This is a genomic window from Dyadobacter flavalbus (assembly GCF_006149045.1).
GTDB classification, from domain to species: domain Bacteria; phylum Bacteroidota; class Bacteroidia; order Cytophagales; family Spirosomataceae; genus Dyadobacter; species Dyadobacter flavalbus.
The window spans coordinates 230,686-274,578 of record NZ_VBSN01000071.1 but is presented as its reverse complement, the minus strand read 5'-3'; the positions used below and the strand labels follow the sequence as shown (position 1 = coordinate 274,578).

Genomic DNA, 43,893 nt, shown 5'->3' with positions numbered 1-43,893 from the left:
AAGGGCTGTTACCTTAAATGTTTCAGCGGAAGAAGGAAAAATCAGACAAGTGGCATCCATGATAAGTCTGAACGCCTAAATGGTAATTTACAATGCACATACATACCACCAAAATTGGGGAAGAACCGGATTTGGACCCGCTTATCCGGGAATATCAGGGTTTCCGGGCTGAAATCGTGCATTTGATGGACCGTACTTACACCAATGATCTTTTCAGGAATGCATATCAGACCAAACTTGCTTACCTGATTACCGAAAGTGCTTTCGACCTGATTGTAAATTACGGATTTGAAGATTTGAAACCGGTTTATAACAAATACAGCGAAATGGATATTGAAACGGCCATCCAGCTGCAAAAGGACAAGTTTAAAATAACAGATCCGGCTTTTTTACTTGAAAGTGAAAACAATGCAGAAGTTGCTGAAGATGCTGAATTTCACCAGTTACCCGAAGAAGAACAGCAAAAAATAAAAGCAGAACAGCGCGAGGAACGGATCGCAGCGCAGATCAGGGCAGCAAAACTGCATGCAGAACAGCAGAAAACATCCAGATCGGTCAGAGCCGTTTACATGGATCTTGTCAAATCTTTTCATCCGGACCTGGAAACGGATGATGCTGAAAAGGTGCGCAAAACGGATATCATGCAGCAGGTTACGCAGGCGTATCAGGAAAATAACCTGCTGAAACTGCTTAAACTTCAGATTGAACTGGAAAGAATTGATCAGGACAAGCTTGAAAACCTGACTAAAAACCAGCTCAATTATTATAACAAAATGCTGAAACAGCAAGTGGAAGAACTGGAAGCGGAAAAGGAAGCGGTTCAGAAAAGGATTGCTGCCGTTTGCGGACTTCCCTATCAGCATGCCAATTCTAGAACCACGGTCATTGTCAAGTTCAATACGAATGTAAATGAGCTTAAAACAGAGATCAAAAACATCAAAAATGTGCTGAAAAACTGGAAAGTGCCTTCTCAGCTGAAAGCATATTTGAAAACATACCAGATTCCGAATGAAGAATTTCCGGAAGATGATGATTAATCCTATTTCAACATGTAACTTACAATCTGAACGCTCACGATCAAATCCGGTATAATGCCTGAACCTTCCGATAAAATCCGTCCCCAGATCGGCCCGTTTGACCTGGGAATGATCGTAATCAGTCTCGTAATCGGTATCGGCATTTTCCGCACGCCGGCCATTGTTGCAAAGCAGGCGGGAAGTCCTGAAATTTTTTTCATTGCATGGATTGCAGGCGGCCTTGTCAGCCTCATCGGTGCATTTGTTTTTGCCGAGATCGGTTCACGCCACCATTTTCCGGGCGGATTTTACAAGCTGATCTCCACGGCTTTCAATCCGTTATATGCCTTTATGATCAATTGGGTTATTGTCCTGACTTACGGCGCCGGAATGGCCGGTGTTGCGCTGATCGGTTCGGAATACATCAATCCTTTACTGCCGGAATTTGCACGCAGCCCGAACGGCATTCGCATGACTGCCATTATAACGCTGGCATTTTTCTACCTTGTCAACATGCTTGGTATAAAGTCCGGTTCACGTACCCAGAATATCCTGAGCAGTCTGAAAATCCTGATGATGCTTGTACTTTGTATCGGTATTTTTTACACCGATGCAGACAGAAATGTAAGCGAATCCGTTGCATCGCCTGCTTTATCCGGAAACTGGTTTTCAGCATTCGGCGCAAGCCTTATTGCGGTTTTCTACACATTTGGCGGGTATCAGCAAACGCTCAATTTTGGCGCAGATATCAAAGATCCGGTGCGAAATACACCGCGCGGTATCTTTCTGGGCATGTTCCTGATTTTGGGTCTGTACCTTGCCTTGAATTATACGTATTACAATGTTCTTGGATTTGAGGCACTAAGCAAATCCAGCCTGATCGCGGCAGATACGGCCCGGGCATTGTTCGGACCTTGGGGTGAAATTTTCTTTTCATTGGCGATTTTCCTTTCTGTTCTTGGTTTTATCAATGCCACCATGCTTTCCTTGCCAAGGGTTTATTATGCACTCGCTGAAGATCACATTTTACCCGGTATTTTCAAAAAGGTGAACCCCAGAACGCAGGTTCAGGAATTTGCACTCACATTTCTGATCGTTACTACCCTTCTTTCCCTTTGGGTTCTGGATACATTTGAACAAATTGTCAATTATGTCATGTCCGTGGACAGCATTGCGCTGGCAAGTGCCGCTGCCACGTTGTTTGTTTTCCGGAAAAAGGCAGGCATTCATGATCCGCATAAAGGCTTCAGGATCGGAGGTTATCCGTATTTGCCGGGATTTTTTGTACTTTTCCTTTTGGCCGTAGCTGCAAACGTCATTCTTACAGACCCTTCTTCAGCTGTAATCGGCTGGGGCCTTTTTCTCGGAGGAGCGCCATTGTACTGGATCCTTCAGAAAATCGGTAAACAGCCGGAGTAAGTAATGAGAAAATTGAAAAATTACAAACAACAACTTTGTAGATCTATTTCCCCGTTTTTGTGATTCTTGTATCGTACAAGTTTAAGTAAATGCCGCCCAACAACTCTGACAATTAGCATTTTAATATTCCGTACTTTTCAGGCTCGATATTGTTAAATGACGTACAAATCAAACTAACGTTATTAAAACATACCTAAATGAAAAATTGTATTATTCTGGTATTGGCTTTGATGCTATGTACCGTTCATGCACAAGCGCAGGAAAATGTGTCGGTAGGACCTGTTGTCGGAATTTCCATTGCCAATTTCAGAGGCGATGTGGCCAATACTTTCACAGACTGGAAACCGGGTATTACGGTCGGAGGCTTTTACAATTACAGTTCCAAAACCGGTTTTGGTTTCAGCGGATCTGTTTTATTTACACAAATGGGTGCCAAAACTTTCAACAAGGCAGATGAAGTCAATCTGAACTACATTCAGGTTCCGTTGCTGGCCACGTTTTACTTCGGACAATACGGTGACAGACTGCGTCCCAAAATATTTGCCGGTCCGAACGTTAACTTCCTCGTCGGCGCAAAAAACAAAGACGGCGATAACATCAATGGAACAAAGGATAACCGGATTTTCAGCCCGATTGATCTCGGACTGACATTTGGCGCCGGTCTGAATTATCAGATTATGAATAAGATCTGGCTGAATTTCGATGCACGTTACGGACTGGGATTGTTCAACGTTTTACGGAATAACAATTCAAAACTGAAAAACAGCAACTGGGGGGTAAATCTTGGTCTGAGCTTTCCGCTTGGAACTTACAATAAAGAAACCGGCAAGTTCAAGACGCGCTAGTTAAAGCATTACTTTAACAAAAGAGGGCATTCCCGGCTGGAAATGCCCTCTTTTGTTGTTAAACCTTTGTATTGCGTTTAAACACGCATATGATCCGGCTGCCATTCTTTTATCGACTTCTTTATCTCATTCGGAGAAAGGTTTTCTTTCAGCGTACGTTCGGTGAGTGCTACAAGTTCCTCATCGGATGCAAACCGCAGTGCGGAAAGTTGCCCGAAAGAAAGTTGATTTTCAAGTAAATCCAACCGTTGGTTTGTCAGCAAAAAATACCTGAAACGCATTTCCAGCCGTACAATCCGGTTCTGGTTATTGAGCGCATAATGCTGCCGCAGCATAAACGAGAGCTAGCCGATCATAAAAAGGGTGATTGCAATAAAAGCCCAGATAAGCGTATATTCATCACTTCTTACAGCGTAATAAATGCTAGCGCCGGTCAGAATCATCAGTACCGGATAAAATACAAAATGATGCGCAGGGTAATAACGGACGTGATTTTGATAGTTTTGCTTGGTCATCGGAGGAACTTTGGTATAAACAGATGGAGATGAAAAATAGGATCCTTTACATCATGGCTTTCTTGTACATCGGAGCGGGCATCATGCACTTTCTCCGTACGGATACATTCCTGAAAATCATGCCACCTTTCCTGCCGTTTCCGTTGCAGCTTGTTTATATCAGCGGTGTATGTGAAATTGTATTTGGCACGATGCTCTTTTTTCAGGTTGTTCGCCCAGTTGCTGCATGGCTGATCATACTGCTGCTGATTGCTGTTTTTCCGGCCAATATTTACATGGCGATTGATTTTTATCACACGCACAATCCGTTTTTATGGGTTGCATTGCTGAGGCTTCCGTTACAGTTTCTGCTGATCTGGTGGGCATGGGTTTACACCGCAAAGTGAGTGTTTAGCTAGATATAAAGTATCTTTGTACTTTATTTGAAATATGGTTATGACTTTTGAAGAACTAAATTTATCCAGACCTTTGCTTCAGGCATTGGCAGATCTGGAATATACCGTACCAACAACAATTCAGCAGAAGGTATTTTCGGTTATGATGTCCGGAAAGGACGTGTGTGGAATTGCACAAACCGGAACCGGAAAAACGTTCGCCTATTTGCTTCCTTCTCTTCGCCAGATCGAATATTCCAAAGACCGTCTTCCGCAGTTGCTGATCCTTGTTCCTACACGTGAACTCGTCGTGCAGGTGGTGGAAGAAGTCCGGAAGCTAAGCGCGTATATGACTTTGCAGACCGTCGGCGTTTATGGCGGAGGCAATATAAAGGTCCAGATGGCGGAACTGAAAGAAGGCGCCGATATTGTAGTTGCAACGCCCGGAAGGTTATTCGACCTTGCGCTGAACGGTTCCCTTAAAACCAAGGCCATCAAAAAACTGGTAATTGATGAAGTGGATGAAATGCTGAACCTGGGATTCCGGACGCAGCTGAAAAATATTCTGGATCTGCTTCCGCAGAAACGTCAGAATTTGCTTTTTTCGGCAACGATTACGCAGGAAGTGGAAAATCTCATGCAGACGTATTTCAACAATCCGGTTCGAATCGAAGCCGCGCCTGTCGGAACGCCGCTTGAAAACATTGAACAGATTGCCTATGAAGTCCCGAATTTTTACACAAAAGTAAATCTGCTCGATTTGCTGCTGGACAATGATCCGGAAATGAACAAAGTTCTGATCTTTGTTGCTACAAAAAAGCTTGCAGATCAGCTTTACGGACAACTGGAATTGGGTTATCTGAACAAAATCGGCGTTATCCATTCCAACAAGGAACAGAACCACCGGTTTAACTCGGTGAAGCAGTTTCATGAAGGAAGTTACAGGATTCTGATCGCTACGGACATCATTGCACGCGGGCTGGATGTTGCCGGAGTTTCGCATGTCATCAATTTTGATTTGCCAGAAGTACCGGAAAATTACATTCACAGAATCGGCAGAACGGGGCGGGCCGACAAAAAGGGCATTGCGATTTCTTTTATAACGGAAAAAGAAAAAGAGTTTCAGGAAAATATTGAGGAACTGATGAATTTCAGCATTCCTGTTCAGCCACTGCCCGAAAATCTTAAAGTTTCGGAAATACTGACGCCGGATGAAGAGCCAAGGATTTATATGAAAAATATCGAGTTCAGGCTTCCGAAACGAGAATCGACGGGCTCGGCTTTTCATGAAAAACTGGACAAAAACAAAAAAATAAACGTCAGAAGAAACTACGCGCAGGAAAAAATGCAGAAATACGGGAGGCCCATCAAACGCTCGGGCAAGAAGTAAGGCACGCATATTGGAACAAAATCCTTTGAACTATCCATTTTCCTGAACCCGATATGAGTATCTGGCAAATATTCCAGCGTCTGCAGCCTTTTGTCAAACCTTATTACAAGCAAATCACATTTGCGCTCTTTCTTACGCTGCTGGGTGCGGTAACGGCTCAGGTGAACCCGTGGGTTTTGCGTTATACTGTGGATACGGTTCAGTCCATGCTGGATAAGAACTGGGGAATTATGCAGGGAAGAGATTTGCTGCTGCGCATTTCCATCATTTTGTTTGTCAAGGAAATTGTCAATACGTTTATTGTTTTCGGGCAGCGTTACTTTGGTGAAAAAATACGGATCAAGGTATCCAGCGATCTGGCGCAGGAAGCCGTAAGCCGCATTCTGACTTACAATCTTTCATTTTACAGTGACAGCGACAATCAGAAAGGAAAGCTTCAGACCCGGATTGATCGTGGCGTGGAAAGTCTTACCAAACTGATCCAGAACTTTTTCATTGATATTCTGCCGCTATTCGCTAATTCGATTGTTGCGCTTGCCATTATGTTTTCTGCCAATTTCTATGTGGGAGCCATTGCGCTGGCCATTTTGCCGGTGTATTTCTGGGTAAGTTTCAAACAGGCCGGTGAACTTCAGGGCGTACGCAGAAAACTGAAAACACAGCGCGAGAATAAAAGCAGCGGCCTGATCAATCTGATTGAATCCATTATTGTTATCAAATCCTTTGTACGTGAAAAATTCGAGGGCCGGAAGCAGTACAAAACGCAGATGGAACTCATGGAATCGCAGCTTAAAACACGACGCACCAACTTTACATATGACGGTATAAAGAGTTTTGTGGAGCAAATTGGCGTCGTGCTGATCATCATTCTGACTGCCTATCTTGTGCTTGATCATCAGATGTCCATTGGTGCCATTATGTTCCATATTCTGCTGTTCAATAATGTTTCGGCGCCTATACGGCAATTGCACAGAATTTATGACGAAATGAACGATGCACTGACTTATTCAGAAGGATTTTTTGACATTCTGGATGCGGACAATGCCAAGGAACGCAGCGGAGATTTTACGCCGGAAAGCATCCAGGGCGACTATGTTCTTCATAATGTTTCCTTCACTTATCCCAATGGCACCAAGGCACTGTTTAATATTGATGTAACGATAAAATCCGGACAGACAACGGCTCTGGTCGGACTTTCAGGTGCAGGAAAAAGTACCCTGATCAATTTGCTGATCGGATTTTATGCGCCGGACTCGGGAACACTGCTGTTGGACGGGCTTTCTTTAAGCGCCTACAATCTGCCTGCACTTCGAAATGAAATCGGAATGGTGCTTCAAAAAAACCACATATTCAAAGGTTCCATTGCTGAAAATATCCGTTACGGGCAAATGGATGCGTCCATGGAAGATCTGATGGCAGCAGCCAAAAAAGCATATCTGCATGATCAGATCATGGAACTTCCGGCAAAGTACGAAACCGACGCACAAATGCTTTCCGGCGGACAGCAGCAGCGCATTGCAATTGCCCGTTTGTTCCTAAAAAATCCGCCGGTAATTTTCCTGGACGAGCCAACGGCAAGTCTGGACGCCATTGCAACGGAGCAGATCAAAAACAGCCTGGATGCGATCAAAAAAGGCCGGACTGTCGTTATCATTTCACACAGCCTTTCACAAATACTGGATTCCGATCAGATTTATGTCATGAAAAAGGGCCATATTGAGGAAAGCGGCACGCATACGGAACTGTACGAAAAAGAAGGATTGTACAGGGAAATCTTCGATGCATCGGCAAGAAGCCTTAATCTCGATAAAATGATCGAGCTGATCGCCAAGGAGTAAACCATGTTTTTTCGTTAAAGTACTTTAACGAAAAATTTTCTCTAAACCCGGATTTCATGCGGTTATTTACCTTTATCCTTTCCAGCTTTGCAGCAATATTTATTATCTGATCTTTTCTCCAGAAATTTTTAACTTTTTTTAATCTGTTTGAATCCAAAGAGGCATTTTTTACGTAAGTCTCATCTGAAGGCTTATGCTTTGGATTTTGTGGGTAAAAATGGAGTAATAAAATCTATTGCTGTTCAATTATTTGATTTACAAGCCAAATCACCTATTGGATCAAGCTTTCAGCAACAAGTTAATTATTGTGGAGGGTAAGGTAATACATAGAACGGAGGGCATTGCCTTCCGTTCTTTTTTAAATAACAGATCTAACAGAAAATAAAAATCCCGGAATCTTTTTAAGAAATTCCGGGACATGCCATAGTAATTAAATAGCGTATCAGGAATTTTCTTTTTCCTTTTCAAGGTTGAACAGGTCGTTCAACACATCTATCAAAGTCTCGGCCTCGCCTCTTTTGCAGGCTGCTTTCAACTGCAATACCGGCAATTTGAGTATTTTCTGCATCATACTTGTTGTAATGCGGTCCACTTTTTCCATTTCGGACTCACTCAGATTTTTGGTAAACCTTGTCAGTTCTTCCTTACGGATCTGTTCCAAAGCACCTTTCAGCTTCTGGATTGTCGGAGAAACAATCATTTCTCTTGACCAGTCATTAAATTCCAGCATGGCTTCATTAATGATTTCACGAACATGCGGAACAGCTTCCAGACGGCGGTGTAGGGCAGCATCCGCTTTGGAACGAACGGAATCAATCGTATAAAGCATGACACCCGGAATTTCCTCCACTTCGGGCGAAACGCTTCTTGGTACCGATAAGTCAATAAAATATTTGAACGACATTCCGCGTAAACGGACCATCATTTCTTTTGTAAAAAACGGCTCGTCCCTTACGATTGAAGATACAATGATGTCGGCGCGGGAAATTTCTGCTTCAATGTCTGAAAACTCCGCAACCCTGAATCCCAGTTCATTGCCAAGCTGATCGGCTTTGCTTTTGGTACGGTTTATAATTGTAACTTCCAGGCCGGATTTCTGTGCCAGGTTCCGGCATACGTCCGTTCCGACTTCGCCCAAACCAACGATAAGAACTTTCGGGTTCGGCATCAGTCCTTCGAGCAATTCCACTGCCGCATAGGAAACCGAAGCAGCGCCATCGCGGAAGAAAGTCTCCTGTGCAACGCGTTTGTTAGCAAAAAATATCGTGTGTAAAAGTCTGTGCAGGAAAGGTCCGGCCATGTTGAGATCGGCAGACCACTGATACGCATGCTTGATCTGGTTCGGAATCTGCATGTCACCGACAACCTGGGACTGAAGCCCGGTTGCAACCTGAAATAAATGCCTTACAGCACTGTCGCCGTCAGAAAATTTCTCGAAATAATTGTTAAAAGTATCAATATCAGATATCCCTTTTTCAATCAGGAGCAATTTTATGATATCGTTATTCAGGTCAGCAGCAGAGGAGTAGTAAATTTCGGTCCGGTTACAGGTGGAAACCGCAAGAACGTCGGAGACATCAAAGAAATCTTTCAGGCGTAACATAATGCCCTTTGCCTCCGCCTCATTCAATGCAAGCTGTTCCCTAACGGCCAGAGGAGCATTCCGATGTGATAAACTTATTGATTTGAACTGATTATACATCACTGTTTCTAATTCGATTTACAAAAATACGGCACAAAACTTACAATAGGAACGTGAATGGAAAATGGTTGGTTTATTTAGAAATTTTATAAATAAATCAGTTGAAGCAGCTGCTTGTAACTGCAATTTTATAATACTCGGAGTGCCTGAAATCAGGATGAATGCAGGTATTTCAACCAAACTTAAAATGGAGCAGAACCCACTAAGCATGATAATTTTACGTTATTTGTATAACATAACATCAAATTCTGGCATATTGTGCCCGAAACTGTAAATGATTAGCAAAGCCCCTAAATTCAAGCCCCGTTTCCGTCTGCATCCGGTCGCTATATTAAACAGCCAGCGGTTACGCCGTTCTCTGGCGGATACCTACGACCAGAAAAGCTTTTACAAATACATCATCGGCCTTATTCTGCTGCTGCTGAGTATCGGATCATTGTATTACACCGACAAGCTTGTTGAAGAACTGGAACAGCGTGAAGAAAGAGAAGTCCAGCTGTATGCAGAAGCATTGCGCTATGTATTCAACAGTCCGCTCGATGAAAACTTCAATGTCGTTTTTTCGGTTATTCAGGATGCCGTTAATTTTTACAAGATCCCGACCATTTATGTAAATGAAAACAATCTCGCAAATCAGTATATAAACATCAATTTTCCGAAGAAAAGCAGTCTGCATGAAAAAGAGCGGATTATTCAGGAAAAACTTTCGGATATGAAACTGGAACACGTGCCGATTCCGGTTGAGCTTGGAAAAAACAGGACCGGTTACATATATTACAGCAATTCATTTCTGCTTACGCAACTGAGGTATTATCCTTTTCTGCAGCTTTCTGTCATGCTGTTTATCGGTTATCTGGCATATCTGGCTTTCAGCTCGGAGCGCAAGGCGGAACAAAACCGGGTCTGGGTCGGGCTGGCCAAAGAAACCGCACATCAGCTAGGCACGCCGTTGTCATCTTTAATGGCGTGGGTGGAATATTTCCGCAGCGATCCGGCGATAGATCCTTCCATTGCAGAAGAAATCGAGAAAGACGTAATCAGGCTGGAAATGATAACGACGCGTTTTTCAAATATAGGCTCCGTGCCAACTTTGAAAGAAGAACCGGTTTCTGAAATCGTGACCAATTTTATAGATTATCTTGAAAAGCGGGTATCTTCCAAAGTCAAATTTTCTGTATACAACCAGCTTGCCAAAGAGCAAACGGTGCTTTTAAACAAGAACCTGTTTGAATGGGTCATTGAGAATATCTGTAAAAATGCGGTAGATGCCATGAGCGGAATCGGCGAGATTCATGTAACGCTACAAGCGCCGCCGCTGATGAAGGAAGTCTGGATTGATATCCGGGACACGGGAAAAGGCATGAGCAAGGCCAACATGAACAAGATTTTCAATCCCGGTTTCAGCACGAAAAAAAGAGGCTGGGGACTTGGCCTTACCCTTGCCAAAAGGATTATCGAAAATTATCATTCGGGAAAGCTTTATGTAAAAAGCTCCGAAATCGGTAAAGGAACAACATTCAGGATTTCCCTGCGTGCAACAATTATCGAATAATCCATTATTCCACGATGGGAACCAGAATGCTGTCGGTTTCAATCTGGTTGCTGACATGCAAAGCCCTGTCACGAATGCGGACCTTGAATTTCACATACCGCATGACGAAGCTACCGAAATAGGGGAAATTGGCATTGAAGTCCAGTTTTCCTTTAATCGGGCCCGGCTTGCCATCCGGTTTTAACGGAGGTACCCATTTGTATTTATCACTCTCCAGAGGTTGTTCCTGCCATGTTCCGTTTGCTGCTTTTAAATAGGTAACCAGCTCATAATTTCCCCATTCTCCGTATGGTTCTGTAAAAGCAGGATTGCCTATTTCTTCCGAAGTAGCACCCAGATCACCATTGCCGTCTTCAAAATCAACGGTTACGGTTACGTATTCACGTTCTTTTTTGCCCGTTTTTTCATTCGTCGTTGTATACTGACTGACTCCGTTATAGTAAATTTTCGGCGTGTCGTCAAAATCAGGAATATCCACACAGCCCAATGCTGCTCCGGCCAGAACAACAAACAAGGAAAATTTCATTTTCATTTTACTGATATTTATATGAACAGCTTTTTATCTTAACGACTTCGAACAGATTTTCATTACACCGTTCGCATTTGGAATTTCAGTCCTTTAACTTTGTACTTAATTTCTACGAAAGTAACAGTATTGGAACTTCAAAACAACAATTCCCTGGCTGAAATAAGGGATGAACTCAGGAATGAAATCCTGGAACTTAAAGCAACTGATTTCGAGCAGCTTGCCTTGAAAATATTCCGTTATCAGGCGAATTGCAATCCTGTATACAATCAATATCTGCGTTTCCTGAATGTTAAAGCCGACCGTATTGGCAATTTAACTGAAATCCCCTTTCTGCCCATCCAGTTTTTCAAGAACCATCTGGTTCAAACCGGAACGCCGCCTGCCGCATCCGCCGTATTTCAGAGCAGCGGCACTACTGGCCAGCAAACAAGCAGTCACCATTTGTTTGACGCTTCGCTTTACAAAGACGTTTCCACACGTATTTTTCAGGAACATTATGGCGACCTGAAACACTTTCACATTCTTGCACTGCTGCCGTCATACCTTGAACGAAACAACTCTTCTCTGGTGTATATGATGCAACATTTTATTGAGTCATCTGAATCGGAATATTCCGGGTTTTACCTCGATAATGTGAATGAGATGCTGCAGAAACTAAGATTTCTGGCCAGCAACCCGGATGGAAAGAACATTCTGCTGCTCGGTGTGACATTTGCGTTGCTGAACCTGGCGGAAAGCAATGAAGACCTTTCTTTTATGAAGCACATGAAAAACCTCACGATCATGGATACAGGCGGAATGAAAGGCCGGCGACAGGAACTGCTGCGCGAGGAAGTACACGACATTCTTACCCGATCGTTTTCCGCTGATCAGATCCATTCGGAATACGGCATGACCGAACTGCTTTCGCAGGGTTACTCGCATGGCTCCGGCTTGTTTGTTCCGGGTTTTTCGATGCGTATTTTACTAAGGGACATCAACGACCCTTTTTCCATTTCTGATCATCATTTCAGCAGTTCCAAAACCGGCGGGATCAATGTCATCGACCTTGCCAACCTGGACAGCTGTTCGTTTATCGAGACGCAGGATCTCGGCCGTTTCGGAAGCGATCCGGGCACATTTTACGTAATGGGCCGTTTTGATAATTCTGATATACGCGGCTGCAATTTAATGGTACTATAAAACGTTTTTACATCATTTCAGGGCAATTATACATATCCGTGACCTTCCAATTAATGCAAATTTAATTTCTTTCCAGTTCGCTGATCAACAGGAAAATAGCTCTGAATTTCACTATATAGAATCATTCTAACAGGACTAAAGCAGAGAATTTTTCCTAAATTAGCCGGATTATTGAAAATTGCATTTATCGAATGTATTTTTATACTCTGGATTGTTAACCTATATTTAATTACATATAATGAAAAGACGCGAAGCCATCAGTCGTGTGGCGCTCTTAATGGGCGGAGCCCTCTCCGCTCCTACCATGCTTGCTTTTCTGGAAGGCTGTAAATCAGCAAATGAAACGTCAACCGGTATTTCGTTCCCGTTTTCAGCGGATCGTCAGGCACTGGTATCGGAAGTTGCTGAAATAATCATTCCAAAAACGGACACACCCGGTGCAAAAGATGCTAAAGTGGGTGAATTCATCGAAAAAATGCTGAAAGACTGCTATGCTGAGAAAGATCAGTCAAGCTTCAATGAGGGCATGAAAGAACTGGAAAAGAGAGATTTCATGAAAGCATCTCCTGCCGACCAGACCAAAATCCTGAAGGAAATGGAAGCGGCTGCCAGAACGGAATCTGCCAAGGCAGGCGAAGAAAAGAAAAAGTATACGGAAGCAGGTAAGGAATATACAGACGCCGGTGTTCCGTTTTTCCAGCTGGTAAAAGAACTGACCCTTCTCGGATATTTTACCTCAGAAGTCGGTGCTACGCAGGCACTGGAATACGTGGCCGTTCCGGGACGTTACGACGGATGCATCGATTTGAAACCGGGACAAAAAGCCTGGGCAATGTAATTGACGCATAAACGCAAATAAACCCGGTGCAACTTGTACAAAATGCTGCTCACGTGCATTTCGGGTACGTTTAGGCATAATCCTTAAAATTGAAAAATATTCAATATGAATTTAAATTTGAAAGCTGCAAAACAGGCGACTTATGACGCCATTGTTGTCGGCTCCGGAATAAGCGGCGGCTGGGCTGCCAAAGAACTGACAGAAAAAGGCCTGAAAGTGTTAATGCTGGAAAGAGGGCGCGATATCAAACACATCACCGATTATAAAACAGCTACGCTTGCACCCTGGGAATTTGAGCACAGAGGACGTGTTTCCACCGTTGCCAAAGAAGAATACTGGGCCAACATGCGTACAGGTTATACTGCGAATGAGGAACACCGTTACCTTTTCGAAAACGACAAGGAAAACCCTTATGATGAAACCCGCAAGTTCGACTGGATCCGGGCCTATCACGTAGGCGGCCGTTCTCTTTTGTGGGGCCGCCAGAGCTACCGCCTTAATCCGGCAGATTTTGAAGCAAATGCAAAAGACGGAATTGCCATCGACTGGCCGATCCGGTACAACGACATTGCTCCCTGGTACGATTACGTTGAAAAATTCGCAGGTATCAGCGGTGCCAGGGACGGCCTTGATGTGCTTCCTGACGGACAGTATCTTCCGCCGATGCAGATGAACTGTGTGGAAAAGCATGTCAAAGGCGAAGTGGAAAAGAAATTTGCGGGCCGTCATGTCATTATGGGAAGGGCTGCACATTTGACCCAGCCTAAAGATTTCCATACGGAGCTCGGACGTGCTGCGTGCCAGTTCCGCAACATGTGTATGCGCGGATGTCCGTACGGTGCTTATTTCAGCACGCAGTCGGCTACGCTTCCTGCCGCACAGAAAACCGGAAATCTGACGCTCATTCCGGATTCAATTGTTTCTGAGGTTATTTACGATGACAAAGCCGGAAAAGTAACAGGCGTTCGCGTTATCAATCAGAATACCCTGGAAACCAAGGAATATTTTGCAAAAATCATATTCCTGAATGCATCTGCGATCGCAACGGCATCGCTGATGATGAATTCCACTTCAAAACGTTTCCCTAACGGTCTTGGCAATGAAAGCGACCAGCTGGGACGCAACATCATGGATCATCACCTTGCCGTAGGTGCGCGGGGCGATATGGAAGGATTTGAAGATAAATATTATTTCGGAAGACGTGCCAATGGCATTTACATTCCGCGTTACCGAAACTGGGGAACCGACAAACGCGATTACATCAGAGGATTCGGGTATCAGGGCGGAGCCAGCCGTGACAGCTGGTCCGGTGGTGCCGGCATAGAAGGCTTCGGTGCTGAATTCAAGAAGAAAATTTCCGAACCCGGCGCCTGGAGCATGAACATCGGCGGATTCGGTGAAATGATTGCGGACGAGAAAAACCGTTTTACCCTGCATCCGACCAAAAAAGACAAATGGGGATTGCCGATTGTTGTTTTTGATGCTGCATACGGCGACAATGAAAAGAAAATGCGCGTAGACATGATGAACGATGCTGCCGAAATGCTGGAAGCTGCCGGTCTTAAAAATGTTACGCCGTACAACGACGAGTCAAAGCATCCCGGAATCGGAATCCATGAAATGGGAACTGCACGTATGGGAAGTGATGCAAAAACTTCTGTGCTTAACAAACACAATCAGGTTTGGGGTGCTGAAAACGTGTACGTAACGGACGGTTCTTTCATGACTTCCGCGTCCTGCGTCAATCCGTCTTTAACATACATGGCCATGACCGCACGCGCAGCTGACCATGCTGTTAAGGAGCTGAAGAAAATGAATGTGTAACGATCCGGCCGAAGTGTTGCAGGCTGTTTCCGAAATTTCAGAACATATTTTCGACAAACAAAAACCCCGCCGGGTAAATCCGGCGGGGTTTTTTCTTTAATTGCATATCAACCCTTGTAAGCTGTGCAATGCCGGATTCATGCGGCTGAACAGCACTTTATTTAACCCTGCTACCATTTTGAAAGATTTCCTGTCGCCTGCGCCGCAACGCATTACGTCCATCGATGCATACCGTGGATTTGTAATGTTTTTGATGATGGCAGAAGTATTACGGTTCAGTCAAGTCGCCGAATCATTCCCGGAAAGTTCATTCTGGGCATTTATGGATTTTCAGCAAAGCCATGTCCCGTGGGTCGGGTGCTCCCTTCATGATCTGATCCAGCCGTCATTTTCCTTTCTGGTCGGTGTAGCGCTGCCCTATTCCATGGCGGGCAGAATTAGCCGGAATGAAAGTAAAAGCGTTATGTGGCTGCAGACTTTACGCCGTTCGCTGATCCTGGTTCTGCTGGGCATATTCCTGCGGTCCATGCATGCATCGCAAACCAATTTTACTTTTGAAGATACGCTCACGCAGATCGGGCTCGGTTATCCGGTTCTCTTTGCACTTGGCTTCAGTACGCAGCGTATACAATGGAGCGCATTCGTCATCATCCTTTTTTTGTACGGTCTGGCATTTGCGCTTTATCCTGTGCCCGGACCTTACTTCGACTGGTCAGAAACGGGTATTACAGCAGACTGGGAACATAACCTGAAAGGATTTGCAGCGCACTGGAACAAAAATACAAACCTGGCCTGGGCATTTGACCGCTGGTTTCTGAATCTTTTTCCGCGTGAAGAACCGTTTCATTTCAACGGAGGCGGTTACAGTACTTTAAGCTTTATTCCGACACTCGGAACAATGATTCTGGGACTTATTGCAGGAAAATGGCTGAAATCCGCTCCTTCCTCTCAATGGCTGATCAAACGGCTTGTCATAACCTCCGCCGTTCTGTTCGCTATCGCCATCATACTTAACTTTTCAGGAATCAATCCGATCGTTAAAAGAATATGGACACCGGCATGGACATTATTCAGCGGCGGCTGGTGTTTTTTGCTGCTTGCCCTTTTTTATTATTTTGTAGATATCCGCCAAAACAAATCTGTTTTCTTTCCTTTGATTGTCATCGGCACAAATTCGATAGCAGCCTATATTCTTGCGCATACAATCGACAGCTTCATTGATCAGTCTTTCCGGATTCACATCAGCCGGCATTATGACCTTATTTTCGGGGAAGGCCTGCGTTCGCTTATAAGCGGAGCCATTATTTTACTGATCGAATGGTGGATTTTGTACTGGATGTACAAGAAGAAATTATTTATCAAAATCTGACCGCATATCCGCAATTCTCTAAAAAATTTATTGTACTTAAACTTATGCAGTTTTTAAAATCGGTTCATCATATTGCAATTATTTGTTCTGACTACGAAAAGTCCAAGCATTTTTATACCCGGATTCTGGGATTTGATATAGACCGGGAAGTTTATCGGGAAGCACGGAAATCCTACAAACTGGACCTGTCGCTGAACGGACAATATTGTATTGAGTTGTTTTCGTTTCCCGATCCTCCGAAACGCACTTCACAGCCGGAGGCATGCGGACTCAGACATATTGCTTTTCAGGTAGAAGATATGGAAGCTGCGACTGCGTACTTCGAGTCAAAAGGAGTAACGCTGGAGGCCGTCCGGACGGATGAGTTTACAGGAAAAAAATTTACCTTTTTTGCCGATCCGGACGATTTACCCATTGAACTGTATCAGATCTGATTTTTGGCAGAACTAGGCCGCAACGGTGTAAGTAATCATTTTGCGGCTGCCGATTTCAAGTTTTCGCAGTGTTTCATAGAATTCGGAAATTCTGGCAAGGTGTTCATCCAGTACTTTCCTGGCTTCCGAATCCTTGTCCATATAACTTCGCAGAGAATTATAGAGCTGCAACGTGGCGGCCTCATTTCGTTTCAGGCATCTTGCTATATCTTCCTGATGATCCACATTTTCAAGTACCCTGACCTCTTTCCGGGAAGTTCCGGAACTGGCTTCTCCAAGCTCTTTGTCATTTAAAAAACACTTGAAGTAATCGTAAATCCAGCCAATTTCACGCTGGAACAGAACGGCACTTACGTGGCCCTGACTTAAAACCCTGCGGAAGGATCCGTTAACATCTTTTCTGAGTGCTTCGAGATAAAGGAGTTCACGATTTTTCTGTTCATTCCACAATGCCTTGATCATCATAATTAATTCTTCTCCTTTAACATTTTCCATGACTATGAAGGTTTTAAGCTTAATACGAACTTCGCGTTTTAATATAAAAATTATGCCCCAGAGCAGCGTTATAGGCATTTTTCACTAAACAAAATAGTAATTCCTCACTAAGTACAATTATTCGTTTGAAGATATATTTTGTAGCAGTTGAGTCACACTTTATGGGGTGAGAATGCCATACTAGTTTTACATAAGTGGGGAATTTGGACTGGATACAAACATAGCTGCCCGTTTAATTTTAAACTCATGGGAAAGCGTCTAACTTTGCCGCCATACAATATTTCCGGGCCTACCGTGTTAAAATACGTTAGTTCCCGATGCTTTTTTTGTTTTGAATTATACAGATATGCATAAATACGCTTTAAATATTTCTCTGCTTGCCATACTCATCGTCAGTTCCTGCAAAACTTCTGCCCCGCCTCCGCCGGTAATTACAGAAACGCCTGCATTGATTGAAATCGGAAACCAAAAATTCTCACTGGACGAATACCAGGAATCATACAACAGGAACAAGTTTGCATCTGACTCATCCCGCGAACTTACCCCACAGGAATACGTAACGCTGTATACAGATCAGAAAATCAAAGTTTTACAGGCAAAACAGGAAGGAAAAGACACAACGCTGGATTACCGGGAAGAAGTGAATTCATACCGGGAACAGCTTGCGAAAAATCATCTTGTTGACAAGGATCTTGTTGAAAACCTGGTCAATGAAGCCTACAACCGGCTTAAACAGGAAGTAAGAGCTTCCCACATCCTGATTCCCGTTACGGAAGATGCTGCTCCTGCAGATACGCTGGAAGCGTACCGTGCTGCCGTTACACTGCGCGGCAGACTGGAAGAGGGTTCGGATTTCGGGGATATGGCGGCAAGGTTTTCCAAAGATCCTGCTGCATCGAGAACCAAAGGAGACCTTGGCTATTTTACCGCTTTCCAGATCGTATACCCGCTTGAAACGGCTGCATACAATTTGCCGGCAGGTAAAATATCCCAGCCCGTACGCACCAGATCCGGATACCATATTATCAAAGTTACGGACAAACGCACTAGCCGCGGCACCGTACAGGTTGCGCACATCATGGTGCAGCTGGATACCGCCGGAACACAGGCCCAGAAAGAATCTGCAAAAGCCCGTATCGATGAGGCATATACGCAGCTTCAGAATGGAGCAGACTGGGATTTGGTTGTTGAAAACTTTTCGGACGACCGGCAATCCAGAAGGAACGGCGGATTGCTGCCGGTGTTCGGCACCGGCCAGATGGCTCCTGAAATTGAAGAGGCTGCATTTGGTCTCAACAAAATCAATGCTTTTTCAAAGCCTGTCTTAACCATGTATGGCTGGCATATCCTGAAACTGATCGAGAAAAAGAATCTTGAGCCGCTGAGTGAAATGGCACCGGCGCTGAGAAAAAAAGTAATTACCGATTCCCGCGGTAAAGTACTTGAACTCGCCAATATCAAAAGGTTGAGGGACAAATATGCAGTGGAAGAATTTGCTGATCAGTGGAACGCCGTTTCGGTTTTGGGGGACAGCACGATCCTGACCGGAAAATGGGATTACATCCGACCTGTTTCAACGGACTGGTCCCAAAGCATTATTTTCCGGATTGAACAGAATACCTATGATGCACTTTCATTTCTGGATTATGTAAAAAGAAAACAGCATCCGAAGCCGAAAGATGCGTCGCCAGCCGTCGTGTTCCGCCGTTATTACAGCGACTATCTTGCAGAAAGTCTTTCTGAATACGAGAAAGAGCACCTGGAAGAATCCAATCCGGAATTCCGCAGCCTGATGACCGAAATCCGTGAAGGTGTTCTGCTTTCGCAGATTATGGAAGAAAATGTTTGGCAGCGTTCCCTTTCCGATTCTGCCGGACAGGTAAATTATTATGAACGTTTCAAAGACAAATACAAGTTTCCGGAGCGTGCCATGGGCACCATCATTTCTGCAAAAGACACACAGACTGTCAACTCAATACGCAGAACGCTGGAACAGAGTCCTTACAAGCTGGAAAGAAAGTCAAGGGAAATACTTTTTCCGGTGAATAAAACCGAGATCAGTAACGAGCAGCTGGAAGCACTGACGGACGTTTATATTGTGATGGAAAAAAATCCTGACTACATTGTGGAAATTGCCGGTTACAGATCTCCGGAAGAAACAGAAATGGCTTCGGCGGCAAGAATAAGAAATGTTATCAATTACCTGAATGGCAGAAATATCCCTCTTTTACGGATTATTGAAAAAGATTACGGTTCTTTTCGTCAAAGTGCGGAGCCGGAGCGTAATAGAAGAGTGGGCTTTCAGTTTTACAGCCAGTCGCGGAAAGATGTGGAGAAAGTTTATAATTCGGAAATGCCGGATGCCGTTATGATTCGTGACGGGTATTTTACGCAGGACAACCCGCTTTTGAGTAAAATGAAATGGCAGGCCGGAGTGCAAACTTTTAAGGATAACAATATGTTTTTCTGGGCTGATATCAGGAAAATAGAACCTGCGCGGCCGAAGACTTTTATGGAAGCAAGAGGAAGTGTGATCAATGATTATCAGAAAGAACTGGAAAAACAATGGGTTTCACGACTTCAGGAAAAATTTCCGGTCAAAGTCAATGCGGCAGAATTAGAAAAAATTAAGCGTTAAGTGTATTTTAGCTTTTCAAAACAAACAAATAGCAACGTTCTTATAACCCGGATGCAAAATCCTGAACTTGACGAGGAACAAAACAATCCTATGAAAATAAACATTTTTTTAACGGCACAGCTGACCGCAGTATTTCTACTGTTTTTCGGTTTGATAAGCTATGGACAGGGCCAGCAAGGTGTAAGCATTGACAAGATCATCGCCCGCGTTGACAATCACTATATTCTGAATTCGGAGTTGGAAGATATGTATGCGCAGTACAAGGCCGAGGGCAGAACCGCTCCGGAAAAATGCCAGCTTCTCGAATCTTTGATTATCAATAAAATGCTTCTCGCAAAAGCGGAAATTGACTCGGTTATTGTAGATGACAAGGAAGTAGACGGGGAACTGGACGCAAAGATGGGTTATATGATCCAGCGCTTCGGTTCGGAAAAAAACATTGTAGAGGCTTACGGCAAAAGCATTGACAACCTGAAAAGCGAACTCCGCCAGCAGGTAAAGGAACAGAAAGTTGTTGAAAAAATGCAGCGTACGATTTCAGGCAACGTAAAAATCACACCGAATGAAGTGCGTAAATTTTACAATTCGATTCCAAAAGACAGTCTTCCGTATATTCCTTCCGAAGTGGAAATCGGGCATATTGTAAAACTGGGCACGGTAACGCGGGAACAAAAGGACAAGCTCAGGCAACAGCTTCTTGACCTGAAACAACGCGCAGAAAAAGGCGAGGACTTTGCCACGCTGGCACAGATCTATTCGGAAGACCTGGGTTCCGCAAAGAACGGCGGTGACCTTAACTTTGCAAAACGCGGTGCGATGGTTCCGGAATTTGAAGGCGCTGCACTTGCCTTGAAGCCGGGCGAAATGTCGGATATTGTGGAATCCCAATTCGGTTTTCACCTGATCAAGCTGATTGAAACGAGAGGTGCGGAATATCATGCAAGACATATTCTTTTACGTCCTGATTACAACAAGGGAACAGACATGACCGAGGCAATCCGTTCGCTGGACAGCCTTCGCAAGCTGATATCCATTGATACGCTTAAATTTGCAAAAGCGGCACTGGACAATTCAGAAGACAAGGAAACGGCGGAAGCCGGCGGCTTGATTCAGGACAGGAATACAGGACTTGCGCGCCTTACACTGGATGCGACGATGGACCCGGCTTTGTATTTTGCCATTGATACCATGAAAGTGGGCGATCTGAGCCAGCCCGTATCTTACCGTACCGAAGACGGCAGAAGTGCGATGCGGATTATCTGGTATAAGAGCAAATCGGAACCGCATACGGCCAACCTGCATGATGATTATGAAAAACTGGCGCAGATTGTACTAAGCAACAAGCGGAACAATGCGCTGGAAGAATGGTTTAAAAAGGCACAAGGTGATGTGTTCATCAGTATTGAGCCCGAATACCGAAATTGTAAAGTCCTCGGGCTCGCCCAGGCAGATGATATGTAGAAAATACGACTGTCATTTAAAGCGTTTGAAAAATTCTTAAATCTAATCTGGCATATTGTGAAGTATTCATCGGACGTAGAAGCTGCAGAAGCTATGAAAATGGCTTACGAAAAAATCCGGAGTGAAATCGGGAATGTAATCATCGGGCAGGATGAAGTTGTTAAAAGATTGCTTACCGCTATATTCTGTCAGGGTCACTGCCTGCTTGTAGGCGTTCCGGGACTTGCAAAAACACTTCTGATCCAAACCATTGCTTCCTCGCTGGATCTTGATTTTAACCGGATACAGTTCACACCCGATCTGATGCCGTCGGATATTCTCGGCTCTGAAACACTGGATCAGAACCGAAACTTCAAATTCATCAAAGGGCCGGTGTTCGCCAACATTATCCTGGCGGATGAAATCAACCGGACACCGCCAAAAACACAGTCGGCACTGCTGGAAGCCATGCAGGAATATTCGGTGACCATTGCCGGCGTAAAACATTCATTGCAGCGGCCTTTCTTTGTACTGGCCACGCAAAACCCGATTGAACAGGAAGGAACTTATCCGCTTCCGGAAGCCCAGCTCGACCGTTTTATGTTTATGATCCAGCTGGATTATCCTTCCTATGCAGAAGAAGTGAGTATTGTCAAAAATACGACGAATGACATTCGCCATCAGGTTTCCAAAGTAATTACAGCAGAAGAAATAACGGATTTTCAGCACTTGGTACGACGCGTTCCGGTTACAGATCATGTGATTGAATATGCCGTAAAACTTGTTCATAAAACCCGTCCGACTGCCGGTCTGGCCATTAAAGATACAAGCGATTATCTGGACTGGGGCGCAGGACCGAGGGCATCACAGGCGCTTATTCTGGCGGCCAAATGCAATGCGTTGCTTTCGGGCAAGTATTCACCGGATATTGAAGACGTCAAAGCCGTTGCATTGCCTGTACTCCGGCACAGAATTATACGAAACTTCAAAGCAGAAGCGGAAGGCATTTCTGTTGATGATATTATCGGACGTCTATTGTAACAACGAATCAATATTAGAAGTAGTTGATAAAACAATTTTGAATTAAATTCTAGCAAGCTTTTGTTTATAAATTATATATTCAACTAAAAGCTTACTGCTAATTACTAACAGCTGCTTAAAGAACAGCATTGAAAGTTTGTACCGATTCACAGATCAGTACAAACTTTTGTTTTTAAGACCATTTCATTTATTTATCAAAAAACAAAAATGGAAATACTTGGTAAAAATATTATCGGCTATACTCTTTCTGCCGAAAGCGAGCATACATTTCAGTCCTACGTGCCCGTTTCAGACTCCTATCTGACGGAAACATTTCACACAGCAACGCAGCAGGAAGTCAGCCGCACGATGGAGCTGGCAGAAAAAGCTTTCGAGGATTATGCTGCTTTGCCTGCTGCCAGACGTGCTGATTTTCTGGTTGCAATTACAGAAGAAATCATGGATCTGGGCGATGCGTTGCTGATAAGGGCAAGTCTGGAAACCGGCCTTTCGGTTGCGCGGCTTACAGGCGAAAGAGCGCGCACGGTTACACAGCTTATGCAGTTTGCAGAACTTGTACGTGAAGGTTCCTGGGTGAACCCGTCCATTGATACGGCCATTCCCGATCGCAGTCCGCTTCCAAAGCCTGACCTCCGGAAAATGCTTGTCCCGATCGGGCCTGTTATCGTTTTTGGATCGAGCAATTTTCCTTTTGCGTACTCCATCGCCGGTGTGGACACCGGACCGGCGCTTGCTGCGGGAAACCCGGTGATTGTAAAAGCACATCCGGCGCATCCGGGTGTCAGTGACATGACGGCGCAGGCCATTGTAAAAGCCGCACAAAGAACCGGAATGCCCGACGGCGTTTTTTCCATGCTTTATGACGATGGCTATGAAGTCGGAACGGCATTGGTCAAACATCCTGCAAGCAAAGCAGTCGGTTTTACAGGTTCTTTTACGGGCGGCATGGCGCTTTACAGGCTGGCTCAGGAACGAGAAGAGCCGATTCCGGTTTATGCTGAAATGGGCAGCGTGAACCCGATTGTCATCCTGCCCGAATACCTGAAACAAAATGCACTGCAGCTTGGCAAAACAGTCGCCTCTTCGGTTACATTGGGGGCCGGACAGTTTTGTACCAATCCGGGGCTTGTATTTATCACGAATTCGGAAGGCGCGCAGGAATTTATGGAATCTTACCAATCTGAAATTGAAAAAACCGCCTCGGCTGCGATGCTTACGGCCGGAATCTGCAAAAGCTATTACAGCCGCCGATCCCATTTGTTTGAACAGGAAAATGTAAAGCAACTTGCGCTTTCCGACATGTACTCGGAAGGCGAAAATCAGGCACAGGCTTCTGTGGCGCAGGTTTCGGGAAAAACTTTTATCGCCAATCCGAAATTGCATGAAGAAATATTCGGACCTTTTTCACTGCTCATCGTTTGCGAAAGTACGGAGGAATTACTCGAAGCCGTTTCGCATCTGAAAGGCCAGCTGACAGCTACACTCATGGCAGAAACGGATGAAGCGGCCTCCTACCCTGCTCTTTTGAGAAAACTGGCAGCGATTTCAGGCAGATTTATCATGAACGGCGTTCCTACCGGCGTGGAAGTTTGTGCTTCCATGCATCATGGCGGACCGTTTCCCGCAACGGCTGATGCCAAGTTCACATCCGTCGGAACAGATTCCGTTTTACGGTTTGTGCGTCCGCAATCCTTTCAGAACTGGCCGGATGCACTGTTGCCGGACGAACTTAAAAACAGCAATCCATTGGGAATTTTAAGGCGGGTTAATAACAAAGTGACAAAGGACTCCATTTGAATATCAGAAAGGAACAAGCGTTTCGGGATAACCGACTTTGACCAGAAAAAGCCCTTCGGCCGGAGCCTGCGCCCCGGCCATCTTTCTGTTCCTGGATAAAATCACATTTTCAAAATCCGAGACTGTTTTCTTTCCTTTTCCGACTTCCAGCATCGTTCCGACCAGCGCGCGGACCATGCCCCTCAGAAAGCGATTGGCCTGCACATGAAAGACCAGCATTTCACCTTTATCGATCCATTCGGCCTGGGTGATTGTGCACAGAAAATTGTTTACGCTTGTATGCACCTTGCTGAAACTTTCAAAATTCCTGTGGATAAGAAGCAGACCTGCAGCTTCGTTCATGGCGGCAACGTCTAGTTCCGCTTTGAGAAAAAATACCTGATCGATCAGAAACGGGTTTTTCTTCCGGCTGATGCGATATTCATATTTCCGGAATATCGCAGCAAATCTGGAATTCACTTCATCCGGCACAGGTATGATTTCACGCACTGCCAAGTCTCTCGGAATGAGGCCGTTGAGCTTATAAATCAGCTCATCAGGATTTTCCAAAGGATCAATTAAATCAAAATGCGCAAATTGTTGTTCTGCATGTACGCCTGCGTCCGTGCGGCTGCTTCCGGTAAGTTCGACGGCTGTTCTCAGAATTTTAGCCAGCGCCTCTTCCAGGACCTGCTGTACGCCGAGTGCATTTTTCTGTTTTTGCCAGCCATTGTAGGCAGTTCCTTTGTAACTGAATTCAATAAAATAACGCATGCCGCAAAAATAAGGTAAACGGCACAGATTTGCGATTTAAAAGGCTTGATTGCTGTAATTGTTGCGAAGAAGGTTAACTTTGAAAATCGAATAATATTTCCAGTATAGTATGTTTGCGGAAGACAAAAAAGAAGAAAAAAGCCTCAATTTTATTGAAGAAATCATTGAAGCCGACTTGCAATCGGGAAAATATACCCAAATTATAACCCGTTTCCCACCGGAACCGAACGGTTATTTGCATATCGGCCATGCTTCCAGTATTTGCCTCAATTTCGGACTTACAAAAAAATTTCCGGGGTATACCAATTTACGATTTGACGATACCAATCCGGTTACGGAAGATACAGAATACGTGGAAAGTATCAAGAACGATATCCGCTGGATGGGCTTTGAGTGGAAACATGAACTCTATGCTTCGGATTATTTTGACACGCTGTACGGATATGCTGTTAAATTGATTTCCAAAGGTCTGGCTTATGTGGACGATTCGACGTCTGAAGAAATTGCCGCCCAGAAAGGAACTCCGACCGAGCCCGGAACCGACAGTCCGTTCCGCAACCGCACGGTGGAAGAGAACCTGGAACTGTTCGAACAGATGAAAAACGGCGCATTCCCGGACGGAAGCAGGACGCTGCGTGCCAAAATAGACATGCAGCATATCAATATGCTGATGCGCGATCCGATTTTATACCGGATCAAACATGCGCATCATCACCGTACCGGAAATAAATGGTGCATTTATCCGATGTACGATTTTGCACACGGACAAAGCGATTCCATCGAAACAGTAACGCATTCAATATGTACGCTGGAATTTGTACCGCACCGTGAGCTTTATGACTGGATTATTGAAAAACTGGAAATATATCCTTCGCACCAGTACGAATTTGCACGCCGCAATCTGAATTACACCGTTACAAGTAAAAGAAAATTGCTTCAGCTTGTTCAGGAAGGGCATGTGCATGGCTGGGACGATCCGAGAATGCCGACCATTAGCGGCCTGAGAAGAAGAGGTTATACGCCGGAAAGCATCCGGGATTTTTGCGACCGTATCGGCGTGGCCCGCCGTGAAAATATGATTGATGTCGGTTTGCTGGAATTCTGCGTACGTGAAGACCTGAACAAAAAGGCGCTCAGAAGAATGGCCGTTCTGGACCCGCTAAAAGTCGTCATCACGAACTTCCCGGAAGGCGTTACCGAAATGTGCCAGCTTGAAAACAATCCGGAGGACGATTCCGCCGGCATGCGCGAAGTGCCGTTTACACGCGAAGTTTACATTGAAAAAGAAGACTTTATGGAAACGCCTTCCAAAAAATACTTCCGGCTTGCTCCCGGCAAAATAGTTAGGCTGAAAGGTGCGTACATTGTTCAGTGTGAAGATTTTGTAAAAGATGAAAACGGCGAAATAACCGAAGTCCGCTGTACCTATATCGAAAACAGCAAAAGCGGGCATGATACAACCGGAATCAATGTAAAAGGAACTTTGCACTGGGTTTCGGTTGCCAATGCCGTTCCGGTGGAAGTACGGCTTTATGACCGTCTGTTTGTCGTGGAAGATGTTGCTTCGCAAGAAGGTGACTTCAAGGATTATATCAATCCGGATTCGCTGCATGTTATTACCGGCTATGCCGAGCCGGCACTGGCGGATGCCAAACCCGGCGATTCATTCCAGTTCCTGCGCAAGGGATATTTTGCCGCCGACACGGAAAGCACAGCCGAAAAACCCGTTTTCAACCGAACCGTAACCCTGCGCGACAACTGGGCAAAAGCAGCGGTTAGTTGATTTTTTAAAGAAGGAAAGGTAAGAGGGAGGAAAGGAAGAAGGGAAAAAGGAGGAAAGGGTGAGAAGGAGGAAGGGAAAAAGGAGAATGGAGGGAAATGGAATTTACATGAATCGTAATTTCCGTTTCCCTTTTTCCTTTATTGCCGATACACTTTCCTCCTTCTTACTTTCTCCATTTCACCCTTCCTCCCTCCTCCCTTTTCCCTGCCACCCATTTACCCTGAATTTAATTAGATTGCTTTTAAATAAACTTGCTTGGAAAGATGTTTGCCGTTATCTTTGTGCAACAATTTCCACGATTCAACCGCATTTTTCAGTGAATACCCTAAATGAGTTGTTCAGTACTGCCAAAGGTCACAGTTTTCAATGTGATTTAACTTCAAAAGTTATTCTTCATTTTGGTGAAATACAGGCTTCTTTCAGGATACAGGATTTCCTGAATTTCCGCAGGCTGATTAATGCCATTGACATTCACAGCAGAATTTTTGATCTTTCGGATGAGTCTGATTATGAGTTTGTTGAAGCTCCAAGGCTGAATATTTATCATAAGCTGACTTTGTGTGAACTAATTCAGCTGAGAGAACTCGTAAACGGCACGTTCTTCGCGATTGAACTCAATTCCATGCTCCATGAGATTTTGTACAAAGATTCAGAATTAGTCTAAATAGCTCATTCAGATCACATTAGACCAATTCCAAATTTCTCTTTTGCCTTGCAATGATGAACTTTCGTATGATATTTGCAATTAGTTAGATATAATAAAAAGCAAGTAACCATGAAAGACTTATTGAGACAAAGGACTTCCCTGAAAGAGGAAATAGAAATATTATTAAATAACCAGGTTAAAATGGAAGCCGAAGCTTCGGCCAAGTACCTCGCAATGGCTTCCTGGTGCGATCGTAACGGTTTCAAAAACAGTGCGGCTTATTTTCTGAAACAATCAGATGAAGAACGCACGCATATGCTGAAAATCTTCAATTACATCATGACGGTCGGCGGAACTGCCGTTTCACCGGAAATTACTGCTGTAAGACAGGAATTCACCTCTTTCAGAAGTGTTTTCGAAGCGGCATTGCAAAGCGAGATCGCTGTTACGCAATCCATCAACCGGATCGTTACACAAAGCCGCAGAGAAGAAGATTATGCAACGGAATCTTTCCTGCAATGGTTTGTAAACGAACAAATTGAAGAAGAAGACAATGCGCGGCGTGCCATTGAGCTTTTTGATGTAATCGGCGAAGAAGGTACAGGCCAGTACTTTATCGACAAAGCCATTCTGAAAATCGGTTCGGATAACTAGTACAAAAAATATAAACAAGATACAAAGGACTGCGTCATGGCAGTCCTTTTTCATTTTCTATCAAACCGGTTTTCCGGATTCAACGTCTTACTGTTACTTTTTCAATAATGAATAGACTTCCGTATCCAGATATTTCCGGTTCTCATAATAGCTTTCTCTGAAATAGCCTTCTTTTATGAAATTCTGTCTGAGCAGGATTTTTCTCGAAACATCGTTTTCAGGATTTATCCTCGCTTCTATACTGTGCAGATACATTTCATTAAAACCATAATCCAGCACTTTCCTGATTGCTTCGGTCATCAGCCCTTTGTTCCAGTAATCCGGATGTAGCATATAGCCGATTTCAGCGCGATGATTGAAAATATCCAGTTTGTGAAAACCGATGGATCCGATTAATCCCGGTGAAGTTTTCAGAGAAATTCCCCATGTAATGCCGATACATTCTCTCAGGTTGCGGTTATAAAGCTCGATGATTTCACGTGCCTCTGCGATGGAACCGAGCAGCGGCTTGCCAATGAATTTCATGGCTTCCGGATTGCTGCGGAGCAGATACATTCCTTCTGCATGATCTGTAACAGACAAGGCATGCAGCTTGGTGCGTCCGGTTTCAAGGAGCGGAAAAGGATTAAAATTCAGAATTAACATACCCGAATACACATAAGCTTGTAAAATGCCGGCATGAATAATCCACGGCAGCGGCTCAACAATCTCAGCAAATTATTGTGAATTACAAAACATCCGGCGTTTTCATACGGGCTGCACGTAGTGAACAGGTTATAAAATTGGTATGGCTTTTGCAGCTTGTGGAATTAAAATAGTAGTATTGCACCAACTACCGTTGGTTTGTTTTCATGAATTACCTCGACGAATTTAAGAAGTTCATTTCCAGTCATTACCTTTCCACGGGTGTCAGATTAACGCTGGGCGCGGTTATTCCCAGCCTTATTTTTCAGCATTATGGAATCCTGGGCGATATGATTGCTTTTCCGCTCGGAACATTGCTGATCGGCGGAACAGATAATCCCGGCCCGTACCACAGACGCCGAAATTCACTGCTTATTGCGATCATCACATGCTTTGCCGTAGCACTCACGACAGGGCTTTTAAGACATATCCATTTCATCATTTTTGCCGAAATCATCCTATTCGGGATGTTTTTCTCGCTTGTTGGCGTATATGGCAACCGGGTTAACAGCATAGGTCTTATCGCGCTGCTTGTGTTTGTTTTCAACATTGACGATCATCTCAGCGGCGACATGGTCCTGAAAACGGCACTGATTTTCTCGGCAGGCGGAATCTGGTACTTCATCCTGTTTATGGTTCTACAGACGCTGCGGCCGTACAAACTGATACAGCAGTTACTGGGCGAGAATTTTGTTGAACTCGGCAAGTTGCTTTCCATTAAAGCGGATTATTATCTGGCCAATCCGGATTACGACGATCTGTTCAGCCGTATGATCCATCAGCAGGTTATTCTTAGGGAAAATCATGAAAACCTGCGGGAAATTCTTTTTAAAACAAGAGAGATCGTAACCGAATCGACCAATAAAAGTAGGGTTCTGATGCTGATGTTTCTGGATAGTATCGATTTGTTCGAAAGGATTCTGAATTCACAGCAAAATTATATTAACCTTCACCGGGCATTTGATCATTCCAAAATATTAAGGCTGTTCGGAACGTACATACAATGGTTATCGGCAGAAATCCAGCAGATCGGCATTGCCGTGCAAAGCGGCTTTCCTTCCCATCCCAAACATGATCTGGACGAAGCGTTCAACAAATGCCAGCAGGCTTTTCAAAGGATGCGCAAAGACAGCATGACGCATGATAATCTGGAAGATTTTATGATGCTGCGCCAGATTCTGAACAGTCTGCAGGATGTTACCGAACGTATCAAAAAGCTGCACCGCGCTACTACTTACGATACGGAAGTAAGCCAGGATTACAGCCTGATTGTGACAACTGAAAATTTTATCCCGAAACAGGAATATCATCCGCGCCTTCTGCTTGACAATTTGTCGTTAAAATCAAGCCATTTTCGTCATGCTGTGCGTATTACGCTCGGTTTGCTGATCGGCTATACCGTTTCGCTGTTTTTCGAGCTCGGACATGGATACTGGATTCTGCTTACGATTGTCGTGATTTTAAAACCTGCTTTCAGTATTACAAAGCAACGTAATCTGCACAGGATCGGAGGAACGATTGTCGGCGTGGTTTCGGGCTTTCTGTTTTTATACCTGATTCATGACGGCACGGCGCTTTTCATAATTATGTTGATTTCCATGATTATGGCGTACAGTTTTCTGAAGATCAATTACTTCATTGCCTCCACTGGCATCACACTTTACGTAATCATTTCCTTCAACTTCCTGAATCCCCAGCATATTACCCCGCTGCTTAAAGAACGGGTTCTGGATACCATTATCGGCTCCGTTATTGCCTATCTAATTTCATCCTATGTACTGCCCGTTTGGGAACATTCGCAGATTAATCAGTACATCCGCGCAGCCTTGAATGCCAACCGCAGGTATTTTGATATAGTTGCAGCAAAATTTACAGGGAAACAACTGGATATTAATGAATTCAAGCTGCTCCGCAAAGATGCTATCATTGCTATGGCCAACTTGTCCGACAATTTTCAGAAAATGCTGTCCGAACCCAAGCGGCGGCAGTTGCATATGGAGGAATATCACCAGTTTGTCGCAACGAGCTATATGCTGACTTCCTACATAGCATCTTTGTCAACATACGCGCAGACGCTGGAATATGCAGAGTTTGCGGCTGAATTCGAAATGATGATCCAGCAAATTGACCGCCAGCTCCAGACGGCTGCCGATTTGCTGGATGGACAGGCATCAGGAAATTCAGAGATTGCACGTGAATCGCTGCCGCAGAACCAGAAACTGATTGAACTGCTTGCCATGCGTAAAAAAGAGATCAAGGAAATGGGAATTGAAAAAGCAGATCAGTCGCCGGCACGAAAAATGCTGTCCGACCTGAAAACCATTAACGGCTTGTTTGAACTGATCAGTACGATCACCATTGACGAAATCAAGATTCTGCAAAAGATCAGTTCGGCAAAGGCCAAAATGGCAGCAAACATTGACTTAGAAAATCAGAGTAAACCGGTATGACAACATTATCAGGCACAGAACGTAAAAACATCACACCCGGAACTGCGGTATCCATTGTGTTAAAACAGGATCAGCGAAGCGGGACCCTGACTCACGGAATTGTAAAAGACATTCTGACCAAATCGGCGGTGCATACGCACGGCATTAAAGTAAGGCTGGAAACAGGCGAAGTCGGACGCGTTAAGCATATTGAAGCAGATTAGCGTAAATAAATTCCTTTCAGAACAAGCATTCGGATAATCTCCGGAATTGTTTGGCAAATAGGTTCGTTATCCTTGTCAACAGTTGAATTTTCGTAACACTAATCTTCCATCTTCATGTCTTCGCAATTATTCACGCCTCTTACTATTAAAGATATAAGTTTCAAAAACCGCATCGTCGTCTCGCCGATGTGCCAGTATTCATCCGTTGACGGTTTTGCCAATGACTGGCATCTTGTGCATCTCGGCAGCCGTGCGGTTGGAGGCGCCGGCCTGCTCATTGCCGAGGCAACAGCCGTTTCGCCGGAAGGAAGGATTTCTCCACAGGATCTGGGTATCTGGAAAGATGAGCATATAGAAAAACTGAAACAGATAACGGATTTCATTGCTGCACAAGGTGCCGTAGCCGGAATACAGCTCGGACATGCCGGTCGCAAGGCAAGTACTTTTCCGGCCTGGAAAGGCCGCGGACAGGTTCCGGCAGATCAGGGTGGCTGGAAAACGGTGGGTGCATCTGCAGTTCCGTTCCATGAAACTGAAGATGCCCCTCAGGAACTGGATCAGGAAGGAATCCGGAAAGTAATTGCAGATTTTGCCGCTGCTGCCGAAAGATCCCTCAAAGCAGGTTTTAAGGTTATTGAAATACATGCTGCGCACGGCTATCTGATCCATCAGTTTTTTTCACCGCTCAGCAATAAACGCAGCGATGCATACGGCGGAAGCTTTGAAAACCGAATCCGTATTTTGCTTGAAGTTATAGAATCCATTCAGCAGGTTTGGCCGGCAGAACTTCCTCTATTTGTACGCATTTCGGCTACGGACTGGGCTGAAAACGGATGGGATGAAAAGCAGTCGGTTGAACTTTCAAAAATCCTGAAAAACAAGGGTGTGGATCTTATTGATGTATCCACCGGCGGGCTAGTTCCTGCGGTGAAAATTCCGGTTGGCCCCTCCTATCAGGTTCCTTTTTCTGCCAAAATCAAAAAAGAAGCAGATATTATGACGGGCGCTGTGGGCATGATAACAGAAACTCAGCAGGCAGAAGATATCTTGCAGAATCATGAAGCGGATCTGGTCGTGATGGCGCGTGAACTGCTTCGTGATCCGTATTTCCCGCTGCATGCAGCACATCAGCTTGGTGAAGATATTGTTTGGCCGGTTCAGTACGACCGTGCAAAACCGGCTTTGAAATAGTTGGCCTTTTAAAATATAGTCAGACTATTTTCTTCTGTTTTCTATCTGCCGGTTAATCGGGTTTCAGTTAACCGGCAGGTAAATAATGAATGTGGCGCCCGTTCCCGGTTTGCCAATGGCATCGATCAGGCCGTTATGATTATCCACAATTTTCTTGCAGATAGCAAGCCCGATTCCGGTACCTTCGTAAGCGCTCCGATTGTGCAGCCGCTGAAAAACCTGAAAAATCCTGTCTTTGAATTGCGGATCAAATCCGATGCCGTTATCCGAAAATGAAATGTACTGATACCGCAATGCCGAATCTATGCCGGACAACGGAATCATTTCACCGGACAATTGCCCTGTCCGAATGTTGATAACCGGTTTTACCTCCGGCTTTACAAATTTCAGTGCATTGGCGATCAGGTTCGTAAAAAGCTGCTCAAACTGAAACACGATAACGCTCCAGGTCGGCAAAGTCTCGCTAGTTATAGTGGCCTGCTGCTGCTGGATTACATCACTGAGCTGTTCCTTCACATTTCCCAGAATTATGTTCAGATCGGCTTCTTCATAATGTTTTTCAACTGCGTTGGCACGTGAAAAAGCCAGAAGATCTATAATCAGCTGCTGCATGCGCGTCGAAGAAGCCTGCATTCTGGCCAGATAATCCTTGCCTTTATCCGAAAGATTCCGGTTTTCAGTTTCAAGCACTCTCGTTGCAAAAGTCTGTATTTTACGGAGCGGCTCCTGAAGATCGTGGCTGGCGACATACGCAAACTGGGCAAGTTCCATATTGGTTTTTACCAGTTCGTTGTTGGCAATCGTAAGTTCTTTGGTACGAAGGGCAACCTTGGATTCCAGCTGGTCAATAAAAACCTTGCTTTCATGAATGTCCGTACTCGTCCCGACCCACATTTCGATTTTTCCTTCTGCATTGCGCTGCGGAATGGCACGGCTCAGCTGCCATCTGTAAACGCCGTCTTTTCTAAGGAACCGATGTTCATACAAAAATTCCAGACCGCTCTTTACGGATTTCAGCCAAGACCGTACATTTTCCTGGCGATCGTCGGGATGGACAATCTGAAACCAGTTATAAGTGTCGAGCTTGTCTGCGGTAAGTCCGGAATATTCATAAACGGATTGATTGAAATAATTCAGATTTCCTTCTGCATCGCTGGTCCATACCAGCTGCGGCATGGAATTGGCCAAGGTCCTGAATTTGCTTTCGCTGGTTTTCAATGCAAGTTCCGCTTCTTTCCTTTCTGTGATGTCTATCAATACATTGACTGCACCTGTAACATCACCATTGCTGTCGTAAATCGGCTGCGGAGTGGATATAATATGCCTTAGCGATTGATCCGGTTTGCGGATAAATGCTTCCGAAGTCATGCACTGCTGGTTTTTCAAAGCAATGGCAACAGGACTTTCTTCAAGCCGCATGTATTCACCGTCAACCGTATACATTTCAAACGAACCGCACCACTGATCTGCTCCTATTTCCGGCTCGCGGCCCCATAATCGGACGGCTGCCTTGTTGAAAAGTGTCAGATAACCGTTTTTATCAATGGTATAAACGGCAACGGGCATGGTTTCGATCAGATCCTTGTACCGTTTTTCGCTGTCTTTGATAATTTGTTCGGTTCTTTTCTGCTCCGTAATGTCCATCATGGTTCCCAGCATCCGTTGCGGGATATGGTCTTCATTGTAAAGCATTTTGCCCTGTGTCCGGATCCAGTGAACGCTTTTGTCCGGATGAATGATCCTGGCTTCATAGCTGTAAGAACCGGTGGCGATTGCTTCTTCAAATGCTTTTTCCACAATCTGCGTCCTGTCTTCATGGTGAATACGACTGCGCATATCTTCATGCGTCAGCTGTGTGGAGCCATTGTAACCGAATATCTCGGCAAGTCTTGCGGAATAGATGATTTCCCTGGTTTGTATGTTCAGGTCCCAGGTTGCCAGCCTGGTGCCTTCAGTAGCGAGCGAAAGCCGGTCTGCTGCTTCCGAAATCTGCTGACGAAACCGGACCATTTCCGTAACATCATTAACAGATACCATAATGCCCGAAACACGGTTATCCATTTCCAGAATGGGCGCGTACTGAATGTCAAGATAAAACTTCCTCAGACCGTCGTAGCCGTTGATCCATGCAACTGCCTCGGATTCCCTGTACAAAGCGCCGTTTTCATACACATTTTCCAGTATTCCGATAAACTTCTGATCGGCAAGTTCCGGAAATACTTCCAGCAGCTTTTTTCCCTGAACATCATGCAGTTCCCTGCGCCAGAGATTCCGGAGCATGCTTTCATTTGCAAGGCTTATAATGAAGTCTTTTCCTTTGAGAACCGCTTTGGCAAACTGCGACTGCGTGACCAGATTCCGGAACTGGTTCTCACTTCTTTGCAGCCCGAGCCTGGCAAGCACTTGCTGCGTAACTTCCGTAGCTACAACAATGATACCGGAAATTTCGCCGGTTTCTTCAAAAAGAGGCTGATATATGAAATTGAAATAGCATAGTTCCTGCTTTCCGTAACGGCGGATGGTCACTTCAAATTCGTTGCCGTTGTATGCCGTTCCGGTATGGAGTACATTGATCAGGATCGGTTCTACATACGCACGGACTTCCGGCAGCACATCAAAAAGCAGCCGGCCTACAAACTCCTCTTCTTTTCGGTCAACAATGCTGAGATAAGTTTCATTGGCCATTTCCACCATGAAATTATATCCGTTCAGAATGGCTATCCCGACCGGAGCCTGCTTCATTGTGTTGCGGAACTTGCTTTCACCGGCTTTAATCTTTTTCCCAGCCGAAACGGCTTTTTCGGTTTGTTCCTTGATGCGAAGGTCCAGTTCCTGAAGGATTCTGTTCAGCTGCAGCAATTCATTGTAATTGATCAGCAGTTCATCCGGAATGCTCAGGTCGGGACCCAGGTTTCCTTCGGTTTTGATCTTGGCTTCCACAATGGACAAAAGCGAAGACAGGTTTTCGGCAATAAGCTCCATGGCCGGCAAGCCTTCCCGCGCTTCTTCTGCAAACCCGTTTTTATAAAGATCTATCAGTGCATTGGCAGATTCATGAATCTTAAAGTGAACCCGCTCGATTTCCTGCATTTCAGGCAAATGGCCGTAGACATGCAGTGCGTGATTGTAAATCCATTGTCCGAGCGAACAATCAAGATGAGAAGTTACAGGCTGTTCGTCGATTTCAGCACCGTAAAGGATTGATCTTAATCTTGTTTTAAATAAAATGTGCCGGGCTCTTGCCCTTTCAAAATCAAGTTCAATGACATTCATGCCCATAAAAATTTGTTCACTCATCATTCTTGTCACCGCAGCCGGTATTCAAGTAACAACGAGTGAACAAGAATTGGGTTTAATATTGGTAATTAAGGTTCTCGGCTACTGGTTTCCAGCTGTGCTTGGTCCAGTCTATATCAAGAATTTGTTGGATTGCCTGTTTCAGTTTCGGGAACGACCCCGGTTTTCTGATAAAAAAGTTGGCACCCTGCTCATGTACTTTTCTGACCATTTCTTCCTGCCCGGTTGTGGAAAAAATTACGACCGGAATAGAAGCCCATTTTTTTGTTTTTCTGATTTGTTCCAGACATTCAAAGCCGTTTTTTCTAGGCATGTTAAGGTCCAGAAAAATCACGTCAGGCGGCGGCGGAACATTGGTTTCCATTAAATTAATAAGTTCCACGCCGTCATTAGCCGTTGTTAGCTCCGTTGAAGTACTCACCTCCCTTAAAGCATCTTCGAACAGCATGCAGTCGTCCGCATCGTCGTCAGCCAGGAAAATAAACTTATTTGGTTTTGTGCTCATAATCCAAAATTAAGTAATTCGTTCGTATAAACATAATTCACCAACCGCTAAACAGACTTAACGCAGGATTTTTGTGCATTTTCGTACCAAGTTATGCAAATAAAAGCTTCCAATAAAATATTTGAATATTAAAATTCTCCTTCCAGACCTTCCTTCGGTTTCTTCTTAACCTGGTGCAGGCGATAGTTCAAAGTAAGGTTGATCTGACGCAGCCGGCCCTGCGAGTTGTTCAATGTATAGAAGTTGTTTCCCTCCGTAATAGTACGGTAACGGCGTGAGTTAAATACATCTATTATGCTGAGTGTCAGTGTACCGTTATTTTTGAAAACATCCCGGCTTGCCGCCAGGTCCAGCGTAGCCAGTGCCTTCCGCCGTCCCTGCGGAGTCTGCTGCGGGGCTTCGTAATTTCCCCGGAGCTGTACATCCGTTGTTTTCCACAACGTGAACCGCGACATCGTACGCACAAACCAGCTGTAAGTATCGCTCTGGAAATCCTCGTCCAGACTGGTTCCGTCTGTAATCGCTCGGAAGAAGTTTACGCTTCCGTCCAGTTTCCACCAGGGGTATGGCGTAAAAGATCCTGTAACTTCTGCGCCATACGCATCTTCGGTACCCAGGTTTTCAGGACGCGTGTAGGAACTTCCGTCTTCCTGTACACGCCGTATGCTTGTGATTTTTCCGTTTGTATGCCTGTAATAAATTGACGAAGTCAGCGAACCTTTTGCGAGGTATTTAATATGACCCAGTTCAAACGCATTTGTAAATTCCGGATTAAGGTCGGGATTTCCGCTCCAGTAATTCCGGTTGTCGGAATAGGTTGCAAACGGGCTTAGGTCATTGTACTGCGGCCTGCGTACCCTTCGGCTGAAACTGATCTGAAAAGCATTCTGCCTGGCAAAATCATACGTTACATGCACGCTAGGAAACAGATTGAAGTAATTTCTTTCATTTACTTCCCTGGTTTGTCTGAGTTCCGTCGTTACGCCCGTCCATTCCGCACGCAGGCCCGCCTGATACGAAAACTTGCCGGTTTTGTTACCCAGAATTCCGTATGCCGCATTGATGTTTTCCTCATACAGAAAGTCATTGGTCAGATTTTCCAGTGGCATCCAGCCGCCATCGCTGGATTGCTGTGTTACGGCATAGTCATTGGTCATATCCCGTGAGCTGCTTCTTGCCCCGGCTTCCAGCTTGCCTTCTTTCCCGAAAGGCTGAATGTAATCCACCTGAAAAAGCAGCTGTTTTTCGGTCTCGTCGTTCAGTGCACGCTGAAGAAGATGTGGAATGCCGGAAGGGCCGCCGTCCGGCCTGAAAACGTCTTCATTGTAAAACTGGTCGGACTTTTCCCAGTTGTCAAGGTAACGGACATCTGCGGTAAACTCCTGCCCTTTCCGGTTAAATGTCTTTTTATACGTTACCGAGTATTCCGAATTGGGTTCCGTTTCCGTTTCGTCCTGTGTACGGTTTGTAATGCCGGTCGGATTGCTGATGCTGTTCAGATAATCTCTGTAAATCAGGGTGGAAAAACGCTTGCCTTTGCTTGTACGCCATGTGTACGAACCGGTAAGAATGTTTTTCGGGTTAAAATAAAAATCGATTCCGCCTCTTGCGCTGTTGTTCATGCCTTTGAGGTTGCTCTTCATATCCCTTTCCATGATAATCGTGGAATCATTGCGGTACAATTCCTGATACAGGTAATTGCGCGAAGGCATGTTACGGTACGATAGTGTATAATTGAAGAAGAAATTAAGGTTTTTACGCCTGTAATTGATATTGGCCGCAGCGCCGTAATTGGTCGGATGTCCTGTAATGATGTCGAATGAGCCGTTAATGCCTTCCTTTCTTTCTTTTTTCAGGACAATGTTGATCACACCACCCATACCTTCGGCTTCATAGCGTGCAGAAGGATTCGTTATGATTTCCACGCGCTCGATCATACTTCCCTGAAGTTGCTGCAAACCGCTCGCTCCTTTGATACTGACCAGCCCCGAAGGTTTACCGTCTATCAATATACGTACGTTTCCGCTTCCTCTGAGGCTCACATTCCCTTCCACATCCACAGCCACGGAAGGAACATTGGTCAGAATGTCAACTGCAGTTCCGCCGGCATTGGCAAGATCTTTCCCGACATTGAAAATCTTTTTATCGAGCGACAGCTCCATCGAACTTTTTTCTGCCTGAACCGTTACTTCATCCAGCGTTTTCGCAGAGGCAGCCACTTTCAGTGATCCCAGGTCCAGCGGTGAATTGGCAGCTGTTATTTTTATCCCGGACGTAAACTGCGGCTTGTAACCGATGAATTCGGAAAGGGCATAATAGGAACCTGCTGAAATATCAACAATAAACCCGCCCGTTTCATCGGTAATGGCACCGGACACAAACGTACTGTCAGCAGTCCTGAAAAGCCGGATACTTGCATACCCGAGCGGCGCACTGCTTTGACCGTCAATGATTTTGCCCGTAATCTTCAATTTTCCCGTGCTTTGCGAAAAGGCATCCGGCAGCGTACAAACCATCAGAATCAGGAACCCGGCCGCGCCCAGTTTCTTTCTTAATCCCGCACCCGACTTCCATGCTGCTGTTAACCTGTTTTCAATGTTCATTCTGAATAGCTGTAATTGTTTTGTCAATAAACTGAATCTATGGATTGAATATAGCAAAGACCGTTTGCACATTTGTTTTACTCTATCTTTCCTGTATTCAGATCAAAGATTGCTGCACTTGCCTGTATTTGGCTAACTTTGCAGCCTTTTTGAAAATATCAGGCAGACCATGAAAGAAGAAGCATCACAGACTTTAAAATTAGCCATTCCCATCATTATCGGAGAACTTGCCCAAATGGCACTGCACCTGATCGACAGCGCTATGGTGGGAGCCATCAGTTACAAACAGCTTGCAGCGGCAGCACTGGTTATCAATGCCATGAACATTCCTTTTGTAATCGGGATCGGCATGACGATTTCCGTTTCCCAGATGGTTTCCATGGCCAACGGCCGCAACGATCCCAAAATGGTTTCGCATTATCTTTTCAACGGCTTCTGCCTTTGTGCGCTTACTGCACTGGCCATTTCCCTTACGCTGGTTTTCGGCAAAGACCTGCTTCATCATCTTGGCCAGGACCCGGAAGTCGTTACTCTGGCCATTCCTTTTATGCAGCTGATGGGCTTGTCCATTATTCCGATGCTGCTGTTTATGACGCTGAAACAATTTGCTGACGGACTGGAACACACGCGTACGGCCATGTTCCTTTCACTGGCAGGCATGCCGGTCAATATTCTGCTGAACTGGCTTCTGATTTACGGAAACTGGGGATTTCCACGGCTGGAACTGGAAGGTGCAGGCTGGGCAACGCTGATTACAAGAAGCGGTATGTTTCTGGCGCTGGCCGTCGTTATCCTTAAACACAAAACATTTCAGAAGTATATGGCTGTGCGCAGCACGCAATGGTATCTGAATGCAAAAACATGGCGGGAACTGCTGCATATCGGAGTTCCAAGCAGCCTGCAGATCGGGATGGAAGCAGGCGCATTTGCCATTTCCGGCATTATCATCGGTACGCTCGGTGCTGTTTCACAGGCTGCGCATCAGATTGCGCTGAGCAGTGCGTCGTTTACTTTTATGGTTTCGATGGGACTGGCCCAGGCGGGTTCCATCCGGGTAAGCAATGCATTTGCACGCGCCAACTGGGCCAAAATTTTTGTAATTGGTAAAAGCACTGTACTTACCGCCCTGATTTACGGTACTTTCTGCGCCATAACCTTTGCCGCTTTCCGGAATATCCTTCCCAACGCTTTCAACAAAAACAACGATGTTATTCAGCTTGCCGCACTGCTTCTGCTTTTTGCTGCCGTGTTCCAGATTTCCGACAGTACACAGGCCATCGGAGCCGGGCTGCTGCGCGGGATCAAGGATGTGAAGACGCCGACGGTTCTGATCGGGATTGCTTACTGGGTGATCGGAATTCCGGTTGGTTATGTGCTGGCTTTCCGATTCGGTATGGGCGCCTCCGGCATGTGGCTCGGGCTGATCCTGGGTTTGACTATGGCGTCGATTTTTTTGCTGACGCGTTTTTTCAAAATGACAAAAAGGAACAGGACCGTTTAAAAACCAACTCCCCTTTTGAATTGTTTTAAGGATATAATGATTAAACTTCGTCATTATACAAACACCGTTCAATTTATCCTTTGTCCACAAAAACAATTACGCAATGGATTTCGATTCCACTTTAAAAAACATCTTTGTTCATGAAAATGAAATTCCGGACGAGTTCCGGCTTCCTGCCCTGATTCATCAGCGTGAGTACCTCAGCAACGGCGAAATGAAAACATGGACCGGGCCCGTCCATGAAGTATTTTCACCCGTATGCGTCCAGACAGACGACGGTCCGCAGCGTTTGCTTATCGGAAGTTATCCCGTTTGCACCGCAGCAGAAGCCGGCGAATCACTCGATGCAGCAGTGGCAGCTTATGACAACGGCCGCGGTGAATGGCCGACGATGAGCGTTGCGGAAAGAATTCAGTGCGTGGAAAAGTTTACGGGTAAAATGATCGAGCAGAAAGATATCATTGTCAAGCTCATCATGTGGGAAATCGGAAAGTCCATTGCGGATTCTGCCAAGGAATTTGACCGCACGGTTGAATACATTTATGCAACCATTGATTCGCTTAAAAACCTGGACCGGGATTCTTCCCGCTTTGAAATCGTAGACGGCATTGCAGCGCAGGTGCGTCGTTCGCCGCTGGGCGTTGTGCTTTGTATGGGACCGTTCAACTATCCGCTGAACGAAACATTTACAACGCTGATCCCGGCGCTGATCATGGGCAACACGATTCTTTTCAAACCTCCGAAATTTGGCACTTTACTGCATTATCCTTTGCAGGAAGCATTCCGGGACAGTTTTCCGAAAGGCGTTGTGAACGTAATTTACGGACGCGGAAACGCCATTGTTCCGGGCCTGATGCAATCCGGAAAAATCAATGTATTAACCCTGATCGGTTCCAGCAAAGTAGCCAACGAACTGAAAAAATCGCATCCGAAAGTGAACCGGCTGCGCGCTGTTCTCGGACTGGATGCAAAAAATGCAGCTATTGTTACACCGAATGCAGACATCAGTCTGGCCGTTAAGGAAATCATCACCGGGTCGCTGTCGTTTAATGGCCAGCGTTGCACGGCCCTGAAAATTGTTCTGGTGCACAGAAGCATAGCCGATAAACTGCTGGCGCAGCTCAGTGCAGGAATTGCAGAACTTAAATTCGGCATGCCGTGGGAAAAAGGCGTCGCGCTTACGCCGCTGCCCGAAACCAATAAAATAGATTATCTCAACGAATGCATTTCGGATGCGCTTGCAAACGGTGCCGAAGTAGTGAATGAAAACGGCGGCAAATCCGAAGGTTCCTTCTTTTATCCGGCGGTTGTATATCCGGTCAATGATAAAATGAAGCTTTATTACGAAGAGCAGTTCGGGCCCATCGTTCCCGTAGTGCCGTTTGACGATCTGGAAGAAACCATCGAGTACCTGATCGAATCCACACACGGACAGCAGGTCAGTATTTTCAGCAACAATGCCGACGAAGTGGCTTCTTTGATTGATCCGCTGGTTAATCAGGTCAGCCGTGTAAACATCAACAGTCAGTGCCAGCGCGGGCCGGATGTTTTCCCGTTTACAGGCCGCAAAGACAGTGCTGAAGGAACGTTGTCCGTACCTGACGCCATCCGTGCGTTCTCGATCCGTTCCCTGGTTGCATTCAAAATGAACGATGCCAACAAACAGCTCATTAACGAGATCGTGCATGAAGACAGCTCCAATTTCCTGAGTACCAAATTTATATTTTAAAGCTTTCAAACGGCTGTTCCAGTTCCGGAGCAGCCGTTTTGACTTTTAAATGCCTCATTAACAAAGCGGAAACCTGTTCAGGAATTTCCTTGGAAATTGTTTTACAGAAAACCGGCTGTCTGTCATTTACCGGTTTCTGCAGGCAAGTACACGCTGAATGTTGAACCTTTTCCGATAACGCCTTTTGCCGACATGAAACCGTGATGATTCTGCGCAATTTTTTTACAGATGGCAAGCCCGATTCCTGTTCCTTCGAATTCGCTTTTGCCGTGCAGCCGTTGAAAAAGATCAAAAATCCGGTTTTCGTAACGCTGATCAAAGCCGATTCCGTTATCCGAGACACTTATTTTCCAGTATAATCCGTTTTTTTCCTGTTCATGCGTCAATTCTGCATGGATCTCAATCACAGGCGGTTCCTGAGGTTTACTGTATTTTATGGAATTGCCGATCAGATTCTGGAGCAGTTGCTGAAACTGAAGCGGAATGACCGGAAGCACAGGCAGCTCGGACGCTTCAATTCTAACGTTTTTATCTTCAATCAGATCTTCCAGATCCGTCTTGACATCTTCCAGTATTTTGTTCAGGTCGGCAGGTACAAAACTTGCTTCCGAACTGCCAGTATTGGAATAACTCAGCAACGCTTCGATCAGCTTCTGCATGCGCGTTGCTGCGGAAACGATCCGGTTGAAATAATCCTTTGTAATATCCGAGAAATGCTGTTCCCTTTCAAGTATCCTGCTGCTGAATGCACGGATCTTGCGAAGCGGTTCCTGAAGATCGTGCGAGGCCACATAACTGAACGACGCCAGTTCTTCGTTGTTCCGTTTCAGTTCGATATTTTTCAGCCGCAGTGCCTCATTCAGCTGGATGTCTTTCGTAACATCCTGCATGGCTCCGATCATGATCTGCTTGCCGCCTTCTTTTATAAACTTGCCGCTTAACCGCAGGTATTTCAGACTGCCGTCTTTTGTAATTACACGATAATCATTCTGTACCAGATTCCGGGTTTCCAGCGCCCGCATTCCGTCCCGGATAGCCCTTTGCCTGTCACCGGGATGAAGGAAAGAAATAAACTGTTCGAATGAAGGCGTAAATTCCTGCGGCAAATGCCCGACAAGACGATAAAGATTATCCGAGCACTCCAGTTTGTTGGTGGCGAGCGTCAGCGCAAAACTCCCGAAATTGGCATTTTCTTCCGAATGGTTGAAAATGGAATTCTGTATTTTCAGTTTCTGGTTCAGTTCCTTGAGCTGAAGATCCGCTTCAAGTTCTTCAGTTATATTTCTGGCAGTAACGGTTACGCGGTTGCCGTGGCTTTCAATGGACGCGTCAAACCAGAAAGTGCCGTTGCTATTTTGATAATCCGTAACATACGCATCCGGCTTTCCCGTATTGATACATTTTACGAGCTTCTCAAAAACGCCTTTTTCAAAGATTTCAGGATAAACTTCACTGCACATTCTGCCAATGATGGATTCAAAGCGCGTTGCATGCTGCGAATAGGTTTCTTCATTGCTGTAAAGAATCCGGAAATCGTAAATTTCACCCGCATCGTCGTAAACGGCTTCATAGGAAGCAATGCTGTTGCTTGTCGTATTCAGAATCGATTGTAGAAATTCTTCTGACTTTTTCAGCTGCAATGTCCTGTTCTGAACC

General features: G+C 45.1%; 33 protein-coding genes and 1 pseudogene (1 of these 34 only partly in view). 24 read left to right on the top strand and 10 right to left on the bottom strand.

Annotated features, from left to right (window positions below):
• The first annotated feature begins 92 nt into the window (after positions 1 to 92).
• From FEM33_RS24200 to FEM33_RS24190, 3 genes are all read left to right on the top strand, one after another.
• Entirely contained in the window at positions 93 to 1,037 is a 945-nt protein-coding gene (locus FEM33_RS24200; protein WP_139014542.1) for a hypothetical protein, read from the top strand.
• 54 nt (positions 1,038 to 1,091) lie between these two features.
• Positions 1,092 to 2,435: an APC family permease gene (locus FEM33_RS24195; RefSeq protein WP_139014541.1), complete on the top strand. Its 1,344-nt coding sequence runs from the start codon at positions 1,092 to 1,094 to the stop codon at positions 2,433 to 2,435.
• 197 nt (positions 2,436 to 2,632) lie between these two features.
• Positions 2,633 to 3,280 carry a porin family protein gene (locus tag FEM33_RS24190; RefSeq protein WP_139014540.1) on the top strand — a complete coding sequence of 216 codons (648 nt, stop codon included), beginning with the start codon at positions 2,633 to 2,635 and terminating at the stop codon, positions 3,278 to 3,280.
• Between the two features lie 77 nt (positions 3,281 to 3,357).
• Here the strand turns inward: FEM33_RS24190 and FEM33_RS24185 are convergent.
• Positions 3,358 to 3,795 (bottom strand): annotated as a pseudogene (locus FEM33_RS24185) (DUF6526 family protein).
• Between the two features lie 29 nt (positions 3,796 to 3,824).
• Here FEM33_RS24185 and FEM33_RS24180 point away from each other — a divergent pair.
• Genes FEM33_RS24180 through FEM33_RS24170 form a run of 3 tightly spaced genes read left to right on the top strand, consistent with a single transcriptional unit; the run spans position 3,825 to position 7,397 of the window.
• Positions 3,825 to 4,181, top strand: a complete 357-nt coding sequence (locus tag FEM33_RS24180) for a DoxX family protein (protein ID WP_201747834.1) — start codon at positions 3,825 to 3,827, stop codon at positions 4,179 to 4,181.
• A gap of 49 nt (positions 4,182 to 4,230) precedes the next feature.
• Positions 4,231 to 5,559 carry a DEAD/DEAH box helicase gene (locus FEM33_RS24175; RefSeq protein ID WP_139014538.1) on the top strand — a complete coding sequence of 443 codons (1,329 nt, stop codon included), beginning with the start codon at positions 4,231 to 4,233 and terminating at the stop codon, positions 5,557 to 5,559.
• 53 nt (positions 5,560 to 5,612) lie between these two features.
• Positions 5,613 to 7,397: an ABC transporter ATP-binding protein gene (locus tag FEM33_RS24170; RefSeq protein ID WP_139014537.1), complete on the top strand. Its 1,785-nt coding sequence runs from the start codon at positions 5,613 to 5,615 to the stop codon at positions 7,395 to 7,397.
• A gap of 442 nt (positions 7,398 to 7,839) precedes the next feature.
• Here FEM33_RS24170 and hemA read toward each other — a convergent pair whose 3' ends face one another.
• The gene (gene hemA / locus FEM33_RS24165; protein ID WP_139014536.1) at positions 7,840 to 9,099 is read right to left on the bottom strand and encodes a glutamyl-tRNA reductase; all 1,260 of its coding nucleotides are present in this window, start codon (positions 9,097 to 9,099) and stop codon (positions 7,840 to 7,842) included.
• A 274-nt stretch (positions 9,100 to 9,373) separates the two neighbouring features.
• On the opposite strand from hemA, the gene FEM33_RS24160 reads away from it, so the two are divergent.
• Positions 9,374 to 10,651 (top strand): sensor histidine kinase, encoded by a 1,278-nt coding sequence (locus tag FEM33_RS24160; protein WP_139014535.1) that lies wholly within the window; start codon positions 9,374 to 9,376, stop codon positions 10,649 to 10,651.
• 4 nt (positions 10,652 to 10,655) lie between these two features.
• On the opposite strand, the gene FEM33_RS24155 is transcribed toward FEM33_RS24160, so the two are convergent.
• A complete protein-coding gene (locus tag FEM33_RS24155; protein ID WP_139014534.1) occupies positions 10,656 to 11,183 on the bottom strand; it encodes a hypothetical protein in 528 nt (175 codons plus the stop codon).
• Between the two features lie 123 nt (positions 11,184 to 11,306).
• On the opposite strand from FEM33_RS24155, the gene FEM33_RS24150 reads away from it, so the two are divergent.
• From FEM33_RS24150 to gloA2, 5 genes are all read left to right on the top strand, one after another.
• The gene (locus tag FEM33_RS24150) at positions 11,307 to 12,362 is read left to right on the top strand and encodes an acyl transferase (RefSeq protein WP_139014533.1); all 1,056 of its coding nucleotides are present in this window, start codon (positions 11,307 to 11,309) and stop codon (positions 12,360 to 12,362) included.
• A gap of 238 nt (positions 12,363 to 12,600) precedes the next feature.
• On the top strand, positions 12,601 to 13,200 hold the full coding sequence (locus FEM33_RS24145) for a gluconate 2-dehydrogenase subunit 3 family protein (protein ID WP_139014532.1): 600 nt from the start codon (positions 12,601 to 12,603) through the stop codon (positions 13,198 to 13,200).
• A gap of 105 nt (positions 13,201 to 13,305) precedes the next feature.
• On the top strand, positions 13,306 to 15,024 hold the full coding sequence (locus FEM33_RS24140; RefSeq protein WP_139014531.1) for a GMC family oxidoreductase: 1,719 nt from the start codon (positions 13,306 to 13,308) through the stop codon (positions 15,022 to 15,024).
• A 178-nt stretch (positions 15,025 to 15,202) separates the two neighbouring features.
• Positions 15,203 to 16,393, top strand: coding sequence for an acyltransferase family protein (locus FEM33_RS24135; RefSeq protein WP_374756447.1), 1,191 nt, complete (start codon positions 15,203 to 15,205; stop codon positions 16,391 to 16,393).
• 44 nt (positions 16,394 to 16,437) lie between these two features.
• A complete protein-coding gene (gene gloA2 / locus FEM33_RS24130) occupies positions 16,438 to 16,827 on the top strand; it encodes an SMU1112c/YaeR family gloxylase I-like metalloprotein (protein WP_139014529.1) in 390 nt (129 codons plus the stop codon).
• Positions 16,828 to 16,839: 12 nt separating this feature from the next.
• Here the strand turns inward: gloA2 and FEM33_RS24125 are convergent, their stop codons facing one another.
• A complete protein-coding gene (locus FEM33_RS24125) occupies positions 16,840 to 17,322 on the bottom strand; it encodes a hypothetical protein (protein WP_139014528.1) in 483 nt (160 codons plus the stop codon).
• Positions 17,323 to 17,668: 346 nt separating this feature from the next.
• Here FEM33_RS24125 and FEM33_RS24120 point away from each other — a divergent pair, with 346 nt between their 5' ends.
• From FEM33_RS24120 to FEM33_RS24105, 4 genes are all read left to right on the top strand, one after another.
• On the top strand, positions 17,669 to 19,960 hold the full coding sequence (locus FEM33_RS24120; protein WP_139014527.1) for a peptidylprolyl isomerase: 2,292 nt from the start codon (positions 17,669 to 17,671) through the stop codon (positions 19,958 to 19,960).
• Between the two features lie 90 nt (positions 19,961 to 20,050).
• Positions 20,051 to 21,421 carry a peptidylprolyl isomerase gene (locus tag FEM33_RS24115; protein ID WP_139014526.1) on the top strand — a complete coding sequence of 457 codons (1,371 nt, stop codon included), beginning with the start codon at positions 20,051 to 20,053 and terminating at the stop codon, positions 21,419 to 21,421.
• A 57-nt stretch (positions 21,422 to 21,478) separates the two neighbouring features.
• Positions 21,479 to 22,441, top strand: coding sequence for an AAA family ATPase (locus tag FEM33_RS24110; protein WP_139014525.1), 963 nt, complete (start codon positions 21,479 to 21,481; stop codon positions 22,439 to 22,441).
• A gap of 207 nt (positions 22,442 to 22,648) precedes the next feature.
• Positions 22,649 to 24,238 (top strand): aldehyde dehydrogenase (NADP(+)), encoded by a 1,590-nt coding sequence (locus tag FEM33_RS24105; protein ID WP_139014524.1) that lies wholly within the window; start codon positions 22,649 to 22,651, stop codon positions 24,236 to 24,238.
• A gap of 3 nt (positions 24,239 to 24,241) precedes the next feature.
• Here FEM33_RS24105 and truA read toward each other — a convergent pair whose 3' ends face one another.
• Positions 24,242 to 24,991 (bottom strand): tRNA pseudouridine(38-40) synthase TruA, encoded by a 750-nt coding sequence (gene truA / locus FEM33_RS24100; RefSeq protein ID WP_139014523.1) that lies wholly within the window; start codon positions 24,989 to 24,991, stop codon positions 24,242 to 24,244.
• A 109-nt stretch (positions 24,992 to 25,100) separates the two neighbouring features.
• On the opposite strand from truA, the gene FEM33_RS24095 reads away from it, so the two are divergent.
• From FEM33_RS24095 to FEM33_RS24085, 3 genes are all read left to right on the top strand, one after another.
• Positions 25,101 to 26,774 carry a glutamine--tRNA ligase/YqeY domain fusion protein gene (locus tag FEM33_RS24095; protein WP_139014522.1) on the top strand — a complete coding sequence of 558 codons (1,674 nt, stop codon included), beginning with the start codon at positions 25,101 to 25,103 and terminating at the stop codon, positions 26,772 to 26,774.
• Between the two features lie 106 nt (positions 26,775 to 26,880).
• Entirely contained in the window at positions 26,881 to 27,438 is a 558-nt protein-coding gene (locus FEM33_RS24090; protein ID WP_229214389.1) for a hypothetical protein, read from the top strand.
• Between the two features lie 111 nt (positions 27,439 to 27,549).
• Positions 27,550 to 28,074: a ferritin gene (locus FEM33_RS24085; RefSeq protein WP_138279619.1), complete on the top strand. Its 525-nt coding sequence runs from the start codon at positions 27,550 to 27,552 to the stop codon at positions 28,072 to 28,074.
• Positions 28,075 to 28,167: 93 nt separating this feature from the next.
• On the opposite strand, the gene FEM33_RS24080 is transcribed toward FEM33_RS24085, so the two are convergent.
• Positions 28,168 to 28,719 carry a GNAT family N-acetyltransferase gene (locus tag FEM33_RS24080; protein WP_139014521.1) on the bottom strand — a complete coding sequence of 184 codons (552 nt, stop codon included), beginning with the start codon at positions 28,717 to 28,719 and terminating at the stop codon, positions 28,168 to 28,170.
• A 206-nt stretch (positions 28,720 to 28,925) separates the two neighbouring features.
• Here FEM33_RS24080 and FEM33_RS24075 point away from each other — a divergent pair, with 206 nt between their 5' ends.
• From FEM33_RS24075 to namA, 3 genes are all read left to right on the top strand, one after another.
• Positions 28,926 to 31,208 (top strand): FUSC family protein, encoded by a 2,283-nt coding sequence (locus tag FEM33_RS24075; RefSeq protein WP_139014520.1) that lies wholly within the window; start codon positions 28,926 to 28,928, stop codon positions 31,206 to 31,208.
• Entirely contained in the window at positions 31,205 to 31,411 is a 207-nt protein-coding gene (locus FEM33_RS24070; RefSeq protein ID WP_139014519.1) for a YwbE family protein, read from the top strand. Before FEM33_RS24075 ends, FEM33_RS24070 begins: the two co-directional genes overlap by 4 nt.
• Positions 31,412 to 31,525: 114 nt before the next feature.
• Positions 31,526 to 32,602 carry an NADPH dehydrogenase NamA gene (gene namA, locus FEM33_RS24065; protein ID WP_139014518.1) on the top strand — a complete coding sequence of 359 codons (1,077 nt, stop codon included), beginning with the start codon at positions 31,526 to 31,528 and terminating at the stop codon, positions 32,600 to 32,602.
• Positions 32,603 to 32,665: 63 nt separating this feature from the next.
• Here the strand turns inward: namA and FEM33_RS24060 are convergent, their stop codons facing one another.
• From FEM33_RS24060 to FEM33_RS24050, 3 genes are all read right to left on the bottom strand, one after another.
• On the bottom strand, positions 32,666 to 35,902 hold the full coding sequence (locus FEM33_RS24060) for a PAS domain S-box protein (RefSeq protein WP_139014517.1): 3,237 nt from the start codon (positions 35,900 to 35,902) through the stop codon (positions 32,666 to 32,668).
• 52 nt (positions 35,903 to 35,954) lie between these two features.
• Entirely contained in the window at positions 35,955 to 36,404 is a 450-nt protein-coding gene (locus FEM33_RS24055) for a response regulator (RefSeq protein ID WP_139014516.1), read from the bottom strand.
• A gap of 128 nt (positions 36,405 to 36,532) precedes the next feature.
• A complete protein-coding gene (locus FEM33_RS24050) occupies positions 36,533 to 38,920 on the bottom strand; it encodes a TonB-dependent receptor (RefSeq protein WP_139014553.1) in 2,388 nt (795 codons plus the stop codon).
• Between the two features lie 256 nt (positions 38,921 to 39,176).
• On the opposite strand from FEM33_RS24050, the gene FEM33_RS24045 reads away from it, so the two are divergent.
• Together FEM33_RS24045 and FEM33_RS24040 are read left to right on the top strand one after the other, a co-directional pair.
• The gene (locus FEM33_RS24045) at positions 39,177 to 40,508 is read left to right on the top strand and encodes an MATE family efflux transporter (RefSeq protein WP_139014515.1); all 1,332 of its coding nucleotides are present in this window, start codon (positions 39,177 to 39,179) and stop codon (positions 40,506 to 40,508) included.
• A gap of 103 nt (positions 40,509 to 40,611) precedes the next feature.
• On the top strand, positions 40,612 to 42,237 hold the full coding sequence (locus FEM33_RS24040) for an NADP-dependent glyceraldehyde-3-phosphate dehydrogenase (RefSeq protein ID WP_139014514.1): 1,626 nt from the start codon (positions 40,612 to 40,614) through the stop codon (positions 42,235 to 42,237).
• A gap of 122 nt (positions 42,238 to 42,359) precedes the next feature.
• Here FEM33_RS24040 and FEM33_RS24035 read toward each other — a convergent pair whose 3' ends face one another.
• Positions 42,360 to 43,893, bottom strand: partial view of a PAS domain-containing sensor histidine kinase gene (locus tag FEM33_RS24035; protein ID WP_139014513.1) — the 3' portion only. Its footprint extends 575 nt past the window's final position; 1,534 of the gene's 2,109 nt are visible here — the last part of the coding sequence; the start codon falls outside the window, past its right edge; it ends in the stop codon at positions 42,360 to 42,362.

What these genes read in the sequence shown, in the direction of transcription:
- FEM33_RS24200 (WP_139014542.1), top strand. Translation starts at nt 93, where the DNA reads ATGCACATACATACCACCAAAATTGGGGAAGAACCGGATTTGGACCCG.
- FEM33_RS24195 (WP_139014541.1), top strand. Translation starts at nt 1,092, where the DNA reads ATGCCTGAACCTTCCGATAAAATCCGTCCCCAGATCGGCCCGTTTGAC.
- FEM33_RS24190 (WP_139014540.1), top strand. Translation starts at nt 2,633, where the DNA reads ATGAAAAATTGTATTATTCTGGTATTGGCTTTGATGCTATGTACCGTT.
- FEM33_RS24180 (WP_201747834.1), top strand. Translation starts at nt 3,825, where the DNA reads ATGAAAAATAGGATCCTTTACATCATGGCTTTCTTGTACATCGGAGCG.
- FEM33_RS24175 (WP_139014538.1), top strand. Translation starts at nt 4,231, where the DNA reads ATGACTTTTGAAGAACTAAATTTATCCAGACCTTTGCTTCAGGCATTG.
- FEM33_RS24170 (WP_139014537.1), top strand. Translation starts at nt 5,613, where the DNA reads ATGAGTATCTGGCAAATATTCCAGCGTCTGCAGCCTTTTGTCAAACCT.
- hemA (WP_139014536.1), bottom strand. Translation starts at nt 9,099, where the DNA reads ATGTATAATCAGTTCAAATCAATAAGTTTATCACATCGGAATGCTCCT.
- FEM33_RS24160 (WP_139014535.1), top strand. Translation starts at nt 9,374, where the DNA reads ATGATTAGCAAAGCCCCTAAATTCAAGCCCCGTTTCCGTCTGCATCCG.
- FEM33_RS24155 (WP_139014534.1), bottom strand. Translation starts at nt 11,183, where the DNA reads ATGAAAATGAAATTTTCCTTGTTTGTTGTTCTGGCCGGAGCAGCATTG.
- FEM33_RS24145 (WP_139014532.1), top strand. Translation starts at nt 12,601, where the DNA reads ATGAAAAGACGCGAAGCCATCAGTCGTGTGGCGCTCTTAATGGGCGGA.
- FEM33_RS24140 (WP_139014531.1), top strand. Translation starts at nt 13,306, where the DNA reads ATGAATTTAAATTTGAAAGCTGCAAAACAGGCGACTTATGACGCCATT.
- gloA2 (WP_139014529.1), top strand. Translation starts at nt 16,438, where the DNA reads ATGCAGTTTTTAAAATCGGTTCATCATATTGCAATTATTTGTTCTGAC.
- FEM33_RS24125 (WP_139014528.1), bottom strand. Translation starts at nt 17,322, where the DNA reads ATGGAAAATGTTAAAGGAGAAGAATTAATTATGATGATCAAGGCATTG.
- FEM33_RS24120 (WP_139014527.1), top strand. Translation starts at nt 17,669, where the DNA reads ATGCATAAATACGCTTTAAATATTTCTCTGCTTGCCATACTCATCGTC.
- FEM33_RS24115 (WP_139014526.1), top strand. Translation starts at nt 20,051, where the DNA reads ATGAAAATAAACATTTTTTTAACGGCACAGCTGACCGCAGTATTTCTA.
- FEM33_RS24105 (WP_139014524.1), top strand. Translation starts at nt 22,649, where the DNA reads ATGGAAATACTTGGTAAAAATATTATCGGCTATACTCTTTCTGCCGAA.
- truA (WP_139014523.1), bottom strand. Translation starts at nt 24,991, where the DNA reads ATGCGTTATTTTATTGAATTCAGTTACAAAGGAACTGCCTACAATGGC.
- FEM33_RS24095 (WP_139014522.1), top strand. Translation starts at nt 25,101, where the DNA reads ATGTTTGCGGAAGACAAAAAAGAAGAAAAAAGCCTCAATTTTATTGAA.
- FEM33_RS24090 (WP_229214389.1), top strand. Translation starts at nt 26,881, where the DNA reads ATGAATCGTAATTTCCGTTTCCCTTTTTCCTTTATTGCCGATACACTT.
- FEM33_RS24085 (WP_138279619.1), top strand. Translation starts at nt 27,550, where the DNA reads ATGAAAGACTTATTGAGACAAAGGACTTCCCTGAAAGAGGAAATAGAA.
- FEM33_RS24080 (WP_139014521.1), bottom strand. Translation starts at nt 28,719, where the DNA reads ATGTTAATTCTGAATTTTAATCCTTTTCCGCTCCTTGAAACCGGACGC.
- FEM33_RS24075 (WP_139014520.1), top strand. Translation starts at nt 28,926, where the DNA reads ATGAATTACCTCGACGAATTTAAGAAGTTCATTTCCAGTCATTACCTT.
- FEM33_RS24070 (WP_139014519.1), top strand. Translation starts at nt 31,205, where the DNA reads ATGACAACATTATCAGGCACAGAACGTAAAAACATCACACCCGGAACT.
- namA (WP_139014518.1), top strand. Translation starts at nt 31,526, where the DNA reads ATGTCTTCGCAATTATTCACGCCTCTTACTATTAAAGATATAAGTTTC.
- FEM33_RS24060 (WP_139014517.1), bottom strand. Translation starts at nt 35,902, where the DNA reads ATGATGAGTGAACAAATTTTTATGGGCATGAATGTCATTGAACTTGAT.
- FEM33_RS24055 (WP_139014516.1), bottom strand. Translation starts at nt 36,404, where the DNA reads ATGAGCACAAAACCAAATAAGTTTATTTTCCTGGCTGACGACGATGCG.
- FEM33_RS24050 (WP_139014553.1), bottom strand. Translation starts at nt 38,920, where the DNA reads ATGGTTTGTACGCTGCCGGATGCCTTTTCGCAAAGCACGGGAAAATTG.
- FEM33_RS24045 (WP_139014515.1), top strand. Translation starts at nt 39,177, where the DNA reads ATGAAAGAAGAAGCATCACAGACTTTAAAATTAGCCATTCCCATCATT.
- FEM33_RS24040 (WP_139014514.1), top strand. Translation starts at nt 40,612, where the DNA reads ATGGATTTCGATTCCACTTTAAAAAACATCTTTGTTCATGAAAATGAA.